This is a genomic window from Bacillus sp. NMCC46 (assembly GCF_002998465.1).
Taxonomy (GTDB): Bacteria; Bacillota; Bacilli; order Bacillales; family Bacillaceae; genus Bacillus.
The window spans coordinates 230,687-285,422 of sequence record NZ_PVQZ01000002.1 but is presented as its reverse complement, the minus strand read 5'-3'; the positions used below and the strand labels follow the sequence as shown (position 1 = coordinate 285,422).

70 protein-coding genes, 1 tRNA gene and 2 riboswitches (2 of these 73 cut by a window edge) are annotated in these 54,736 nt (G+C 41.5%); of the genes, 54 read left to right on the top strand and 17 right to left on the bottom strand.

Annotation, left to right across the window (positions count from 1 at the left end; genetic code table 11):
• From C6Y01_RS07090 to C6Y01_RS07075, 4 genes are all read left to right on the top strand, one after another.
• Positions 1-268 carry the final stretch of a metal ABC transporter ATP-binding protein gene (locus tag C6Y01_RS07090; RefSeq protein WP_034661324.1) on the top strand. The gene continues 509 nt to the left of window position 1, outside the view, so the window shows 268 of its 777 coding nt (coding positions 510-777); the start codon falls outside the window, past its left edge; the stop codon is at positions 266-268.
• Positions 268-1,128, top strand: coding sequence for a metal ABC transporter permease (locus C6Y01_RS07085; RefSeq protein WP_034661323.1), 861 nt, complete (start codon positions 268-270; stop codon positions 1,126-1,128). The genes C6Y01_RS07090 and C6Y01_RS07085 overlap by 1 nt, the downstream gene beginning before the upstream one ends.
• Positions 1,106-1,534, top strand: coding sequence for a zinc uptake transcriptional repressor Zur (zur, locus tag C6Y01_RS07080; RefSeq protein ID WP_012010595.1), 429 nt, complete (start codon positions 1,106-1,108; stop codon positions 1,532-1,534). Before C6Y01_RS07085 ends, zur begins: the two co-directional genes overlap by 23 nt.
• A gap of 134 nt (positions 1,535-1,668) precedes the next feature.
• Positions 1,669-2,586: an ROK family protein gene (locus C6Y01_RS07075; RefSeq protein ID WP_106037991.1), complete on the top strand. Its 918-nt coding sequence runs from the start codon at positions 1,669-1,671 to the stop codon at positions 2,584-2,586.
• A 106-nt stretch (positions 2,587-2,692) separates the two neighbouring features.
• Here C6Y01_RS07075 and C6Y01_RS07070 read toward each other — a convergent pair whose 3' ends face one another.
• Positions 2,693-3,271, bottom strand: coding sequence for a 5' nucleotidase, NT5C type (locus C6Y01_RS07070; RefSeq protein ID WP_034661321.1), 579 nt, complete (start codon positions 3,269-3,271; stop codon positions 2,693-2,695).
• A 139-nt stretch (positions 3,272-3,410) separates the two neighbouring features.
• Between C6Y01_RS07070 and C6Y01_RS07065 the strand changes: the two genes are divergently transcribed.
• Complete coding sequence (locus tag C6Y01_RS07065) at positions 3,411-3,773, top strand: DUF308 domain-containing protein (RefSeq protein WP_034661320.1); 363 nt, start codon at positions 3,411-3,413, stop codon at positions 3,771-3,773.
• Positions 3,774-3,816: 43 nt separating this feature from the next.
• Here the strand turns inward: C6Y01_RS07065 and ispG are convergent, their stop codons facing one another.
• Entirely contained in the window at positions 3,817-4,929 is a 1,113-nt protein-coding gene (gene ispG, locus C6Y01_RS07060) for a flavodoxin-dependent (E)-4-hydroxy-3-methylbut-2-enyl-diphosphate synthase (RefSeq protein WP_034661319.1), read from the bottom strand.
• Positions 4,930-5,034: 105 nt separating this feature from the next.
• A complete protein-coding gene (locus tag C6Y01_RS07055) occupies positions 5,035-5,337 on the bottom strand; it encodes a hypothetical protein (RefSeq protein WP_034661318.1) in 303 nt (100 codons plus the stop codon).
• Between the two features lie 189 nt (positions 5,338-5,526).
• Here C6Y01_RS07055 and C6Y01_RS07050 point away from each other — a divergent pair, with 189 nt between their 5' ends.
• On the top strand, positions 5,527-6,072 hold the full coding sequence (locus C6Y01_RS07050) for a GNAT family N-acetyltransferase (protein ID WP_034661316.1): 546 nt from the start codon (positions 5,527-5,529) through the stop codon (positions 6,070-6,072).
• A 54-nt stretch (positions 6,073-6,126) separates the two neighbouring features.
• Here C6Y01_RS07050 and C6Y01_RS07045 read toward each other — a convergent pair whose 3' ends face one another.
• On the bottom strand, positions 6,127-6,897 hold the full coding sequence (locus tag C6Y01_RS07045) for a DUF1189 domain-containing protein (RefSeq protein ID WP_034661315.1): 771 nt from the start codon (positions 6,895-6,897) through the stop codon (positions 6,127-6,129).
• 143 nt (positions 6,898-7,040) lie between these two features.
• Here C6Y01_RS07045 and C6Y01_RS07040 point away from each other — a divergent pair, with 143 nt between their 5' ends.
• The 9 genes from C6Y01_RS07040 (at position 7,041) to pstB (C6Y01_RS07000) (ending at position 16,644) form a co-directional block, all read left to right on the top strand.
• Positions 7,041-7,526: a DUF456 domain-containing protein gene (locus C6Y01_RS07040; protein ID WP_106037990.1), complete on the top strand. Its 486-nt coding sequence runs from the start codon at positions 7,041-7,043 to the stop codon at positions 7,524-7,526.
• A 187-nt stretch (positions 7,527-7,713) separates the two neighbouring features.
• Positions 7,714-8,322, top strand: a complete 609-nt coding sequence (gene sodA / locus C6Y01_RS07035) for a superoxide dismutase SodA (protein WP_007501264.1) — start codon at positions 7,714-7,716, stop codon at positions 8,320-8,322.
• Between the two features lie 122 nt (positions 8,323-8,444).
• Positions 8,445-9,731: an MFS transporter gene (locus C6Y01_RS07030; protein WP_034661312.1), complete on the top strand. Its 1,287-nt coding sequence runs from the start codon at positions 8,445-8,447 to the stop codon at positions 9,729-9,731.
• 122 nt (positions 9,732-9,853) lie between these two features.
• A complete protein-coding gene (locus C6Y01_RS07025; protein ID WP_034661311.1) occupies positions 9,854-11,989 on the top strand; it encodes a peptidoglycan D,D-transpeptidase FtsI family protein in 2,136 nt (711 codons plus the stop codon).
• Positions 11,990-12,203: 214 nt separating this feature from the next.
• Positions 12,204-13,121, top strand: coding sequence for a phosphate ABC transporter substrate-binding protein (locus C6Y01_RS07020; protein WP_034661310.1), 918 nt, complete (start codon positions 12,204-12,206; stop codon positions 13,119-13,121).
• A 79-nt stretch (positions 13,122-13,200) separates the two neighbouring features.
• A complete protein-coding gene (gene pstC / locus C6Y01_RS07015; RefSeq protein WP_003217329.1) occupies positions 13,201-14,127 on the top strand; it encodes a phosphate ABC transporter permease subunit PstC in 927 nt (308 codons plus the stop codon).
• Complete coding sequence (gene pstA / locus C6Y01_RS07010) at positions 14,127-15,011, top strand: phosphate ABC transporter permease PstA (RefSeq protein WP_034661309.1); 885 nt, start codon at positions 14,127-14,129, stop codon at positions 15,009-15,011. Before pstC ends, pstA begins: the two co-directional genes overlap by 1 nt.
• A gap of 23 nt (positions 15,012-15,034) precedes the next feature.
• The gene (gene pstB, locus C6Y01_RS07005) at positions 15,035-15,847 is read left to right on the top strand and encodes a phosphate ABC transporter ATP-binding protein PstB (RefSeq protein WP_034661308.1); all 813 of its coding nucleotides are present in this window, start codon (positions 15,035-15,037) and stop codon (positions 15,845-15,847) included.
• A gap of 14 nt (positions 15,848-15,861) precedes the next feature.
• A complete protein-coding gene (gene pstB / locus C6Y01_RS07000; RefSeq protein WP_034661307.1) occupies positions 15,862-16,644 on the top strand; it encodes a phosphate ABC transporter ATP-binding protein PstB in 783 nt (260 codons plus the stop codon).
• A 43-nt stretch (positions 16,645-16,687) separates the two neighbouring features.
• Here the strand turns inward: pstB (C6Y01_RS07000) and C6Y01_RS06995 are convergent, their stop codons facing one another.
• Positions 16,688-17,179: an endolytic transglycosylase MltG gene (locus C6Y01_RS06995; RefSeq protein WP_034661306.1), complete on the bottom strand. Its 492-nt coding sequence runs from the start codon at positions 17,177-17,179 to the stop codon at positions 16,688-16,690.
• Positions 17,176-17,523 (bottom strand): hypothetical protein, encoded by a 348-nt coding sequence (locus C6Y01_RS06990; RefSeq protein ID WP_003217285.1) that lies wholly within the window; start codon positions 17,521-17,523, stop codon positions 17,176-17,178. Before C6Y01_RS06990 ends, C6Y01_RS06995 begins: the two co-directional genes overlap by 4 nt.
• Positions 17,524-17,943: 420 nt before the next feature.
• On the opposite strand from C6Y01_RS06990, the gene rpmG reads away from it, so the two are divergent.
• From rpmG to C6Y01_RS06945, 11 genes are all read left to right on the top strand, one after another.
• Positions 17,944-18,093 (top strand): 50S ribosomal protein L33, encoded by a 150-nt coding sequence (gene rpmG, locus C6Y01_RS06985; protein WP_008360061.1) that lies wholly within the window; start codon positions 17,944-17,946, stop codon positions 18,091-18,093.
• A 48-nt stretch (positions 18,094-18,141) separates the two neighbouring features.
• Positions 18,142-18,702 carry a 5-formyltetrahydrofolate cyclo-ligase gene (locus C6Y01_RS06980; protein ID WP_034661305.1) on the top strand — a complete coding sequence of 187 codons (561 nt, stop codon included), beginning with the start codon at positions 18,142-18,144 and terminating at the stop codon, positions 18,700-18,702.
• A 141-nt stretch (positions 18,703-18,843) separates the two neighbouring features.
• Complete coding sequence (locus C6Y01_RS19255) at positions 18,844-18,978, top strand: hypothetical protein (protein WP_258182066.1); 135 nt, start codon at positions 18,844-18,846, stop codon at positions 18,976-18,978.
• Between the two features lie 100 nt (positions 18,979-19,078).
• Positions 19,079-19,252: a hypothetical protein gene (locus C6Y01_RS18895; RefSeq protein WP_162531857.1), complete on the top strand. Its 174-nt coding sequence runs from the start codon at positions 19,079-19,081 to the stop codon at positions 19,250-19,252.
• An 87-nt stretch (positions 19,253-19,339) separates the two neighbouring features.
• On the top strand, positions 19,340-20,878 hold the full coding sequence (locus C6Y01_RS06975; protein ID WP_034661304.1) for a rhomboid family protein: 1,539 nt from the start codon (positions 19,340-19,342) through the stop codon (positions 20,876-20,878).
• A 70-nt stretch (positions 20,879-20,948) separates the two neighbouring features.
• Positions 20,949-21,152 (top strand): YqgQ family protein, encoded by a 204-nt coding sequence (locus C6Y01_RS06970; protein WP_008342322.1) that lies wholly within the window; start codon positions 20,949-20,951, stop codon positions 21,150-21,152.
• A gap of 13 nt (positions 21,153-21,165) precedes the next feature.
• Positions 21,166-22,119, top strand: a complete 954-nt coding sequence (locus tag C6Y01_RS06965; RefSeq protein WP_106037989.1) for an ROK family glucokinase — start codon at positions 21,166-21,168, stop codon at positions 22,117-22,119.
• Between the two features lie 214 nt (positions 22,120-22,333).
• Positions 22,334-24,253, top strand: a complete 1,920-nt coding sequence (locus C6Y01_RS06960; RefSeq protein ID WP_034661301.1) for an LTA synthase family protein — start codon at positions 22,334-22,336, stop codon at positions 24,251-24,253.
• 86 nt (positions 24,254-24,339) lie between these two features.
• Positions 24,340-25,464, top strand: a complete 1,125-nt coding sequence (locus tag C6Y01_RS06955) for a M14 family metallopeptidase (protein ID WP_106037988.1) — start codon at positions 24,340-24,342, stop codon at positions 25,462-25,464.
• Positions 25,465-25,619: 155 nt separating this feature from the next.
• The gene (locus C6Y01_RS06950) at positions 25,620-26,873 is read left to right on the top strand and encodes an MFS transporter (RefSeq protein ID WP_080869494.1); all 1,254 of its coding nucleotides are present in this window, start codon (positions 25,620-25,622) and stop codon (positions 26,871-26,873) included.
• Positions 26,874-26,950: 77 nt separating this feature from the next.
• Complete coding sequence (locus C6Y01_RS06945; protein ID WP_034662003.1) at positions 26,951-27,265, top strand: MTH1187 family thiamine-binding protein; 315 nt, start codon at positions 26,951-26,953, stop codon at positions 27,263-27,265.
• Positions 27,266-27,288: 23 nt separating this feature from the next.
• On the opposite strand, the gene C6Y01_RS06940 is transcribed toward C6Y01_RS06945, so the two are convergent.
• On the bottom strand, positions 27,289-27,462 hold the full coding sequence (locus C6Y01_RS06940; protein WP_003217333.1) for a DUF2759 domain-containing protein: 174 nt from the start codon (positions 27,460-27,462) through the stop codon (positions 27,289-27,291).
• Between the two features lie 157 nt (positions 27,463-27,619).
• Here C6Y01_RS06940 and C6Y01_RS06930 point away from each other — a divergent pair, with 157 nt between their 5' ends.
• A complete protein-coding gene (locus C6Y01_RS06930; RefSeq protein WP_095285390.1) occupies positions 27,620-28,258 on the top strand; it encodes an MBL fold metallo-hydrolase in 639 nt (212 codons plus the stop codon).
• Between the two features lie 48 nt (positions 28,259-28,306).
• Here the strand turns inward: C6Y01_RS06930 and C6Y01_RS06925 are convergent, their stop codons facing one another.
• Positions 28,307-28,549: a DUF2626 domain-containing protein gene (locus C6Y01_RS06925; RefSeq protein WP_003217440.1), complete on the bottom strand. Its 243-nt coding sequence runs from the start codon at positions 28,547-28,549 to the stop codon at positions 28,307-28,309.
• 213 nt (positions 28,550-28,762) lie between these two features.
• Here C6Y01_RS06925 and C6Y01_RS06920 point away from each other — a divergent pair, with 213 nt between their 5' ends.
• Positions 28,763-29,143, top strand: a complete 381-nt coding sequence (locus tag C6Y01_RS06920; protein WP_034661298.1) for a Spx/MgsR family RNA polymerase-binding regulatory protein — start codon at positions 28,763-28,765, stop codon at positions 29,141-29,143.
• A 55-nt stretch (positions 29,144-29,198) separates the two neighbouring features.
• On the opposite strand, the gene C6Y01_RS06915 is transcribed toward C6Y01_RS06920, so the two are convergent.
• A tRNA-Gln gene (locus C6Y01_RS06915) sits at positions 29,199-29,269 on the bottom strand.
• 98 nt (positions 29,270-29,367) lie between these two features.
• Between C6Y01_RS06915 and C6Y01_RS06910 the strand changes: the two genes are divergently transcribed.
• The 9 genes from C6Y01_RS06910 to C6Y01_RS06870 all read left to right on the top strand — a co-directional run bounded on the left by C6Y01_RS06910 (position 29,368) and on the right by C6Y01_RS06870 (position 34,631).
• The gene (locus C6Y01_RS06910) at positions 29,368-30,240 is read left to right on the top strand and encodes an STAS domain-containing protein (RefSeq protein WP_106037987.1); all 873 of its coding nucleotides are present in this window, start codon (positions 29,368-29,370) and stop codon (positions 30,238-30,240) included.
• A 177-nt stretch (positions 30,241-30,417) separates the two neighbouring features.
• Positions 30,418-31,488 carry a competence type IV pilus ATPase ComGA gene (gene comGA, locus C6Y01_RS06905; protein ID WP_034661296.1) on the top strand — a complete coding sequence of 357 codons (1,071 nt, stop codon included), beginning with the start codon at positions 30,418-30,420 and terminating at the stop codon, positions 31,486-31,488.
• Positions 31,469-32,509 (top strand): competence type IV pilus assembly protein ComGB, encoded by a 1,041-nt coding sequence (gene comGB / locus C6Y01_RS06900; RefSeq protein WP_106037986.1) that lies wholly within the window; start codon positions 31,469-31,471, stop codon positions 32,507-32,509. The genes comGA and comGB overlap by 20 nt, the downstream gene beginning before the upstream one ends.
• A gap of 16 nt (positions 32,510-32,525) precedes the next feature.
• Positions 32,526-32,819, top strand: coding sequence for a competence type IV pilus major pilin ComGC (gene comGC, locus C6Y01_RS06895; protein WP_003217322.1), 294 nt, complete (start codon positions 32,526-32,528; stop codon positions 32,817-32,819).
• Positions 32,812-33,258: a competence type IV pilus minor pilin ComGD gene (gene comGD / locus C6Y01_RS06890; RefSeq protein ID WP_034661293.1), complete on the top strand. Its 447-nt coding sequence runs from the start codon at positions 32,812-32,814 to the stop codon at positions 33,256-33,258. Before comGC ends, comGD begins: the two co-directional genes overlap by 8 nt.
• On the top strand, positions 33,242-33,559 hold the full coding sequence (gene comGE / locus C6Y01_RS06885) for a competence type IV pilus minor pilin ComGE (RefSeq protein ID WP_034661291.1): 318 nt from the start codon (positions 33,242-33,244) through the stop codon (positions 33,557-33,559). The genes comGD and comGE overlap by 17 nt, the downstream gene beginning before the upstream one ends.
• Positions 33,498-33,998: a competence type IV pilus minor pilin ComGF gene (comGF, locus tag C6Y01_RS06880; protein ID WP_106037985.1), complete on the top strand. Its 501-nt coding sequence runs from the start codon at positions 33,498-33,500 to the stop codon at positions 33,996-33,998. The genes comGE and comGF overlap by 62 nt, the downstream gene beginning before the upstream one ends.
• Positions 33,995-34,378 carry a competence type IV pilus minor pilin ComGG gene (locus tag C6Y01_RS06875; protein WP_034661288.1) on the top strand — a complete coding sequence of 128 codons (384 nt, stop codon included), beginning with the start codon at positions 33,995-33,997 and terminating at the stop codon, positions 34,376-34,378. The genes comGF and C6Y01_RS06875 overlap by 4 nt, the downstream gene beginning before the upstream one ends.
• Positions 34,379-34,436: 58 nt before the next feature.
• Positions 34,437-34,631: a YqzE family protein gene (locus tag C6Y01_RS06870; protein WP_106037984.1), complete on the top strand. Its 195-nt coding sequence runs from the start codon at positions 34,437-34,439 to the stop codon at positions 34,629-34,631.
• A gap of 33 nt (positions 34,632-34,664) precedes the next feature.
• Here C6Y01_RS06870 and C6Y01_RS06865 read toward each other — a convergent pair whose 3' ends face one another.
• Positions 34,665-34,943: a DUF3889 domain-containing protein gene (locus C6Y01_RS06865; protein ID WP_223249903.1), complete on the bottom strand. Its 279-nt coding sequence runs from the start codon at positions 34,941-34,943 to the stop codon at positions 34,665-34,667.
• Positions 34,944-35,242: 299 nt separating this feature from the next.
• Here C6Y01_RS06865 and tapA point away from each other — a divergent pair, with 299 nt between their 5' ends.
• Genes tapA through tasA form a run of 3 tightly spaced genes read left to right on the top strand, consistent with a single transcriptional unit; the run spans position 35,243 to position 37,252 of the window.
• A complete protein-coding gene (gene tapA, locus C6Y01_RS06860) occupies positions 35,243-35,770 on the top strand; it encodes an amyloid fiber anchoring/assembly protein TapA (RefSeq protein WP_034661284.1) in 528 nt (175 codons plus the stop codon).
• A gap of 51 nt (positions 35,771-35,821) precedes the next feature.
• On the top strand, positions 35,822-36,394 hold the full coding sequence (gene sipW / locus C6Y01_RS06855; RefSeq protein WP_106038098.1) for a signal peptidase I SipW: 573 nt from the start codon (positions 35,822-35,824) through the stop codon (positions 36,392-36,394).
• A gap of 57 nt (positions 36,395-36,451) precedes the next feature.
• The gene (tasA, locus tag C6Y01_RS06850; protein ID WP_034661283.1) at positions 36,452-37,252 is read left to right on the top strand and encodes a biofilm matrix protein TasA; all 801 of its coding nucleotides are present in this window, start codon (positions 36,452-36,454) and stop codon (positions 37,250-37,252) included.
• A 67-nt stretch (positions 37,253-37,319) separates the two neighbouring features.
• Here tasA and sinR read toward each other — a convergent pair whose 3' ends face one another.
• The 4 genes from sinR to C6Y01_RS06830 all read right to left on the bottom strand — a co-directional run bounded on the left by sinR (position 37,320) and on the right by C6Y01_RS06830 (position 40,518).
• Entirely contained in the window at positions 37,320-37,655 is a 336-nt protein-coding gene (gene sinR / locus C6Y01_RS06845; protein ID WP_095285385.1) for a transcriptional regulator SinR, read from the bottom strand.
• 33 nt (positions 37,656-37,688) lie between these two features.
• Positions 37,689-37,853, bottom strand: coding sequence for an anti-repressor SinI family protein (locus C6Y01_RS06840; RefSeq protein WP_003217357.1), 165 nt, complete (start codon positions 37,851-37,853; stop codon positions 37,689-37,691).
• Between the two features lie 182 nt (positions 37,854-38,035).
• On the bottom strand, positions 38,036-38,833 hold the full coding sequence (locus C6Y01_RS06835; RefSeq protein WP_034661279.1) for a YqhG family protein: 798 nt from the start codon (positions 38,831-38,833) through the stop codon (positions 38,036-38,038).
• A gap of 14 nt (positions 38,834-38,847) precedes the next feature.
• Positions 38,848-40,518 (bottom strand): DEAD/DEAH box helicase, encoded by a 1,671-nt coding sequence (locus tag C6Y01_RS06830; protein ID WP_106037983.1) that lies wholly within the window; start codon positions 40,516-40,518, stop codon positions 38,848-38,850.
• 250 nt (positions 40,519-40,768) lie between these two features.
• A riboswitch (glycine riboswitch) is annotated at positions 40,769-40,876 on the top strand.
• Between the two features lie 3 nt (positions 40,877-40,879).
• Positions 40,880-40,975: riboswitch (glycine riboswitch) on the top strand.
• Positions 40,976-41,079: 104 nt separating this feature from the next.
• Between C6Y01_RS06830 and gcvT the strand changes: the two genes are divergently transcribed.
• From gcvT to gcvPB, 3 genes are read left to right on the top strand one after another with little or no spacing between them, the layout of a single operon-like run.
• Positions 41,080-42,177, top strand: coding sequence for a glycine cleavage system aminomethyltransferase GcvT (gene gcvT / locus C6Y01_RS06825; protein WP_106037982.1), 1,098 nt, complete (start codon positions 41,080-41,082; stop codon positions 42,175-42,177).
• Between the two features lie 16 nt (positions 42,178-42,193).
• The gene (gcvPA, locus tag C6Y01_RS06820) at positions 42,194-43,540 is read left to right on the top strand and encodes an aminomethyl-transferring glycine dehydrogenase subunit GcvPA (protein ID WP_106037981.1); all 1,347 of its coding nucleotides are present in this window, start codon (positions 42,194-42,196) and stop codon (positions 43,538-43,540) included.
• Entirely contained in the window at positions 43,533-44,990 is a 1,458-nt protein-coding gene (gcvPB, locus tag C6Y01_RS06815; RefSeq protein WP_034661274.1) for an aminomethyl-transferring glycine dehydrogenase subunit GcvPB, read from the top strand. Before gcvPA ends, gcvPB begins: the two co-directional genes overlap by 8 nt.
• 45 nt (positions 44,991-45,035) lie before the next feature.
• On the opposite strand, the gene C6Y01_RS06810 is transcribed toward gcvPB, so the two are convergent.
• Positions 45,036-45,416 (bottom strand): rhodanese-like domain-containing protein, encoded by a 381-nt coding sequence (locus C6Y01_RS06810; RefSeq protein WP_024718853.1) that lies wholly within the window; start codon positions 45,414-45,416, stop codon positions 45,036-45,038.
• A gap of 220 nt (positions 45,417-45,636) precedes the next feature.
• On the opposite strand from C6Y01_RS06810, the gene C6Y01_RS06805 reads away from it, so the two are divergent.
• The 3 genes from C6Y01_RS06805 to C6Y01_RS06795 all read left to right on the top strand — a co-directional run bounded on the left by C6Y01_RS06805 (position 45,637) and on the right by C6Y01_RS06795 (position 48,182).
• A complete protein-coding gene (locus tag C6Y01_RS06805) occupies positions 45,637-46,473 on the top strand; it encodes a lipoate--protein ligase family protein (RefSeq protein WP_106037980.1) in 837 nt (278 codons plus the stop codon).
• A gap of 85 nt (positions 46,474-46,558) precedes the next feature.
• Positions 46,559-46,993, top strand: a complete 435-nt coding sequence (mntR, locus tag C6Y01_RS06800) for a transcriptional regulator MntR (protein WP_003215946.1) — start codon at positions 46,559-46,561, stop codon at positions 46,991-46,993.
• A gap of 313 nt (positions 46,994-47,306) precedes the next feature.
• On the top strand, positions 47,307-48,182 hold the full coding sequence (locus C6Y01_RS06795; RefSeq protein ID WP_034661272.1) for a patatin-like phospholipase family protein: 876 nt from the start codon (positions 47,307-47,309) through the stop codon (positions 48,180-48,182).
• Here C6Y01_RS06795 and C6Y01_RS06790 read toward each other — a convergent pair.
• Positions 48,179-48,574 (bottom strand): SA1362 family protein, encoded by a 396-nt coding sequence (locus tag C6Y01_RS06790; RefSeq protein WP_034661271.1) that lies wholly within the window; start codon positions 48,572-48,574, stop codon positions 48,179-48,181. The two genes, C6Y01_RS06795 and C6Y01_RS06790, sit on opposite strands and share 4 nt — an antisense overlap.
• A 38-nt stretch (positions 48,575-48,612) precedes the next feature.
• Entirely contained in the window at positions 48,613-49,569 is a 957-nt protein-coding gene (locus C6Y01_RS06785; RefSeq protein ID WP_034661270.1) for a DUF1385 domain-containing protein, read from the bottom strand.
• 222 nt (positions 49,570-49,791) lie between these two features.
• Here C6Y01_RS06785 and C6Y01_RS06780 point away from each other — a divergent pair, with 222 nt between their 5' ends.
• From C6Y01_RS06780 to spoIIIAC, 8 genes are all read left to right on the top strand, one after another.
• Complete coding sequence (locus tag C6Y01_RS06780) at positions 49,792-50,319, top strand: YqhR family membrane protein (RefSeq protein WP_106037979.1); 528 nt, start codon at positions 49,792-49,794, stop codon at positions 50,317-50,319.
• Between the two features lie 108 nt (positions 50,320-50,427).
• Positions 50,428-50,871, top strand: coding sequence for a type II 3-dehydroquinate dehydratase (aroQ, locus tag C6Y01_RS06775; RefSeq protein WP_003215787.1), 444 nt, complete (start codon positions 50,428-50,430; stop codon positions 50,869-50,871).
• Complete coding sequence (locus C6Y01_RS06770) at positions 50,868-51,929, top strand: M24 family metallopeptidase (RefSeq protein WP_106037978.1); 1,062 nt, start codon at positions 50,868-50,870, stop codon at positions 51,927-51,929. Before aroQ ends, C6Y01_RS06770 begins: the two co-directional genes overlap by 4 nt.
• 25 nt (positions 51,930-51,954) lie before the next feature.
• Positions 51,955-52,512 (top strand): elongation factor P, encoded by a 558-nt coding sequence (gene efp / locus C6Y01_RS06765; RefSeq protein WP_012010541.1) that lies wholly within the window; start codon positions 51,955-51,957, stop codon positions 52,510-52,512.
• A 382-nt stretch (positions 52,513-52,894) separates the two neighbouring features.
• Complete coding sequence (locus C6Y01_RS06755; protein ID WP_066030673.1) at positions 52,895-53,179, top strand: YqhV family protein; 285 nt, start codon at positions 52,895-52,897, stop codon at positions 53,177-53,179.
• A gap of 66 nt (positions 53,180-53,245) precedes the next feature.
• On the top strand, positions 53,246-54,169 hold the full coding sequence (spoIIIAA, locus tag C6Y01_RS06750) for a stage III sporulation protein AA (RefSeq protein ID WP_106037977.1): 924 nt from the start codon (positions 53,246-53,248) through the stop codon (positions 54,167-54,169).
• Positions 54,163-54,678 carry a stage III sporulation protein SpoIIIAB gene (gene spoIIIAB, locus C6Y01_RS06745; protein WP_106037976.1) on the top strand — a complete coding sequence of 172 codons (516 nt, stop codon included), beginning with the start codon at positions 54,163-54,165 and terminating at the stop codon, positions 54,676-54,678. Before spoIIIAA ends, spoIIIAB begins: the two co-directional genes overlap by 7 nt.
• A 19-nt stretch (positions 54,679-54,697) precedes the next feature.
• On the top strand, positions 54,698-54,736 hold the beginning of the coding sequence (gene spoIIIAC, locus C6Y01_RS06740; RefSeq protein ID WP_003153142.1) for a stage III sporulation protein AC. It continues 168 nt past the right edge of the window; 39 of the gene's 207 nt are visible here — the first part of the coding sequence; it begins with the start codon at positions 54,698-54,700; the stop codon falls past the right edge of the window.

Here is a 54,736-nt window from a genome sequence, read left to right as displayed (position 1 = left end):
TGGTGTAGACCAGCGGACAGTAGAAGGCTTTTATCAGCTGCTCGAAACATTGAACAAAGAAAAAGGAATGTCTTTAATTCTCGTTACACACGACGTTGGCACCGTTTCTGATAAAGTCACCCATGTGGCTTGCTTAAATCAGGCACTTCATTTCCACGGGGATGCAGAAACGTTTGATTCAATGGATGATCAAGCGTTATCTCAATTTTACGGACATGACATTCAAGTGATTCATCACGACCATCACCATCATGGGGGACATGAATAATGCTATTTCCATTTTTTCATTATGAATTTTTACAAAATGCGTTTATCGCAGGGATGCTGATCGGCTTTATTGCGCCCTTACTTGGTGTATTTATCGTCGTGAGAAGGCTCTCGCTGATTGCAGATGCCCTCAGTCACGTATCACTTGCCGGTATTGCAGCAAGCTTATTCCTTGATAAAAAGTATGGCCTCTTGACAGGGGTGAGCCCGCTGTACTTAGGGATGGCGTTTTCTGTTGCCGGTTCATTGTTTATTGAACGTCTGCGCTCCGTGTATAAGCATTATCAGGAGCTTGCGATTCCTATTATTTTATCAGGTGGTATCGGGATTTCCGTCATCTTCATTTCACTAGCGAATGGCTTTAATACCGATTTGTTTAGTTATTTGTTCGGAAGTGTCAGTGCGGTTTCGAGATTAGATCTTTGGATTATTGTTGGGATTTCACTCGTTGTTGTGTTAGTTGTCGTGCTTTTATATAAAGAATTGTTTTTACTTTCTTTTGATGAAGAGCATGCAAAGGCTTCTGGTATTTCAGCGAAATGGATTCATTTTATTTTTATCTTAGTCGTCGCACTCGTCATTGCGGCATCAATGCGTATCGTAGGCACACTGCTTGTCTCCGCGCTTATGACGCTTCCTGTTGCGGCAAGTATCCGTATTGCCAAAGGATTCAAACAGGCGATCTTCCTTTCGATCTTGTTCGGTGAATTGTCTGTATTGGCCGGATTAATCTTAAGCTATTATCTAGATTTAGCGCCAGGCGGAACCATTGTGATGCTGTCCATTTTGATTTTAATCGGATGTATTAGTATTGGAAAATTCAGAAGGGGGAATCATCATGAACGTACAAGAAGCGCTTGATTTATTAAAGGAAAAAGGCTACAAATATACAAGCAAACGTGAAGATATGCTTCAATTGTTTTCTGATTCTGATAAATATTTGACCGCTAAAAATGTGCTGACGGCACTAAGTGAAGACTACCCAGGTCTTAGCTTTGATACGATATATCGAAACTTATCGCTATATGAAGACTTAGGTATATTAGAAACAACGGAATTGTCAGGGGAGAAGCTTTTTCGTTTTAAATGCTCATTTTCTCATCACCACCATCACTTTATTTGTCTTGCATGCGGTAAAACAAAGGAGATCGATGCCTGTCCTATGGACAAGCTAGACGCCGATTTAGAGGATTATCACATTAGTGGACATAAATTCGAAATCTACGGAACGTGTCCTTCCTGCGAACCGAAGGAAGTTCACTCATGAAAAAGCCAGCCGCAGAGCTGGCTTTTTCTTTTGTCTTTTTGAAAACGTTTTACAAAGGGCGGCTGTTTCATTAAAATGAGAACAAGGTACGATGCAGCAATTTGCGTCTTTTGGAGTAAAGGGAGGGGTCAAAAGTGGCGTATTATGTCGTGTTCGATGTAGGCGGGACGAGAACAAAACATGGATTAATGGATCAGGATGGGGAGCTGGTCACGAGCGGTGACTATCAAACGAACTGCCGGCAGCTTGAACCGTTTTTAGAAGTTATGGCGGATGTGGTCAAGCAATATCAGAGAACGTCGGATGTCAGCGGAATCGCCATTAGTCTTCCGGGCTTTGTGGACAGTGAAACAGGTTATACAGAATTTGCAGGAGCCATCATCGCCTTAAATGGTCAAAATGTAAAAACACTTTTAGAAGAGAAAACATCTCATCGTGTTGAAGTTGAAAATGATGCGAATTGTGCAGCTCTTGCAGAAAAATATAGTGGCCATGCGAAAGATTGTGACAGCTTTATTTGTATGACGATTGGCACAGGTGTTGGCGGTGGTCTTTTCGCTGGCGGTCAGCTTGTGCGCGGGGCTTCCTTCCGCGGCGGTGAATTTGGCATGATGCTGACAGAGACAGAAAATGGACAATTTACAACACTCAACAGCAGTGCTTCAACGGCTGGATTAATTCGCAGCTATAAAGAAAAGCAAGGAATTCCGCAAAGTACTCAAATAGACGGTCAAGAAATTTTTGAAAAGGCAAAGCACGATCCGTCCATTGAGAAGCTGGTGGATCAGTGGTACAAGCGAATCGCCATTGGTATTTACAATGTAGCAACTGTCCTTAATCCAGAGAAAATCCTCATTGGAGGCGGCGTAAGTGCAAGACCGGATTTACTATCAAGCATTGAGAAACATTTACATACACTGCATGCGTGGAAGAACATTCAGGTGAAGCTGGAAACGTGCCACTACTTGAATCAGGCAGGCATGAAGGGAGCACTGTACCATTTTCTCATGAAAGAAGGTCAGCTTGTTCCATCAAAAAAGCCGATACATTAAGGGTTTTCAACTATGCTGAAATGAAGCCAAAGAGATAAAATAAAGATCATTTTATCTCTTTGTGCGCAATCAAAAGCCGATACATTAGCGTATCGGCTTTTCTGTATTAATAAACAGTTTCAAAACGCTGCTCGTATTGTTTAATCCATTGAGATGCTTCCTGCCAGTTGTTGACGCGTATAATCCTGTCATCAATGGGCATTTGATTATATGGGGAGTTAAAAAGAATAACCGGTATGTCAGCCTCTTTTGCAATCATTGTGGCATTCCCATGATGATCCTCGAAAAACACATCAATCTTGTGCTTTTGCACAGCTTCGAGCTTATGATGACCGCCAACCAGCTCAATGTCATCATAGGGCACGTGATGTTTGTGAAACCACTCGTAGGTGATATCCGCATGATGCTGCCTTCTCGCTGTAATATAGATCAGCCTGTGTTTATGTTTCATTTGATCAAGAATCTCTTTTGCGTCCTTAGCAGGCTTTGCCTGTTTATATATATGAGGCTCATGCTGATTCATCCAGCCCCAAAACTCTTCTTGAGAAATATTTAAAAGCTTCGTCAAATCATATTCTGTCATATCATCTAGTGTTATGGCACATTGGAACGACTCATTTAAATAGGGAACAAAGGTATCCTGCGCCGTCACTGTGCCATCTATATCAATTCCTAAACGTAACATGCCCACACTCCTCATTTTTATACTCTTAAAGTGTAACATAATCAATTCACAATTCCAGCAAGTTTTAGCAAACATGAAACAGACATTTTTGCTCATACTAAAAAAGCTCCTTTCTATTAACCAAAAGGGGGAATTGATCATGGAAAGAGACGAAGATTTCAGAAGAAATGATCGTGAAATCGACACACACTTTAGTAATGATGATGGCTATCTAGAGGAAACAGCTGCTGAAATTGCAGAGCCATATCAGGCTTCAAGAGATCGAGTAGACAGACGAGAACGTGACCAAGCAGGTGACGATTCAGGCAGTAAGGGGATAGGCTATACAGCACTCGCGATTGCGATTATCTCGTTATTTGTCTTGCCGGTGCTATTAGGAGTAGCGGCAATCGTCGTTGGTTATATTGCAAGAAGAAAAGGAGCACATGCGCTTGGCGCATGGTCAATCGGGATCGGAATTGTTTCCGTCATCCTTGGCATATTTATCACCCCGTTCTTTTAACAAGAACAGAAAAACGCCTGACAGTGACGTCAGGCGTTTTTTGTTATGCGTTGGCTTTTGCTTTTTCAGCTTCCATTTTTGCATAATGCTCTTCAGCGATTTTATCGATTTCTTTTTTCAGTTCTTCAACCATTGTTTCTTCTGGCACTTTACGAACAATTTCACCTTTACGGAACAATAGGCCTTCGCCTCTAGCTCCAGCAATTCCGATATCAGCTTCACGCGCTTCACCTGGACCGTTTACAGCGCAGCCAAGAACAGCTACTTTAATCGGTGCTTTAATCGTGGAGATATATTCTTCGACTTCATTTGCAATGCTTATGAGGTCGATTTCAATTCGGCCGCAAGTTGGGCAAGAGATCAGTGTGGCTGCATTTGATGCAAGACCAAATGATTTCAACAGTTCACGTGCTACTTTTACTTCCTCAACTGGATCAGCACTTAATGAAATGCGGAGTGTATTCCCAATCCCCATATTCAAAATAGCGCCGAGACCAGCTGCACTTTTGACCGTACCTGCAAATAATGTACCTGATTCTGTAATTCCAAGGTGAAGAGGGTAGTCAAACGCTTTTGCTGCTTTTTCGTACGCCTCAATAGCTAGGTTGACATCAGATGCTTTCATGCTGACGATGATATCATGAAAATCTAGATCTTCTAGAATTTTAATGTGGTGCAGTGCACTTTCGACCATACCATCTGCTGTTGGGTAGCCGTATTTATCAAGAATTTTTTTCTCTAATGAACCAGCGTTTACCCCAATACGGATTGGAATGCCTTTTTCTTTTGCTGCTTTTACAACCGCTTCGACTTTTTCTCGTCTTCCGATGTTTCCTGGGTTGATTCGAATTTTGTCTGCACCTGCTTCAATGGCCTTCAGTGCAAGCTTGTAGTCAAAATGAATATCGACAACAAGCGGGATGTTGATTTGTTTTTTTATGTCTGCAATCGCATTTGCTGCACGCTCGTCTGGGCATGCGACACGCACGATTTGACAGCCTGCTTCTTCAAGACGCTTAATTTCAGCTACTGTCGCTTCGACATCATGTGTTTTGGTTGTTGCCATACTTTGAATGACAACCTCATTATTTCCACCTATAGTTAAAGGTCCCACTTTGACGGGACGCGTTTTAGTACGATGTGTGACTTCACTCACTTGTCAATCGCTCCTTAGTGTACAAGCAATCATTTGCCATGTACGTCTTGTTTTACAGTTCATATTGTAACAGTCTCTTTGTATGAATGACAAGGAATTAACGTTTTATCTCTTATATACCGGAAACTTATATGTGCTGCCTGCCCGAATTTCGTTTGCTTTGACGCCTTGATTCAGCTCTTCAAAATCCTCAATGACTTCATCAAGTGGCTTGCTTGTATGGACGATAGAGACGACGGTTTCACCTTGTTTCACCGTGACCTTCTTATATGCTTTTTTCTCAGGTGTTTGAAAGGCATTTGCAGGGACAGCTGGACCTTCTTCAACAGGGATGGTGCCATTTTTTAAATCAAAAAAGATAATAAAAAGGACAAACAAACTGATTAGCAAAAAAATAATACGCCGCATTTCACTCACCGCTTTTAAGAGTTTACTTCAGTCTATGCATGTCCTGAAATGATAGAACCAACATGAGGAGAAAAGATGAAAAGGGAGGTTCTAGTTCGTTCTAGTGAGTCTTGTATTGAATTTACGCTCGGCGATGCTTTTTCAAGCTTCTATCACCATTATGATAAAATAAAAACAGGGGGAAAGTTTATGAAGAAAATCAGTCAGCAGATATATGTGAGAGCGCTAACAGAAGAAGATGCACAGCCACTACTTACACTTGAGCTTGAGAATCGCTCCTATTTTCAGCAATTTACACCTTTGGTTAAAGACGATTTTTTCACGTTATCTCGTCAAATTGAACGAATTCAGCGCAGTGTGGAAAGGTGCGCAAAGGATGAAGCTTACATGCACGGTATTTTCTTAAATGAAACAGATGACTTAATTGGGACAATCTCATTAAGTTCTGTCGTTAGAGGCCCGGTAGAAGGAGCTTGGCTAGGGTATGTACTTGATGAAAAGCATGGCGGTAAAGGGTATATGACAGAAGCCATTCGTTTAATCATTGATTATGCCTTTGATGAACTGCACCTTCATCGTATTGAAGCTGGAGTAAAGCCGAGTAATATAGGTTCTATTCGTGTACTTGAAAAGACAGGTTTTGAAAATGAGGGATTGAATCGTAAAAAAGTAAAGATTAATGGTGTGTGGGAAGATCATTATTTGTTTGCGATCATTCATCCAGATGAATCATAGAGCATGAACATACATAAAAAGCTCCTCCAAGTTGGGGGAGCTTTCATTTACTCATTAACTTTTGACAAGTGGTTTATGTTTAGCGGGTATTTCCTTTACGACGAGATATAAGAAGATAAAGTTAATGATCCAATTTAATAAAAATGAGTTCGCAACAGGCGTGTTTAATGCACTCATGATAGCGAAAAAGACCGTTGTTAATGTGAGTGAATAAGCGGAGAGCTTCCATAGCATTTGGAAAGACAGCTCTTTTTGCTGCATGCGTTTAATAAATGTACCAAGCATCGCAAGGAATGTTGCGCTAATGAACATGAGAGCCGCAGTTGATAGATACAGCAGCACCCAGATAACTGGGATAATAATCGCTTGATTCTGATTTGTGACGCGGGCGAGTTCGTCTTTTGTCAGCGTTCCGCCAAGCAGCTGGTATGGGATATCTGTCATTTGGCCATCAATGGCGATCACTGCTTTTTCTTTTAATAATGCGATGGCCGTTTGCTTTGATTCAAGCTCACTTGCTTTTATTTTTTCAGCAGGATCAAAGATGATCGTAATGCCGTTTTCTTCTTTTTCTATCGGTGCACTTTGATCCGCTTGAAGCTTTCCTTTTTCGATTGAGAAATCAGGTAAATCTTTTTTGATCACATGCTGAAATCCTGACATCGCATTCGAGATCTCTTGACTCATATGATAACCCTGAGGAACTGCTGCGATGATCGAAAGGATAAAAATGAATAAAATCGCTTTGCCAATCCCTGTAAACCGTGCTTTAGCAATATCTTTTGGTGAATAAATACCTTTTAACAATAGTTTAAATACGTTCAATCAATTCACTTCCTACATTCTTTTCTATTTCTCATATTGTATCAATGTCTATCTATCAAGTACAAGTATGGCCTTCATCGCTGGTTAAGATAGATGGAATGAGGCATAATGTATACAGCATATAAAAAGGAGGCGGCAGTAACTTGGACGTGCTGTATTGGATTCTGGTTATCTGTGCATTTATCATTGCGTTTGTTGGACTTGTTTATCCAATTATCCCTAGCGTGGTCTTTATGGTTCTCGGATTTATTCTATATGGTTTCTTTTTCAGCTTCGAGCCGCTTACACTGACGTTCTGGCTCCTTCAAGCCGTGTTTACCGCGGTATTATTTGCGGCAGATTATGTCTCAAACCTCATTGGGGTCAAGCGTTTTGGCGGCAGTCGTGCAGCTATTTGGGGAAGCACCATTGGGTTATTAACCGGTCCTTTTGTGATTCCCATTGCAGGAATTATCATTGGTCCATTTATCGGAAGTGTCATTGCAGAGCTCCTTGTTCATCAAAAAGATGTGAAGACGAGTGTGAAAGTGGGATTAGGCTCATTAATCGGGTTTATATCAGGTGTATTTGCCAAAGGATTGATTCAAGCGCTGATGCTGGGCATCTTTTTATTTTATGTCCTTCGCTAAATAGAAAAAGGGAGTTTAAAACTTTTTCTAAAGGGCTAAATACAAAATAAACACTGAAATGTTTCAGATCATGAGCAATAACATTGAAACAAGCCAATTCTTTTGATACTCTTTGAGTAGGTTGAATTGCTTGCTTACGACCTAAGGAAGCATTTCAGTACATACATTTCTAAGGAGGAATTTAACCATGGCTTTTAAACTTCCAGAATTACCATATGCTTACGATGCATTAGAACCACATATCGACAAGGAAACAATGACGATTCACCACACAAAACACCACAACACATACGTAACAAACTTAAACAAAGCAATCGAAGGTGTATCAGCTCTTGAAGATCAATCAATCGAAGAGCTAGTGGCTAACCTAAACTCTGTGCCTGAAAACATTCGTACAGCTGTACGTAACAATGGCGGAGGACATGCTAACCACTCATTATTCTGGACGCTTCTTTCACCAAACGGTGGCGGCGCACCAACTGGTGAACTTGCAGATGCAATCGAAAAAGAATTAGGCGGATTTGAAAAATTCAAATCTGATTTCGCTGCAGCAGCTGCAGGACGCTTTGGTTCTGGTTGGGCATGGCTTGTTGTGAACAATGGCAAACTTGAAATCACAAGCACGCCAAACCAAGATTCTCCTTTAACTGAAGGAAAAACACCAATTCTAGGACTTGACGTTTGGGAGCATGCTTACTACCTAAACTACCAAAACCGTCGTCCTGATTACATTTCAGCTTTCTGGAATGTTGTGAACTGGGATGAAGTGGCTCGCCTTTACAGCGAAGCTAAATAAATCATTCGATTTGAAAAGACCTGCTCTTTAGAGAAGCAGGTCTTTTTATATTTTCCCTCCTTTTTTTACATATCTGCCTTTTGATGAGACAGACTATTGTGTAGAAAAGGAGAATGAAATATATGAGCAGATTAAAGAAAATGTTCGGGGACATGGATGTTACAAAAGATTTAATGCTCCTCCTCACGATTGGCGGATTATATGCACTTGCCATTGCGCTTTCAAATACGTTTGTAAACGTGTATTTATGGAAACAGTCTGGGAAATTCACGGATCTTGCAATTTACAATCTGGCTATTGTTGTGCTTCAGCCCATTACGTTTTTATTCGCAGGCCGGCTCGCTAAAAAAATAGACCGGGCTTTTGTCCTTCGTTTCGGCGTTATCTTTTTAGCCGCTTTTTACTTAATTGTCTTAATGGCAGGAGAGCAAGCGGCCGCGCGGCTTGTTTTATTAGGGAGTGTCCTTGGGATCGGCTATGGTTTTTACTGGCTTGCTTTTAACGTACTTACCTTTGAGATCACTGAGCCTGAAACAAGAGATTTCTTTAATGGGTTTCTCGGAGTGCTGTCATCTACTGCTGGCATGATCGGTCCTCTCATTGCGGGGATTGTCATTTCTCAATTAACGGATGATACAGGCTATACGGTGATTTTCACGTTATCGCTTTTTTTGTTTTCACTAGCGGTTGTGATGAGCTTTTTCCTCAAGAGAAGGCAGTCAAAAGGGAAATTTATCATCAAGCAAATATGGAAAGAACGCCATGCCGACGAGAATTGGCGTAAGATTACAACAGCTCACTTTTTTCAAGGGCTTCGTGAAGGGGTCTTTGTCTTCTTAATCAGTGTCTTTGTGTTTATTGCAACAAACAGTGAGCTTGCTCTCGGGACGTTTGGTTTAGTGAACTCAGGTGTTGCCTTTTTCGCTTATTTCTTCGCTACACGTTTGATTAAGAAAAAATGGCGAAAGAAAGCCATTATGCTTGGCGGGCTGATTTTATACGGCGCCTTGTTCTTAATCGTCTTTCACTTGTCCTATGTATCACTTCTCATGTATGCGGTAGCCATTGCGATAGGATACCCGCTTCTGCTTGTTCCATATGTATCCTTAACATACGATGTTATCGGTCATGCAAGGTATGCAAGGAAAGCCCGAATTGAATATATTGTGGTCAGGGAGCTGTTTTTAAATGCTGGCCGTATTTGTTCCATTGTGTTGTTTCTTCTGTCTGTCACCTTACTGGGTGATGAGCTCGGAATTCCTGCTTCTCTTGTTGTGCTTGGAGCGGGACACACACTCATTTATTATTTTGTAAAAGATATTCATTTAAAAGAAAAAACAGCTGATATGAAAGAGACTGACGGTCAAAAGCCAGTTTCTCACACGAACCTTATTAAGGGAGAAAGGTAAAATTTCTTACCAATGGAACATCAAATTTCTAGATAAATAATAGAAAAACCGCTAAAATGATGATGGCACCTTTTATACACAAAAAGGGGTGCCATTTCTTTCTTGATAGAAAAGGTGATGTGATGAGAAACAAGAAAAACAAAAAAGACGCAAAGGAAGGGCGCAAAACACTTCCACTCCGGCTGAATTTACTATTTTTAGCTGCGTTTATTATTTTTACCGGTGTTGTTGTGAGACTCGGATTTGTACAAATTGTCAATGGAGAAGATTATAAAAAGCAGGCAGAAAAACAAGAAGATGTGAATGTCAGCTCATCTGCTCCACGCGGAAAAATTTACGATCGAAACTATAATACGATTGTCAGTAATAAAGCGCTAAATGCCATTACATATACGAGAACCTCGACGACTTCACAAGAAGAGCGGCTCAAAGTGGCTACAAAATTAGCGGATATGATTCATGTGAGTACGAAAAAAATCACAGATCGTGACAAAAAAGATTTCTGGATTTTAACGCATCCGAATGAAGCGAAAAAGCTTGTTCAAAAGGAATCGAAATTAAAGGGTGACGATAAGGTCGCTGATGATAAATTATATGAGCTTCAGCTGAAACGCATCACGGACAAGGAATTAAATCAACTGACGAAAAAAGACTTACAAGTGCTTGCGATTAAAAGACAGATGGATGCAGGTTATGCACTTACGCCTCAATTCATTAAAAATGATGATGTGAAGCCAAGCGAAATTGCTTACGTCTCTGAGCATTTGGACGAGCTGCCAGGTGTGGATGTCACAACAGACTGGTCACGCAGCTATCCGTATAAAGGACTGCTCCGCAGTATGCTCGGCAGTGTGTCCTCAAGTGATGAAGGACTTCCGCAGTCACTTCTTGAACATTATTTATCGCTCGGCTACAGCCGAAATGATCGTGTAGGAAAAAGCTATCTAGAATATCAATATGAAGATGTCCTGCAAGGCCAAAAGGAAAAAGAACAGAGCACAACTGATAAAGAGGGCAATGTGACAAGCTCTAAAGTGCTAACAGAAGGAAAGAGCGGGAAAGACCTTGTGCTCACCATCGATATTCAGCTGCAAAAAGCGGTTGAAAAAATCGTTGAAAAGAACTTGAGAAGTGCGAAACAAAGAGGCGGCACAGAGCTTCTTGATCGCGCGTTTGTAGTCATGATGGACCCGAGAAATGGAGAAGTTCTCTCCGTAGCGGGGAAACAGATTTCAAATAAAAACGGAAAATATAAATTTGATGACTACGCATTAGGAACGATGACATCATCCTATGCGATGGGCTCAGCTGTCAAAGGGGCAACTGTACTGACGGGATATAAAACAGGCGTGCTTCACATAGGAAGTACCCAGTACGATGAACCGCTATATATCGCGCAGTCACCGCCAAAGAAATCCTATCAAAATATGGGACTCATTAATGATTTAACGGCACTCGAGCGTTCATCTAACGTGTATATGTTTAAAACAGCGATTGCCGTTGGAAAAGGGGAGTATCGTAAGAACCAGCCGCTCCCAATCGATCCGAAAGCTTTTGATACATTCCGTTATAATTTCAGTAAATTTGGTCTCGGTGTCAAAACAGGGATTGACCTGCCAAACGAAGCGACAGGCTACCGGGGAACGTCTACACAATCTGGTCTCCTGCTTGACTATGCAATTGGACAGTATGATACGTTTACACCGCTGCAAATGGCGCAATACGTTTCAACGGTTGCAAATGGCGGATATCGTTTACGTCCGCAGCTTGTTAAAGAAGTGAGAGAGCCAGATCCGCAGCGCGGCATTGGTGCTGTAACAGAATCCGTCAAACCGGACGTATTGAATAAGCTAGACATGACGAGTGATGAGATCAAGCGTGTTCAGCAAGGCTTCAAGCTTGTTATGCAGAACCCACGAGGGACAGCCTATTCGAACTTTGGCAACAAAAAATACAACCCGGCTGGCAAAACAGGGACCGCTCAATCATTCTATGACGGCCCAATTAAAAGCAAACGCGGCACACCAACGTATAACACCACTCTTGTTGCGTATGCGCCTGCTGATAATCCAGAAGTGGCCATTTCCGTCGTTGTACCGTGGGTGTATCAAGACTACAACCAGCGCTATCCAATTACAAATGATATCGGTGAACAAGTATTAGACAAGTACTTTGAGCTGAAATCAAAACAGGAAAGCAATGATACACAAGCGAAGAACAAAAATAAAATTGAAAATGAAGCAGAAACAAATGACTAGACCTTTTCTAGGTAAAAACGCTCACTTTTTGTGGGCGTTTTTTTACGTTTTCTTCAAATTTTTCGAGATAAATTGACAAAATGCATAAAAAACATCGCAAGATCTCTACAAAACTTCGACATTTACAAAACCTTAACATTCCATTTAAACGAAATTAATAAAGAACCTTTAATGTATTACTCGTAGGACAAATTATTCAGGGGGTATTCTTGAAATGAAAAAGAACAAATTATGGCTGCTTACTTTCCTTACTATCGCATTGTTAGCATTCGTCACAGCATGCGGAAACAGCAGCTCAAGCGGAGATTCAAAAGACAGTAAAGGAAATGCTTCAAACAAAGATGAGGCATCAGGTTCCATTACCATCTCAGGATCATCTGCGATGCAGCCTTTAGTTCTTGCGGCAGCAGAAAAATTCATGGATAAACATCCAAAAGCCGATATTCAAGTGCAAGCCGGCGGTTCAGGAACTGGACTTTCTCAAGTTTCAGAAGGATCTGTACAAATTGGTAACTCAGATGTATTCGCAGAAGAGAAAGACGGAATCGACGCAAAAGCTTTAACAGACCACAAAGTAGCAGTTGTTGGAATGGCCGCAGCTGTAAACCCTGAAGTTGGTGTCAAAGACATCACAAAGGACGAATTGAAAAAAATCTTCACTGGTAAAATCAAAAACTGGAAAGAGCTTGGCGGGAAAGACCAAAAAATCACTCTTGTGAACAGACCTGACTCTTCAGGAACTCGTGCAACATTTGTGAAGTATGCACTTGATGGTGCAACACCTGCAGAAGGAATCACAGAAGATTCTTCAAACACAGTGAAAAAACTGATTGCAGAAACACCAGGTGCGATTGGATACCTAGCATTCTCTTATTTAACAGATGACAAAATAACACCGCTTAGCATTGATGGTGTGAAACCGGAAGAAAGCAATGTAGAAAGCGGTAAATATACAATTTGGGCTTACGAGCATTCTTATACAAAAGGTGAGCCGGATGGTCTAGCAAAACAATTCTTAGATTACCTCATGAGTGATGAAGTACAAAAAGAAATCGTCAAAGACCAAGGTTACATCTCAGTTTCTAATATGAAAGTAGAAAGAGACGCAACAGGCAAACAAACAGATAAGTAAGAGGTCTTGAATTGCTGATGAAGGAAAAGTGGAGCTTTTCACTTTTCCTTTTATGACATTCATAGGAGTGTAGAAAAAGATGAAGCAGATAGAACATACAGAAGCGAGCGATCGACTGATCAGCTCGAAGAAAAATAGGCAAATGGATGAAGTAAGAGGAAGTATTTTGGTGAGATTCTGCGCATTCTTAATGATTGCTGTATCAATCGCCATTACCATCTTCCTTGGCATTAAGGGTTTACAATCTTTCATCGTAAATGGTGTAAGCCCAATTGAGTTCTTAACCAGTATCAATTGGAACCCAACAGCAGAAAACCCGCAGTACGGTGCATTTCCGTTTATCTTTGGATCAATCGCCGTCACGCTCCTATCGGCACTCATTGCAGCGCCGCTAGGCATCGCAGGCGCCATCTTTATGACAGAAATTGCACCTGCTTGGGGACGTAAAATCCTCCAGCCAGTCATTGAATTGCTTGTAGGGATTCCATCCGTTGTTTACGGATTCATAGGTCTTACAGTATTGGTGCCGTTTATCGGACATTTCAAGTCAAGCGGCTCAGGACATAGCGTGCTAGCAGGAACGATTGTCCTGTCTATTATGATCCTGCCAACCGTTACATCCATTGCGACTGATGCAATGGGTTCACTACCAAAAAGTTTACGTGAGGGATCGTACGCATTAGGCGCAACAAGATGGCAAACGATTAGACGTGTGCTTGTCCCGGCAGCTCTGCCAACATTAATGACAGCGGTCGTGCTCGGCATGGCTAGAGCATTTGGAGAAGCCCTTGCTGTACAGATGGTCATTGGAAACACGCGTAATTTACCAGAGAGCATTATGGATACAGCTGGTACATTAACAACCATTATTACGTTAAACATGGGTCACACAACGTATGGAAGTGTTGAAAACAATACACTTTGGTCAATGGGACTTGTCCTTCTAGTTGTATCATTTATGTTCATACTTATTATTAGATACTTGTCGTCTAGGAGGAAGATTTAATGAATAGCAAAATGACCGATCGTTTTGCCACGTTTGTTTTTGGATTATGTGCTGCCATTATTACGGCGATCCTCGTTGGTTTGTTTTCTTATATCATTTTCAATGGTGCAAAAGAATTAAACTTTGACTTTTTGACCACTCGCTCAAGTGCGATTGGCTCTGGCGGCGGCATCAGGGATCAGCTGTTTAACTCGTTTTATATTTTGTTTATTACGATGCTGATCACAGTCCCGCTTGGCGTCGGCGGGGGAGTGTATATGGCAGAGTATGCACCTCAAAACAAAGTCACAGATTTTATTCGTACATGTATTGAAGTGCTGTCTTCACTTCCGTCTATCGTCATTGGGATGTTTGGTTTACTCATGTTTGTGAATTTAACAGGCTGGGGCTATACGATCATTGGAGGAGCTCTTGCGCTCACTGTGTTTAACCTGCCGGTGATGGTCAGGGTGACAGAAGATGCGCTGCGCTCTGTACCGAAGGATCAAAAGGAAGCATCACTTGCGCTTGGTGTAACGAAGTGGCACACAGTCAAAACGGTCCTTATTCCAGGTGCGCTTCCGTCTATAATCACTGGTGCGATTTTAGCATCAGGAAGAGTCTTTGGTGAGGCGGCTGCCCTTCTTTTTACAGCAGGTCTCTCCACACCGCGCCTTGATTTCACAAACTGGAGTCCTTTTTCTGATACGTCACCGCTGAATGTGTTTAGACCGGCAGAAACATTAGCCGTTCATATATGGAACGTCAATACACAAGGAATCATTCCAGATGCAGAAGCCATTGCAAATGGTGCATCAGCTGTACTTGTGCTTTCAGTCTTATTGTTCAATTTAGCAGCTAGATGGCTTGGTTCATTTATTCATAAAAAGCTTACGTCAAAATAATGTGAGAGAGGTGTGAAGGGGATATGGTTCAAATGCTGGCAGAAAAAAAAGAGATTGCAGCGAAAAAGGCTCCACTTCAAGCGGAACAGATTTTACAAGTGCAGGATTTAAGCATTTATTATGGTGAAAAAAGAGCGGTCAATCACATTTCATTCGAGATTGAGAAGAATGCAATCACCGCATTAATCGGTCCATCCGGCTGCGGGAAGTCTACCTTTTTACGCAGTATTAACCGCATGAACGACTTAATTCCAGGTGCGAGAAGTGAAGGGGCGATCATGTACGAAGGATTAAATATTTTGGATGACCGTATTAATGTGGTGAATTTAAGAAGAGAAATCGGCATGGTCTTCCAAAAACCAAATCCATTTCCTAAATCGATCTACAATAACATCACCCATGCGTTAAAGTATGCTGGGGAAAAAAGAAAATCTGTGCTTGATGATGCGGTTGAAGAAAGCTTAACAAAGGCGGCGTTATGGGATGAGGTCAAAGATCGTTTGCACCGATCCGCTTTGTCATTGTCAGGCGGTCAGCAGCAGCGCCTTTGTATTGCACGTACACTTGCGATGAAACCTAGTGTCTTGCTATTAGATGAACCAGCTTCTGCTCTAGACCCTATCTCAAATGCGAAAATTGAAGAGCTATTAGGCGAATTGAAAAATGATTATTCAATCGTCATTGTGACACACAACATGCAGCAAGCGCTCCGTGTATCTGATCGTACGGCCTTTTTCTTAAACGGAGATCTAGTAGAATATGATGCCACAGAACGTATCTTTACACGTCCTGCGCAGCAAAAAACAGAAGACTATATCAATGGTCGATTTGGATAAGGCGGGTGGATTTGATGAATGCAGTAGCAACTGAAACAGCAAAAAAAGAAGTGTTTCGTGTGAATGATATGAACCTTTGGTATGGACAGCATCATGCATTGAAGCATATTGACTTAGCGATTAGAGAGCATGAAGTCACAGCGATTATCGGCCCATCCGGCTGCGGAAAGTCAACGTTTATTAAAACGTTAAATCTTATGGTCAAAACAGTGCCAGGTGTGAAAATCACTGGGGATATGATGTATAAAGATGACAACATTTTAAAAGGTCGTGTCGATTTAGTCGAGTTGCGTAAAAATGTCGGTATGGTGTTTCAAAAAGGGAATCCTTTCCCTCAGTCAATTTTTGATAATGTCGTATACGGACCAAGAATTCACGGAGTTAAGAGCAAGCAGCAATTGAAAGAAATCGCTGAAAAAGCGCTTCGAGATGTTGCCCTATGGGATGAAGTGAAAGATCGATTAAGTGCTCCCGCTCTAGGCCTTTCTGGCGGTCAGCAGCAGCGTCTTTGTATCGCAAGAGCCATTGCCACAAGCCCAGACATCTTATTAATGGATGAACCAACATCAGCGCTTGATCCTGTCTCAACATTAAAGATTGAAGAATTGATTATGAAATTGAAAGAGAAATATACAATTGCCATTGTGACGCATAACATGCAGCAAGCGGCTAGGGTATCAGACCGAACGGCATTCTTCTTAATGGGGGAGCTTGTTGAGGTTAATGATACGAATGTGATGTTTTCTGAGCCAAACGATCAAAGAACGAATGATTATATATCTGGTCGATTTGGATAATAAAAACCCCCTGGAGGTCAGTGCCGCCAGGGGGTTTTTATTGTTATTTTGTTAAGGCTTTGACGATTTGTTTGAACGTCATCCCTGTTTTTAAATTGAACTTGCCTGCACGAATTTCTTTATGGTAGCCGGCGTCAATCACGTAATCATTAAAATCTTTAGACGAGTTGATGATGCCGTCCTTTTCCAGCATGTCTGAAACATCACTTGTACTCATACCGTTTTTAATCACGAATTTGATCGATTTGCCTTTAGGCTTTTGTTTATCACTCTTAGAATCGCCGTCTTCATTTGCCTTCAGCGCTTTTTCTTTATAGTCAAGAAGCTGCTGGTACGTTTCACGGCTGACAGTGACTTCTTTTTTGGAGTCTAAATAGTTTTTCACGTCAGTGTCTGTTACTTTCTGTGCGAGGGTTTCTTTTGTTGTTGTATCAGCTGCTGCCTCGTCTTTCCCAGTGAGAAAAAAGACAATCGCAAGAACCCCAGTTGCAAGAATCATACCTGCTGCAAACGTTTGGATGCTTTTTTTCGTCATACAAGCACCCTCTCGTTGTCTTTAATGATCATGTTGACATCTTCTACAGATACATGCTCAGCGCGCGCAATGGCCTCAGGAGACATGCCATTTTGGTGCTTTGAAATGATCTGTCTTGCGATGGATGGATCAATTTCTGAATGCTTGCGAACGACGATGTTTGTTTCAAGTAATTCTTCTTCAAGCACTTTCATTTTCTTTTTCAGTTTATAGATTTCTTGCATTGCAGATAGTTGAAGTGTTTCAAGTTCCTGCTCGACTTCTTTAATCGGCTCTCTTTGAAAATATGAGAATGCGATCAGTACAATACTGACAACAAGCAATCCGATAATTGCAATTTCCATGTTTCATCACCTTTTATTCATATTTTAATGCTGAAAGCCATAAAAGGCTTTCAAGATTTTTTCAGACAGTTTTCGACCCTTCTTTTTTATACCATAAAAAAGCTAGTTTCAAAAGGAATTGCTGAAGAAAATCACCTTTTTTTCATCTTTTTTCTTTTTATATGTAAAACGAGTATGAAAACCTTGCTCGCTGTCAAAATAAAAGAGAGCGGCGGGGAGAAGAGGGGGTCTCATGTATACAGTACGACAAAGGATAAGGTTTTATAGGGGAGCAGACGATTTTTCATGACATAACCATGCGATATGTAAGTGAATGCACTCAAAATGAAATTGGTGAAAAAACATTCTAGCATTCCTAAGCTAGAAGTGGTATTATAGTTAGGTCTGAATGTGAATTGATTTTAGTTTGGAGGGAAAAATATGCGCGTAAATATTACTCTAGCTTGCACTGAATGCGGTGAGCGTAACTATATTACTAAAAAGAATAAGCGAAACAATCCAGATCGCGTTGAATTCAAAAAGTATTGCTCACGTGATAAAAAACAAACTTTACATCGTGAAACAAAGTAAGCAGCAGGGAATTTTCCTGCTGTTTTTTTATGATGGGAGATGATCTGTATGAAAAAGGAGCTTCGCCTTCAAACATTAGCCAAGCTTGATCAGATAAGCGCTGAAGAATTTGAGTGCAGCACCGCTTTACTTCATGAGCACTTATTGCAGCTGCCAGCATGGAAACAGGCGAAAACGATCGCTTTGACAATGTCTAGAGGAAAAGAGATACCGACAATGCCTCTGATTGAAAAAGCGTGGGAAGAAGGAAAAACAGTATGTATACCCACCTGTTTTCCGGAAACAAAAGAGATGATGTTTTATGAATATACACCCGAAACAAAGATGACATCCAGCTACTTTGGGCTATTGGAGCCAGACCCACGGGCGTCGGCAGCTGTACATAAAGAAGCCATTGATTTAATCATCGTGCCTGGGGTATGTTTCGATCAAAAAGGCTACCGGATTGGATTTGGTGGCGGCTATTATGACCGCTACTTAGCTGACTACCACGGCGTAACCATTGCCCTTTGTCTGTCGTTACAGCAAATCGAGCATGTGCCGGCTGAAGCACACGACATACCGGTGTCTATGATTGTCAGTGAAAAAGGTACGTTATATCAAAAGTAAAAGTCCGCTGATTGTCCAAAGAACGGGCTTTTTGTGTTGAGATCGTTTCATCAGAGTTGCAGGTACGGTAGGGTGAAATGCAATATGATTTCACATTGATTAAAAACCAGCATGTAATGGCATTTTGCTAGGAGGTCCGTTTTGAAAAAATTTCGTGGAAAGAAAAGATACTTCCGTAATATGTGGGAGGAAGTGAATAATGACGTTTCTTATGATCAATCAGAGTGTGAAGAGGTCTATTATATTCAATCAAAAGAACAAGGGATTAGATTGTGAAAGCCGGCTAATGAAAAGAACCATTGAAAGTGATAAAAATGATGGTTCATGCATAAACAAATCCTATTTAAGCCACGATACGAACATAGGAGGGAATATGATGAATAAAATGATTTGGAGCGTTGTGTTCACATTGTTTGCATTCGTTCTCGTGCAAAATCGTTATCGGCTGATGAATTTGATCTTAGGTCAAAATCAAGTGCGTCACTTTTTTATTAAGTGGCTGATGAAAATCCCATATTTTCGGACGAAATTTATTCGCCAAGCATTCTAATCCCGCAGAAGCCGGGATTTTTTTTGTTCAGAAATGCGGATAAGAACGATTCTTGTTATAATAATGTAAAAAATGGAGCGCGAATGAATGAATGTCATAGATAGTCTATTTTGGCGAGTTGTTGATGAATTAAGACAAAAAGGGTACGAGATGATTCAAAGTCCGTATCCAGAAGATGAAATATTTTTTGAAGCACCACGAAACTCAGGGTATGATCTCATCCGTCTATATAGAAAAGATGTGAATTTTAGACAGGAGATCGTTCGAGATATCGAAGAGCAGACGTATCGGATGAATCAGCTGAGAGAGGCGATGCGTAAACGGTCTCTTCATCTCTTGCAGCTCCAATTTACAGCTGACAATCCTGTAGATGATTGGGAAGACTTAAACGGTCAGCCGCAAAAAAAACAAAAGGTGACGGTTACACCTGTATTACTGAATGAAGACACTCTTCAACACGACGTAAACGAGCTGCAAAAATGGCTGAACACCTCGCTGACAGTGGATGTAGAAGAGGCGAAGAGAGACACAGCTGAAGATGTCATGCGGCTTAAAGTGAACGTACTTCAGGCATTTGATGATCAGGAAAAGCAGCGTGAACGAGAACGGGCCGTTTTTCAAAATGGCAGACCGATTTTCACCTACTTGCTCATCGCTGTTCAAGTGGTGATGTTTCTTTTGCTTGAACTATCTGGCGGAAGTACCAATACGGCAACTTTAACAGCGTTTGGTGCTAAAAATAATGGGCTGATCTTAGATGGAGAATGGTGGCGCCTGATTACACCAATGTTTTTGCACATTGGCTTGACGCACTTACTCTTTAATACATTTGCTCTTTGGTCTGTCGGAGCGGCTGTTGAGAGAATTTATGGCTCATGGAGATTTTTGCTCATCTATTTCATTTCCGGCATTTTTGGCTCCATTGCGAGCTTTGTCTTTAATACGGCCATCGCAGCCGGTGCCTCAGGTGCGATCTTTGGCTGCTTAGGTGCGCTATTATATTTAGCGATTTCTAACCGCAAGCTATTCTTTCGAACGATGGGGACAAATATTATTGTGATCATCCTTATCAATTTAGGGATAGGCTTCACCGTATCAGGTATTGATAACGCAGGGCACCTTGGCGGTCTGGTTGGCGGTTTTTTAGCCGCTTTAGCTGTCCGGCTCCCTAAACAGGTGCAGCCTGTCAAAATGTTTCTTGCTAGTGCTGTTCTGCTGTTGATTGGCGGTTTTGGACTGTATACAGGGTTTCATTCAGACGATCAAAAGGAAGCGGCGGCAGTAAGTGAGGCAGCAAGTCTATTTGATGAGAAGAACTATAACGAAGCAAGTAAACGATTAGAGGAATATGTACACCAAAAGGATGCATCAGCTGATGCTCTCCATATATATGCACTATCGGAAGCGCAGCTCGGCCACCTTGACAAAGCGATTGAATTTTTACAAAAGTCGCTTAAAAAAGATCCTGATGATCCAAATAAACTGTATCATTTATCGTTGTTGTACGTAGAAAAAGGAGAGACAGCGAAAGCGGAGGATCTAATCGAGAAAGGGTTAGACCAAGATCCAAAAAATGATCAATTTTTAAAACTGAAACAATATATTGAAAGCACGCAAACACATTGAATGACTTGACTGAAAGCGCATTTATGAATACGCTTATCCTATCTGTTGATGAGAAGAAATGGTGGAAATAATGAAAACGTTATATGATGTACAGCAGCTGCTCATGAGATTTGGAAATTATGTGTATTTCGGAGATCGAGAAGTGGAATTAGAATTTATGGCAGATGAACTGAAGGAAATGTATACATCGGGCATTATTGACCGGACCGAATGGTCAAACGCAATGACTATTCTTCAAATGGAACTAGCCAAATTAAATCGAAAAACAATGTGAAGGTGGAGGGCATATGACAGGGGATTGGTTTGTAGGAGTTGATCTTGGCGGTACGACAATTAAGCTTGCGTTCATTAATCTATATGGTGAAATTCAGCATAAGTGGGAGATTCCTACGGATAAATCAGGGCAGACGATCACAGTCGATATTGCCAAATCAATTGACCACAAACTGGTCGAAATCAGTATGCCAAAATCAGCGCTTATTGGGATTGGAATGGGTGCACCTGGGCCTGTAGATAAAGTATCTGGGATTGTCTATAAAACAACGAATCTCGGCTGGACAAACTATCCACTCAAAGATCACCTGGAGGCAGAGACAGGACTTCCATCTGTCATAGAAAATGATGCGAATATTGCTGCACTCGGTGAAATGTGGAAGGGTGCAGGAGATGGCGCAAAAAATATCCTGATGGTCACACTTGGCACGGGTGTTGGCGGCGGTATTATTGTAAATGGTGAAGTTGTTCAAGGTGAGACTGGGGCTGGCGGAGAAATTGGCCATATTTGTGCCGTTCCATTCCAAGGAGCACCGTGTAACTGCGGAAGAACAGGCTGTATTGAAACCATTGCATCTGCGACTGGCATCGTTCGGCTTGTAAAGGATAAATTAGAAAGGGAGCAGCATACATCTTCACTTGGCACGCTCACTTCGCTGTCTGCAAAGGATGTGTTTAGGGCCGCTGAAAGTGGAGATGATCTTGCCATGCGTGTCGTAGAAGAAGTGACGACTCATCTTGGACTTGTCTTAGCGAATCTTGCCAGTGCGTTAAACCCAACAAAAATCGTGATTGGCGGCGGTGTTTCAAAAGCAGGGGAGCTTCTTCGCAGTAAAGTAGAGCACGTTGTTAAACATCACGCATTTCCGCCTTGCGCTGATGATGTCGAAGTCGTGATTGCTTCACTCGGAAACGATGCAGGAGTCATCGGTGGTGCATGGATGGCAAAAAACAAATGGCTGTCTTAAACAAAAAAGTCATCATGATGTCATTTTTATTAAAAAAAGCGATAGATGGGCATGAAATGAAATGTTTAGCATATTCATAAGTTTGTCATGAGGAAAAAGACATTGATTTTCCAGCACATACAGGATAAGATATAGTTTAGTTATTTTTGAAGAAGCACCAATAATTAGGGTATTCCCTAACTTGAGTGCATGCTTAGAGCATAAGGAGGTTACAATGCGAAAGAAAAGATTAAAGGCGATTTCATTTTTACTGATTGCGACATTGTTAATGTGGGTCAAAACCTATGTTATCTATAAATCTAGCTTTAATATTAAAATAGAAAATTTCATGCAGGAGTTTATCCTGTTTATTAATCCGCTTAGCTTTCTCTTGTTTATCTTCGGTATCGGTTTATTTATGAAAGAAAAAAATCGCAATCGATATATCATCGTGATGAGCTTTATCCTGACATTCATTTTGTTAGCTAACATTGTGTTTTATCGATTCTATAGTGACTTTCTAACCATCCCCGTCCTATTTCAAACAAACAATATGGGTGACCTCGGGTCAAGTATTACCTCTTTAATTGAACCAGTCGATTTTCTGATGTTCGTTGATATTATGATTTTAATGTGGCTCTATAAAAAGCAGCCTTCCTTTAGAACGGATGTCACCATTTCACGAAAAGAACGAGCAGCTTATTATTTATTTGTGGCAGCCACTTTCTTCTTTAACCTTGGTTTGGCTGAAACAGAAAGACCAGAACTGCTCACTCGCTCATTTGACCGTGAGATGCTGGTGAAAAATATTAGCTTATATAATTTCCATATTTATGATGGAGTGTTGCAATCGAAGCAGTCTGCTCAACGAGCCCTTGCTGACAGTAATAGCTTAACGGAAATTGAAAACTATGTAAGCGCAAATCAAACCGACCGTAATGAAAAGACGTTTGGTCAAGCGAAAGGGCGAAATGTCATTCTTGTCTCCCTAGAGTCTACTCAGAGCTTTGTGGTCAATGAAAAATTAAATGGGAAAGAAATTACCCCATTTTTAAACAAACTAATCAAGAAAAGCTACAACTTTACTAATTTCTATCATCAAACAGGTCAAGGGAAAACATCGGACTCAGAGTTTATTGTTGATAACTCTCTCTATCCACTTGGAAGAGGGGCTGTGTTCTTCACAAACCCAAGCAATGAGTATACAGCCACACCTGAGTTGTTAAAGGATGAGGGGTATCACTCTTCTGTTATTCATGCGAATAACAAAAGTTTCTGGAATCGTGACCTGATCTACGATAGCTTCGGCTACGATAAGTTTTTTGATATTAAATCATTTGATGTGAATGAAGAGAACTCAGTTGGCTGGGGCTTGAAAGATGGTCCGTTCTTTGAACAGTCAGCGGAATTGATGAAATCGATCCCGCAGCCTTTCTATACGAGATTGATTACATTAACGAATCACTTTCCATTTGATCTAGATGAAGAAGATAAGCTCATTGATGAATATGATTCTAAGAGCAAAACGTTAAACAAGTTCTTTCCTACAGTGCGTTATCAAGATGAGGCGCTGAAGATTTTCTTTGAAAAGATGAAGGAAACAGGTTTGTACGAAAATTCCATCTTTGTTTTATATGGGGATCACTATGGAATTTCAGAAAACCATAACGAAGCAATGGGACAATTTTTAAATAAAGAGATTACGCCATTTGAAGAAGTGCAGCTTCAAAAAGTCCCGTTTGTTGTACACATTCCAGGGATCACAGATCAACATCCAAAAGAAATTAACACGGTAGGCGGTCAAGTCGATATCCGTCCAACTATACTCAATCTTTTAGGAATTGATACAAGTAAACAGATTCAATTTGGTCATGATCTTTTATCAAAAGATAAGAATGACTTTACCGTGCTTCGTGATGGCAGCTTTATTACGAAGGACAGTGTTTTCACAGATGGAGTTTGCTACAATAAAGAAACGGGTGAGCCAAGAGAAGATGAGACCGTTTGTCAGTCTTATGAAGAGAAGGCAAAGCAAGAGCTCCAATTCTCTGATCAAATCATCTACGGTGATCTCCTTAGATTTTATGACCGGAACAGCCCGGACCATTCTCCATCCAAAAAAGAAGATGAAACGAAGCTGAAAAAGGCGTCCTAACATATGAGAAAACCTCTGCTATTTTTAGATGCAGAGGTTTTCTTTTTTTGTCTGCCGGCTCATATAGTATGAGAGGAGGGATGTAAATGAAGACAACGTCGTTTGGGAAAATTGAATGGCAGCTGGATGAAGCGGGAAAGGATAATGTGGCAAAACAGTTAGGGATAGGGAATGCGGCTTTTCATTTATCCAATCAAACAAGCACTGATCACCTTCTTTTACCGGGATATAGACTTCCGGAAGGCATCCATTCATTTTCTTCCATAGGTGAGCTGCAGAAATTTATTGCGCCTTACAGGCTGCAGCAATCCGATGATTGGATCAATGGAACCTTTGAATATGATAGTGCTCAATTAGAAGAAGAGCTGAGCCGCTTGAAAGCCGCATTTCCTTTTCTTCAAATCAGCATAATAGGTCATTCAGTGCTTGATACACCTATTTATGAAATCCGAACAGAGCCTGTTCAGCATTTACATTCTATTCATTTGAATGCCTCTTTTCATGCAAATGAATGGATCACGACGTCTGTTTTAATAAAATGGCTGAAATCGCTGAGTTTGGCTGCATCTGATCCTGTGCAAGCAAGACATCATGAAGCCGTTCATATTCTGCGAACCACAGCTCTCTCCATCGTGCCAATGGTGAATCCAGATGGCGTAGACCTCGTTCGGAATGGACCTGAGTCACTAGGTCTCAGCAGTGAAGAATTCACATCGCTACATGGTGGATATGCTGATTATCAGGAGTGGAAAGCAAATATACGAGGTGTGGATTTGAACAATCAATTTCCTGCTTATTGGGAGATCGAATACTATCGTCATCAGCCTAAGGCACCGGCCTATCGGGATTTTCCAGGGCGCGAGCCGTTAACAGAACCAGAAGCGAAAGCGATGGCAAATCTAGCGTTACGAAAACGCTTTGACCGGCTGATCGCTCTCCATACACAAGGAGAAGAGATATACTGGGGCTTTCTTGGCCACGAACCTGCCATCTCAAAAGAAACGGTCAAACGATTCGAGCAAGTAAGCGGCTATAAACCGGTTCAATATCTTGACAGCTATGCAGGCTATCGCGATTGGTTTATTTATCAATTTCACAATGAGGGCTATACAGTCGAGCTTGGATTAGGGAAAAATCCTCTTTCCATGAATCAATTTGATTCCATCTATGAGAAAACAAAGCGGCTGTTATGGGAAGCATGTAAGTGTTAAAAAGCACCTGTCAGGTGCTTTTTACATTTGAACGTGAATCAATTTCTTATTGTCAATAAAAATAATGTTAGAGCAATTGACGGAGGCCGCCTTGTGAGCTATTGTGAAAAGTACGGATGTAAAAAAAAGGATATGTTTTAGGGAGATGTCGAACATTGAGTGCTCAAAGCCTGTGGAAAAGGAATTTCACTTACTTATTTATTTCTAAAATGTGCAAAATAACAGCTGATAGTTTATCTTTCAACACCATCTTGTGGCTTTTAGTACTAGGCGGGAAAGGGGCAATTGGAACAGCTTTTTTTATTGCGGTCAGCTTTGTTCCGCAAGCCATTGTTGGGCCGCTGATTACCCCAATGATGAAGCCGCATCAATTGAAATTTTGGATGTGTTTTGCTGATTTAACAAGAGGAGCGATAATCCTTGTGATCGTGGTCAGTTACTTTTATGATTTCACGCCATTAGCACTTGTGATTGGCTGTATGCTGCTTCATTCGGCGACTGGTGGCTCCTACGAACCGGCGTCCGTATCAATTATTCCAAAGCTTGTCCATGAGGACCTCATACAAAAAGCGAATGCCACCATCCAATCAGCAAGTCATGTGGTCAGGCTTGTGACGGTAACGATTTGTGGTGTCATGATTGCATTTGTAGGGGTAGGATATACAATGCTTGTGATCATTCCTCTTTATCTCTTGTCCGCTTTATTGGTATTAATCATTACATATGAAACAGAAGTCATCATCGATAAAGCCAAAAAAGGGTTATCATACGGAAAAAGATTAATTCGGGGATTTTCACTTGTTAAAAGGCATCATATTTTGTTTCCATTGGCGATTTTTTGTGTCTGTTCAAACTTCGCTGCAGCACCATGGGAAGCATTGTCTGTTATTTATTTAACAGAGGATTTACATAGTGGACCAGTTATCTATTCATTTATTAAAGTCACAACGGCACTAGGTGCCTTCTTGATGGGGTTTGTTTTGACAAAGGTAAAAGTGAACCGGTATGGGCTGCTGTTTATAGGTGCCGGGATCGTTGATGGAATCTCGTTCTTCATCACAGGCATGAACGCATTTTTACCACTTGTGTTTATATCAGCCTTTGCTTTAGGGGCTGCCATTAGTGCAGTCAACGTGCCTGAACATACAATGATTCAATTGTCAGTAAAAGCAGAGGATCAGCCGCAAGTGTATGCGATTATCAACATGATCTCCTTCTTCATGATTCCGTTAGGCGCTCTCATTGGCGGCTATATGGCGACACTATTTGGGTCTGGGTATGTCATTGCGGCTGGCGGCATCATTGAAGCTGTGTCAGGGATATGCCTGCTTCTATTCACAAAGATTGGGAAGGTAGAGAGGGCGGATTTGACGATAGAACGAGACAAACCTTCTTTAAATGCAACGTGAGCATGGCATGATTGATTATGAATAGGTTACAATGAGGACGAGAAAACATGAGGATTCAATGGAAAGGGGCAAGAAACATGGCCATAGCAGATGTGACCATCATTCCAATAGGTACTGAAACACCAAGTGTCAGTGCTTATGTAGCAGATGTACAAAGAATTTTAGAAGGCTTTCAAAAAGAAGGGAAAATTAATTATCAATTAACACCAATGAATACGTTAATTGAAGGTGAATTATCTGTTTTATTTGAAGTCATTCAGCGCATTCATGAAGCACCTTTTGAAAAGGGATTGCACCGCGTAGCCACCAATATCCGCATTGATGACAGGCGGGATCAAACCACAACGCTTACAAGTAAAATAGAAAGCGTGAATAAGCACTTGAATCAATAAAAAAAGCCTGCTATTGCAGGCTTTTAATGTGCGGTTGGATAACCGCTATAGATGATGGTCATGACAGTAAACCATCCAAAAACCAAAAATGTCGCGCCAGCAAAAGCGATCGCAAGTACGTTCACTTTTTTAAGTGAGCGATAGATCCCGAGTGCAGCTAAAATCGTGACTAGACCAAAAATAATGACGAGCATCATGTGAAAGTCCCCCTTTGTCATCAATCCCCTTGATTTCCTTTCTTTTCATTTTAACCGTTTTCATAAAGCTTGTCGAGTAGATTCCAGTTGACGATTGTTTGAATTTTTATTGTGTAGCCTTCATAATAAAAAAGAATGAATAAAGTAGGTGATGAAAATGAATTGGAGAAGAATGCCACTAGGCTATGTACAAGCGAATGCGTATATTTGGAAAAATGAGCACGGAGAATGCTTAATCTTTGATCCAGGCGGTGAAGCACAAAAGCTGATTTCCTATATAAAAGAAAAACAGCTCACACCGCTTGCTGTCTTACTGACACATGCTCATTTTGATCATATCGGTGCGGCAGATGAGGTGCGTGCAGAGTGGGGAGTGCCACTCTATGTACACGAGAATGAAAAGGAATGGCTGACGAACGCTGAATTAAACGGTTCAGCTCGATTGATTGGGAATGGAATTACGGTCAAAGAAGCAGAAAAATTAATTACGTCAGAAGGAACTCTTCAAATTGGATCGTTTACCTTAGAGATGTTCCATACACCTGGGCATTCACCAGGCAGTGTGTCTTACTATTCGGCGGAAGAAGGATTTGTGATTTCTGGTGACACGTTATTCGAAGGTGGCATCGGGAGAACAGATTTAGTAGGGGGCAGTCAAGAAGTGCTGCTTCAATCGATTCATAACAAATTGTTGTCATTACCAGAATCAACTCTTATTTTAAGTGGACATGGCGGTGAAACCACTGTACTCACAGAGCAGGAGCAAAATCCGTTTATCAATGGTTTTTCTCTTTAAACACAGGTATGAAAAAAGCATCTCTTTTTAAAGAGACGCTTTTTTCAATTAATGTCCGGTACCGGGAACCATGATGAAGATCGAATAATATGTAAATCCGGCAAAGAAAATCGTCAAGTACGCTCCGAAAATGTAAATATACATTCTTTCGGATAAATTCAAGTAGGATAAAAATACAAAAAGAACGGTTTGACCGAAGAACAGCAACGATGCATCTTTCATATGCCCTAAATAGAACATGACAGCAAAAATACCCGTCCAAAAGCCAAGCACGCGGAACATGCGATTCATTTCTTTCCCTCCCCTTAAAAAAACCCCTTTGATTCATATTATAGCTGATCACCACTTGTTATGTAAACATTTACATTTTTGACAACGTGTGAACATTTATTTTACAAGTAGAAAAAATTTTTTTGAAAAAGTGATCAAAACGTGTTTATGCCGAAATACATGAGGGTACTTACTCCATAAGAGAAAAGGTTAACGACCTAAGGAGGAAGACTAATGAGTGACATTACTTTTTATTCATACCCGAGCTGCACGTCTTGCCGCAAAACAAAACATTGGCTAAAGGCGAATCAAATTGATTTTAAAGAGCGTCACCTTTTCAGAGAAACGCCAACCCTAGATGAATTAAAAAAGATTCTTTCCTTAACAACAGAAGGAATGGATGAAATTTTAGCCACACGAAGCCAGGCTTTTAAAAGCTTAAATTTAAATATTAATGATTTAAAAGTAAACGAGGTTCTTCAGCTTCTCATTGAAAAACCAAAACTGCTCCGGAGACCAATTATCCTTGATGGAAATAAATTGGTAGTAGGCTATAATCCCGGGGAACTCATGAAAATATCAAAAAAGAAAGCGATTCATCAATCGGTTTCCTAATAAAAAACGAAGATCAGCTGAAACATTCTTCAGCCGTCTTCGTTTTTGTGCTGAACTGGGCTAGCTGGGTTCGAACCAACGATCACGGAGTCAAAGTCCATTGCCTTACCACTTGGCTATAGCCCAATATCAAACGTGTAATGATATTGTTCACCATCTGCGGTCATTTATACATAAAAGTTGTATGTCACTAGTTTTAAGTGAAAAAGGAGCGGAAGAAGTAAATGAAAAATGAAAAATCTAAGCAATTATATGAATTTATCCTAAAAGAAGCCCCTATCATGACCGAAGAATGGCTGAAAACAAGAACAGAAGAAGGCTCATTATATTCCAAACATGCTTCAGAGGAAACGGAAATGAAGCTGAAGGAACAGAACACAGCGTTTATTCAAACCATTGCAGCAACGCTTGTGACGCTGTCAGACAAAGTAGAAAATCATTTAAAAAAATGGTCTGTTGATATTGCACGTGATCGAGCCGTTCACGAGGTGCCTTTATATGAAATCATTGGACAATTTAAGATATTCCGTCAGATTTTCTGTTCGATAATCGAGAAATTCATACTAGAAACCGAGCTTGAAGTGACGCTCCAAGATGTGTGCGGGTGGAATCAGCATTTTCATTCCACGTTTGATAATATGATCGAGCGTTTATCAGAAGAATACGACCGTGTGACACTGAGTCAGCTAAATGCACAAAGAGAGATGATTCAGGAACTGAGTGCTCCTGTTATTCCAGTTTCAAAGGAAATTGGGATTTTGCCGCTCATCGGAGAGATTGATACGTACCGGGCCAAAATTATTCTAGAATCCGTACTAGAACAGGCTTCAAGACTGCGTCTAACGCATTTGTTTATTGATATATCAGGCGTACCGGTCGTTGATACGATGGTTGCTTATCAGCTCTTTAAAGTGGTGGATAGTGCGAAGCTTCTAGGAATCGAGACGATTATTTCAGGCATCCGCCCAGAAATTGCTCAAACCGTCGTGAAATTGGGCATTGATTTCTCAAAAGTAAATACTGAACACAGCCTTGCAAAAGCTTTAGAAAAAAGAGGATTTCGTATTTTTGAAGAACAGCCGCAAGAAGCAACATGACCAAAAAACCTGCACTTGTAAAAGTCAGGTTTTTTTATATGCTCTTTTTTAAAAAACCACGTTTTCCATCGCAAGCTGATGATTTTTTCGCATGATTAGTCGTTAAAATGATAAAATGCTCTTTTGTCAGACAGGTTCCTCCAACTTACAATATGGTCAGAGAAGGGAGTGAACCATTTGTATGGTATTGAATATTTGGGACAAGAGCTGCTAGAAGAAGCATGCCGCATGAGAGCATCTGATGTGCATATTGTTCCAAAAGAAAAGGAAGCGTCGGTATCTTTCCGCGTAGACTCAGATTTAATTCAGCAGCGAACCATTGATAAAAAAAGCGGCGAGCGGCTCATTGCTCATTTTAAATTTTTATCATCCATGGATATAGGGGAAAAAAGGAGGCCGCAAAATGGGTCACTAGCTGTGATGCTAAGAAGCGGACAGGTGTTTATTCGGATGTCTACCTTACCAACTGTAAATGATGAGAGCTTAGTGATTAGAATATTGCCGCAGGATCATGTTCCAAAAATAAAACATCTGTCACTATTTCCGAAAGCCTCCACCAGGTTATTATCATTTTTGAATCATTCGCATGGGCTGATTTTATTTACCGGTCCAACAAATTCAGGGAAAACAACAACCCTTTATTCATTAATCCAGTTTGCAAAAAAGAATTTCAACCGAAATATTATTACACTTGAAGATCCTGTGGAAACAAGAAATGAAGAAGTGTTACAGGTTCAAGTGAATGAAAAAGCCGGCATCACATATGCCGCAGGATTACGTGCTATTTTAAGACATGATCCAGATCTGATTGTGCTAGGAGAAATAAGAGATGCCGAAACGGCCCGAACGGCAATTAGAGCAGCACTGACAGGCCATTTAGTGATGAGTACGCTCCATGCGAAAAATGCAAAAGGAGCCCTTTATCGTATGCTTGAATTTGGTGTCACAATGAATGAACTCGAACAAACGATGGTTGCGATTGCTGCGCAGCGATTAATCGAGCTCACCTGTCCTTTTTGCGGAGAAACATGTCAGCTTTACTGTAAATTAAATCGACCGGTCAGACGAACAAATGTATTTGAACTGCTGTTCGGAAAGGAGCTCGGTGAGTGTATCAAGGAGGCTAAAGGAGAATATGCTCACTCGTCATATGAAACACTGCAAAGATTAATTCGTAAAGGAGTGGCACTAGGCTATTTATCGAAAAACACCTATCATCGCTGGGTTTATGAAGAAGCAAGCCTCTAAAGCATGGTCGAAAAAGGACCAAGCGGAATGTCTATCAAAACTTGCTCAATTGATTCAGGCTGGATATACAGTGATTGAGGCATTAACGATGGTGAATATCCAGTTGTCGAATGAGCAGCAGCAGCAATTAACACCGGGCATTCAGTGGCTGCTCGAAGGGGAGCCTTTTTATGTGGTGCTGGAGAGACTCCAATTTCAGCGGGAAGTCATTGCCATATTAAGTTTCTCCGAAAAGCATGGCAGTCTAGCACAAGCACTTGAACAAAGCGCGCGGTTTTTAGAGAAAAAAATCAAACAGGTAGACACGTTTAAACGCATGTTACGTTACCCGATCTTCCTCATCTTTACGGTTTTGGTCGTGCTCATACTCGTTCAGCAAATGATCATTCCTCAATTTTCTCTCTTGTACTCCTCGATGGATACCCGAATGTCATGGCTGATTCAAGGTATGTTTGGACTTTTTCAATTGCTGCATGTTTTTCTCCTCCTCATCGGCTGTGTGTGTATCTGTTTGACCGGATACTATGCTGTCTTTTTTAGGAAAAAGTCCACCCTTGAGAAGCTGAGGGTGATAAGCAGGTTTCCTTTTTTATATAAAGGAATGCGGCTGTTGCATACGTACCTTTTCTCTCTTCAGTTAAGCGGACTGCTTCAAGCTGGATTATCGATGTACGAGAGCTTGCTAGCTTTTAAACAGCAAAGCTACTTACCCTTTCTTCAAGAAATATCAGAACAGATGATTGAAGAGCTAAGAAAAGGAGAAAGCATGGCACATCAAGTAAGCTCGTCTCCTTTTTTCGAGAAACATTTTGCAGCCGTCATCGAGCATGGTGAAGCGAGCGGGATGCTTGCAAGAGAAATGTACACGTACAGCCAATTTCTATTAGAGAATGCAGAGCTGAAAATTGAAAAATGGATTTCGTGGCTGCAGCCGGTTATCTATGGTGTGACAGCACTTCTTATACTCATTGTGTATCTATCTATTCTTTTACCAATGTATCAACTCATGGAGCAAGTGTAAGAAGGAGGACAAAGACATGAATGATAAAGGATTTACCCTGTTAGAAATGTTAATTGTCATGCTCGTGATTTCGATTCTTTTACTTATTACCATTCCGAATATCACTCGTCACCACCAAACGATTCAAGCAAAGGGCTGTGAAGGGCTTAAATCAATGGTGAGCACACAGGTGATGGCATATGAATTAGAGCATGATGGCAAGACACCATCTTTAGCTGAATTAGAAAAAGAAGGCTATGTCAAAAAGGGATTAACGTGTCCTAATGGAAAAGCGATTGTCATTCAAAACGGCCATGTGAAGCATGAATAAATTGATTTTTCATGAGAAGGGTTTTACCCTCATTGAACAGCTAATGATCTTACTTGTTCTATCGATTCTATTGTCGATCATAGGAGGAAAAATCCCAAATTTAATAGAAGGCGCTGAAGCCAAAAGACAAATGAACATCATGAAACAAGATTTTCAATTGGCTGCTTATACTGCATTTATCAAAAAAACACGTGTGTATGTTGAATTCCATCCGCCACATGTATCGTATCAGGTAATCGATCAAAAGGATGGCGAAGTCATTGCTTCTTTTCAGCATCAAAAGGGAAGCATTAAGGCTTCTACATTTCCACAAGGTATCTATTTTAATGTAAACGGACATCCAAGCAGCGGCGGGTCTCTCATCATTCAATTTGGCAGTCAAACGTATAAACTCACGATCTATTTAGGAAGCGGGCGAATCCATGTTCAAAAACAATAGAGGGTTTAGTACGATTGAGGCGCTGTTTGCTTGTCATATCTTCCTATTTGCAGCCCTTGTGCTCATGCCAGCCTATGAAAAAATCATGATAGGGAAAAATGAAGTAAGAGCCAAACTTGAAGCTTACCAAATCTTGCATGAACAGATGAATGAATCGTTCATAGATGGTACAAAACCTTCTGTCAAAAAGAAACGAGGCGACGTCACATATGTATTCAATTGGAGTAAAGAGAAGGGATGTGTATCATACAAAATACAAAAAAAGCAGACCATATGCTTTCACCATGTTGCTGAACGGTGAACAAGGTTTTACCCTTGTCCAGGCTTTGTGGCAATTACAGCTATTTTTGTTCCTTTCTTTTGGCTGTGTACTAATCTTTTCTACAGCTGAGAAAACCCGTCCTTTTGAAGAGATTAACCGATTTTCACAAATGGAGTGGAAACAGACTGTCCTGCAATTAGATGAGGAATTAAGCCGTGCAACGGCTGTTAGATCGGTGCAAGGAGGTAAAGCGTTAGAGTATGTATCTAGTCAAGGGCGAGTGGTAACGATTGAGCCATATCAAGAGATGCTTCGGAAGCGAATGGATCAAGCAGGCCATCTTCCTTTATTGCAAAAGGTGAAAGAATTTCGTGTCAGAACGAATCAATATAGAGCCATCCTGAAAGTCACAGATGAATCTGGTAAGGTGTATGAAGCCGTTTTTTTTATATATAAAGGGGTGGTTCCTACATCGTGAAAAGAGAAGGAGGATTTATCTATCCGCATGTACTGGCTGCGATTCTATTTTTTCTCTTGATCCTAGGATCAATGACGATAGGGTTTCAAAAAGAGCTGAGAAGTGCAGAGCTGACGATTTCTTTTTATAAAAAACAGCAGCTTTTCAGGGTGGGGGCGAGTGAAGCTGCCCGTACATTACATCGTTTGTGTGAAAAGCAGCATACCCATATTGACACTGAAGAAGGCCGCGTGACATTGAAGCAGATGACATGCGATCAAAAGAAAAAGCGTATCCTCATGTTAGTCAGTGTGAAAACAAAGGATGGTTTATCAGATGAGCGGGAACTGGTGCTGGATTGGAAGACCCGTGAAATCATGAAATGGGCAAACCCTGAATAGCCAGTGTATAAAATGATCCTCTTCTAGGTAACACTTGAAGAAAGAAGAGGTGAATGTGTTGAAAACCAATGACTATGTAAAATATATGACGCAGGAAATCATTAAATATATGAATACACCACGTGACGAACGGAAGGAACATAAACAAGAGAAAATGGAAACGAAACCGCCATTTTCACAGCGTTTATTTGGGGTTCTGCCGTTTGGGTTTTCAATGATGTTAAAAAAAAGTCAGCGACATCGACGAAAGTAAAAAGCCGCCAGCAGGCGGTTTTTTTATGCCCCTTTAGCTGTATTCTTCCACAACAATCACTTTATTGACCTTGTTTGAGTAAGGGTTATAAGAAATAGTGACAAATACCCCAAATTCTTTGGTGTGGTCTTTTAACGTAATATGATACTGTTTCACAGATTCCTTCTCACGATGACGGTCCCATACTTTTTGTTTGAATAAGACTTGTGCCAGCGGATATCGTTTCTTTGCTTCTTTGACTGCCCGTGTTTCCCATTGATCTGCGGCGGCAGTGAAACCTTTCGCATCCGCAGGATTGGCGTCGTGTATCATAGGGCTCAACAGTAAACTGAGCATGATTATCATCTTTCCATATTTCACTTCACATCACCTCACCTGTTATTATTCTGACCAAATGCTGCACTTTTATGTAAATTTTTAAGAAGTACAAATGTCACACAAAAAATTATTGAATACGGCGAAAGAATGAGAAAATGGAAGAATTTTCTCGTAATGGTTCTTGTTTACGAACAAAATGGACTAATTTGACGTTTTGGGTTTTATAGGTATTTCCTTATACTGTATGTAATCGTTCTTATTAAAGAACAATCGTTCAAGGAGTTGGAGAATGAATGAAACAGTCGCTCTTTGTACTCTTTTGTGCCATTTGTTTGATTTTCACATCTCTTTTGATCTCAACAACGAACGCTTCTTTTAACGATGTTGAGCACTCAAACTTTGTCATGAAAACATGCGAAAATTTTGAACAGACGGATCAGCATTGTCAGCCTACCAAATGGGATAGAAGTCATTTGGAACTCATCGATCAAACGATGAACAAAGGAACAGTCTGCGCGCCTCAAAAGCTGAGCATGACACTAAAAAATAGTGGACAACCTATTGCACACTCTGAATGGAAATGGGAATTACATAAAGTAAAAAGTGAGCAGAAGCCGTTACAAGATGGTCATATTCTTGAAAAAGGCTCTATACAGTCCCTTCTTTCACAAGAAACAACGACTGTCACGACAGATAAAGCAAAAACGAATGGAATCTATGCGTTTAAAATCTATTATCCTAAAGGTTTTGGTGGATCTGAAGAAGCATTCATATGGTCTAAACATATGCAGCTCGCAAAGTGTCAAGAAAAGGCCTCCTAAATGGAGCTGTCTTCTAAAGGAAACAATGATAGGCGAAGGGGAGAAGAGGTCATGAAAAAATGGATGAAGATGTCTGGAAGTATTCTTTATCTGGTGGTGTTCACGGTGATGATTGCATGTATTATTGTCGTATTGTCTTCAAGAACTACTGGGGGAAATCCACAGATTTTCGGTTATCAATTCAAGCAAGTATTATCTGGATCAATGGAACCGGAATTTTCGACTGGCTCACTCATTGTCGTAAAAGAAGTGACTTCACCTGAGGCGCTTAAAAAAGGAGATATTATCACGTTTCAAACGAAGCAGGACCAGTCTTATGTGACCCACCGAATTGTTGGGGTGAAAGGAAAGGGAGCAAATAAAGCCTTTGAGACGAAAGGTGACCACAATATGTATCAGGACGGCACGCTAGTAAAAGCGGATCAGGTGGCTGCGCAGTATACGGGTGTGAACATTCCTTATGCAGGAAAGCTTCTTTCGTATGCAGGGACTTCGGCTGGAACTGCGTTGCTGCTCATTATACCAGGTGTGATGCTGCTCGTTTATTCCACTCTTCATTTTGTGGGCGCTGCAAAACACCGAAGACACACGGCTGATTTACATATGTCAGAGGAACAAGCTTAAATTTTCGTTTGTAACCTAATTAGGTTTCAATAAAACAATTTATTAGGGGGTTCATTCATGGCAAAGAAAAGATCAATTCGTTTAGGTGTATTATCAGGGGCTTTAGGCCTTGCATTAATCGGCGGGGGGACATGGGCGGCGTTTAACGATGTAGAAAAGGCAAACGCGGTCTACTCGACAGGAGAGCTGGATTTATCAGCAAAAGAGAACTCCGGCGCCATCAACCTTGCGAACTTAAAACCTGGTGATCGGATCAAGAAAGAATTTCATTTTGAAAATAAAGGATCGCTTGCGATCAATCAAGTGCTGATGAGTCTTGATTACAGCCAGTTTCAAGACGGAGCTTCCGCGAAGAATGGCGGTAAGAATACAGCTGAAGAATTTCTCAGCCAGTTTCAGGTGAGTGTTCTTACGGTTGGAGCCGAAGGTGGAAATGGTTATCCGAAAAATATTATCTTAGACCATGCAAACCTGCTTGACTTGCATCAACTAACGTCAAAACAGGATCAGACCGCATTTGAAAAGCTTCGTCATGCCGTCGATGAGAAGTTTTTACATGAAAGTGGGAAGATTAATGTAGCAACTGTTGATGGAACAGTGGCTCCAGAGTATGACGGCATTCCAAAGAACCCGTTTGATTACGATAAAATGGAAATGATCATTGAATTTGTCAATGACCAGACGAAGGATAAAGCTGGTCACTATATCCAAAATAAATACCAAGGCGATGCGATTCAAATTGATCTTTCCTTCGAAGCGACTCAGTGGAATGGTTTAACGATCAATCCCAAAAAGCATACGGATGAAAAAGGCTACGTGAAAGAAAACGAAAAAGCACACAGCGAAGATAAAAAATAAAGCCAGTCTTTAGACTGATATCAAGCTCTGCATAGCAATTGGAGGAGTATGCGCTAAAATGTGCGCTTTACTCCTCTTCTTGATTTTTTTTCCAGATTTGATAATCTAAAAATTCACGAAATTGCTTTTTCGAAACCCCTGATGTCATTGCATCTCGAACTAGTTTTTCCCATTCACTATCTAATTGACCATCGTATTCGGTTTCATCTTTTTCGTGTAACAGTGTATGAACCGAGACGTCCAGAACAGCGGAGACTTTTTCAAGAAATTGAATGGAGGGGTTTGTTTGCAAGTTTCTTTCTATTGAGCTTAAATAAGACTTCGCTACCCCAGCCTTTTCGGCCAGTTCTGATAGTGAGTAGCCTTTTTCATTGCGGTATTGTTTAATACGCTGGCCAATCAATGTCATCACCTTCCTTTCGATATTATAGCACATTCAGAAAGGTTTGATAGAATGACTTCTTACCAGAGGGTGAGACTCAGAGGACTTTTCACTTGATTTGAGGAATTGACGGACTTCTTCAACTGTTAGCCCTGCTTTACGAGCTTCAAGTAATAATTGAACCCATTCACTGTCTAATATGTTCGTTTTCTTTTCCATACAAATACCCTCCTAAAATACTGAATCATGTATTTCAGGCACTTAACGCATGAAATGGAAAGACACAGGTGGTAAGACCTCATAGTTTGCTTGCGTCATTTTTCCGCCCAATACAAACAGACAAACGTTGCTTTTGGCTGATCGAAAATTGTATGTCACATGAAAGGGAGGGGACCTATGGGTCAACCTCCTCTTTTTTGCTGTAAGTAAAAAAGTCCGCCATTTTCAATCGTAAGACTGATTTTTGGTTCGTATAAAGTTTTGAGTGCTTGTCTTTCTATTTCATATTCTACAGACGTGTCTGAAGTCCCTTCATAAAATTGGTTTAAAAGTTCAGTGTCTTCTTTCCATTTTTGAACAGCTCTCACCGCCCAATTGTCTGGTTCCTCATGGGCGTAACGCTCCATTAGACTATAGAGCCGTTTGACTCCGCTTTCTGGCTTGATCATTGTACTCATTGTAAAGCAATAATCGGGAATTTGAGATGACAGCTCACGGGTTTCCAGCTTTTCTTGAAATTGTTCAACGACTTCTCCGCGTATTAGATGAAGTCCTAGTGATAAAAGCTTATCCTTCTTTCGATCTGCGAGATAAGAAATTTTCACATTGAGACCAAGCCATGGCTCGAGTGCGATCTGGTTGTTCGTGAGCGGAGTGACTCGTTCATAGAGACGGATAAAACGGCCCTGCTGTTTGACAGCTTCAAATATTTGAAATAAACGAGGGGAGCCGAAGTGGATAAATTCACCCTCAATCGTATCATCCACTTTTTTTTGATCGGTGATGAGGGTCAATTGCCGCGGCTCTGGTACACCACCAGTTTTTTCAAGCCAGTGCCAATAAAAAGGGCGGTTCATAATCAATTTATCCATATCGATGGTTAGTTGTACGGTCATATGTCCTGCACTTTCTTCTAGTATGTCGCATTGATTTGCCTGAAAGAAACGGAGAAGAAAGGTATGTATGTCACGCTGCTCCATTGATCAACTCTCCTTTATGAGCCTTGCTGTCTTTTTTCTAAAAGTGGTGTTTTTGCTTCTGATAAATAGGAAGCAAACTGGGTTAATTTCTTTTTCATGTCTCCGTCTGATTCGTGCTGAAAGAGAATCTGATGTAGTTCTGTTTCGGCATCTTTGATATCTATTCGCGTTAAAATATCATCTAGATCGCCAATGACGTTTTCAAACAGCTGAATTTTTTCATATAAAAGCTTTAAGATATGTTCCTCAACGGTTCCGTTTGTTGCCATATTGTAAATGTGGACATCTCGCTCTTGTCCAAGGCGGTGGATACGTCCAATTCGCTGTTCTAGACGCATCGGGTTCCACGGAAGATCGTAGTTGATGATTTGGTTACAAAACTGAAGGTTGATTCCTTCGCCGCCCGCTTCTGTCGCAATTAACACTTGCGCCCGTTCTCTAAATAAATCTTTCATCCAATCTTTTTTGCCCCGCTTAAAGCCGCCTCGAAAAGGAACGGAGCTGATGCCATTTTGCTGAAGAAACCATTGTAAATAAATTTGTGTCGCGCGGTATTCGGTGAAAATAATGACCTTTTCATTTAACTGCTGAATAAGCTTGACGACTTCAAGCGCCTTTGTGTTTTGCTGAACTTGATTGATTTTCTCCATAATTTGCGCTATAGCAGAGGATCCAAGGATATGTTTTTCATCTTCCTGCATTTTTTTAATCGTCATATAGACCGCCTCGCGGCTTGAACAGCATTCTCGTTCCAAGGTCATGATGGAAAACATGTGCTTTGCATAAGACGGGTTCTCTTTCAGCTTGCAGATTTCATCATACAAAGCTTGTTCCGTTGGAGAGAAATCAATGGAAATCGTTTTGACATGCCGTTTTGTCCACTCGATGCCTGTGTCTTGCCTTCGGTTACGAATCATCACTTTATTCACAAGCTGTTTTAATCGGTCGTGGTCTTCAAGCTGTAAATCCTTTTTGGCAAAGACATCTTTAAACTGATGTTCATTCCCGAGGTGGCCTGGCTTCAGAAGGGAAACGAGATTAAATATTTCTCCGATACGGTTTTGGATAGGTGTCGCTGTCAGCAGCAGGCAGAATTTCTTATTTAGATTTCTCACAAATTCATAGTTTTTCGTTTTATTGTTTTTCAGTTTGTGTGCTTCATCAATAATGACCATATCGTAGGCAATTGATAAAATGGTGTCTCGATGCGGCTGTCTTTTGGCTGTATCAATGGAGGAAACCACGACGTCACACTGCTCCCACACGTAGCTCTTTTTTTGTTCGACAGCATCAATGTAAAATTTCGTCCGCAGCTCCTGTACCCATTGAGACACAAGGGAGGCGGGGACAAGTATGAGAATTTTTTTTGCAAGTCCACGAATCATGTATTCTTTGATAATGAGTCCTGCTTCTACGGTTTTTCCAAGTCCCACTTCATCTGCTAAAATGGCTTTTCCGTTCATCTCTTCTACGACTCTTCTGGCTACTTCAAGCTGATGTTTTAAAGGCGTGAATGCAGGCAGGTGCGCGGGAGCTTGCAGTCCTTCAAATGAATCAATGGCTGTGACTTTTTGGACCTGCGTCGCTAAACGGTACATTTCCCAGTTCGCCCAGGGGCCGTCTGCTGCAAGCCGCTGCTGAAATTCACTTGCCCATTCCTGATCAAAAATCGTTTGAATATTCAATGTAATTGCCTGCCTTTCTAATAGGTTAAGGATAAAATTGTTCTGTATTTAAACGCTTCATTTTTTAAGAGGTCTTTAAAAGACTAGATATATGAATAAAAGCGAACGATAGTGAATGTTTGTTTAAAAAATGTTAATGATTTTTCTATTGCTCTTCATCCGTTTCTAATGGTAGGATGTTGGTAAGTGATCTAGAAAATAAGTCACCCATTTTGATAGTATGTCCAATAAATGTGAAGAATATGAGCGGATGATGGTATGGGGAGAGACTTGGCGGTTATTTAGCACTGGCAGGCGCCGAAGGAGCAAGCTGAATCGTTTCAGTGAATCTCTCAGGCAAAAGTACTCTTACCGGACGCAACTCTGGAGAGTGTTTGCTCATCGATTTTTAGCAAACCACCAAAGGGGAAAACGCACAATGCTGTTGTGCTGTAAACTTTCAGGTGCAAGGACAGAGACTTCTTTTTGATAAAAGGGAGCGCTCTGTCCTTTTTTGCTGCGATTTTTTTCTGAAAATTCAGCTTGTGATCTGCACTGAAAGAAAAAAGGGGGAAACGATTGATGTTGAAACGAACACCGCTTTTTCATGCGTATGAAACGTTTGGCGCAAAAACCATTGACTTCGGGGGCTGGGAATTACCTGTCCAATTTTCTTCCATTAAAGAAGAACATGAAGCTGTTCGAACAAAAGCAGGGCTTTTTGATGTGTCTCACATGGGTGAGGTGGAAATCAAAGGTCAAGATGCCCTTCCTTTTTTACAAAGGTTATTAACCAATGATGTGTCTAAGCTGACAGACGGTAAGGCACTATATACAGCCATGTGCTATGAAGATGGCGGGACGGTGGATGATCTGCTCGTCTATCAAAAAGAAAAGAACAATTATTTGCTTGTCATTAATGCATCAAATATTGAAAAAGATGTGGATTGGCTGCTTCAGCATCAAGATGAGAACGACGTATTGATCCAAAATGTCTCTGATCAAATCGCCTTGCTAGCCCTTCAAGGACCTCTTGCTGCTGACATTATGAAAGATGTGGCGGATGAAGAGGTGACATCTCTCAAGCCATTTACATTTTTATCAAAAGCTGAGGTCGCTCAAAAAGAAGTGCTTGTTTCAAGAACGGGCTACACAGGGGAGGACGGCTTTGAAATCTACTGCCAGTCAGAAGATGCGGTCCACATCTGGTCGGCTTTATTAGAAGCAGGCAAGCCAAAAGGGTTAATACCGTGCGGGCTCGGTGCACGTGACACCTTGAGATTTGAAGCAAGACTTCCGCTTTATGGCCAGGAGCTGACAAAGGATATCTCTCCATTAGAAGGCGGGATTGGCTTTGCTGTCAAAACGGATAAAGAAGCCAATTTTATTGGCAAAGAAGCGCTCAAAAAGCAAAAAGAAGAGGGAGCGAAGCGAAAGCTTGTCGGCATTGAAATGATCGATAAAGGGATTCCGCGCACAGACTATCCGGTCTTTTCAGGAGAAAAGCAGATTGGGGTTGTCACAACGGGCACACAATCCCCAACACTAAAGAAAAATGTCGGGCTTGCTTTGATCGAATCTTCTCAGGCGCAACTTCAGGCAGAGGTGGAAGTACAAGTTCGCAAAAAACGTCTAAAAGCTAAAATCGTCTCGACACCATTTTATAAAAGAGCCAAATAATGAGGGGGAATAGAGGATGAAGCACAGGTATCTGCCGCAAACAGAGCAAGATCAAAAAGAAATGCTGGATGTCATCGGCGTTCAGTCGATTGATGAGCTTTTTTCAGATATCCCAGAAAAAGTGAGATTTAAAGGAGCATACAACATTAAACCAGCCGCATCTGAAACAGAGCTCGTAAGGGAATTATCACGATTAGCTGCAAAGAATAAAGATACGGTTTCCTATGCATCGTTTCTTGGTGCCGGTGTATATGATCATTACCAGCCTGTTATTGTTGATCATGTCATCTCACGTTCTGAATTTTATACAGCATACACACCTTATCAGCCGGAGATTTCGCAAGGTGAATTACAAGCCATTTTTGAATTTCAAACAATGATTGCTGAGCTGACGGGTATGGATCTTGCTAACTCCTCGATGTATGATGGCGGGACGGCATTAGCTGAAGCGGCGATGCTCGCTGCGGGACATACAAAAAAGAAAAAAGTGGTTGTTTCTGAAACAGTTCATCCTGAATCAAGAGCAGTGCTAAAAACATACGCCAAAGGACAGCACATCGAAGTTGTTGAAGTGCCTGCAAAAAAAGGGCAGACGGATCTAGCAGTATTAGAGAAGGCCGTCTGCGACGATACAGCAGCAGTTCTTGTGCAATATCCAAACTTCTTTGGTGTCGTCGAACCGTTAAAAGACATTGAACCTATTGCGCATAAAGGGAAAAGTCTGTTCATTGTCTCAAGCAATCCGCTTGCACTCGGGTTACTGACGCCGCCAGGAAAACTTGGGGCAGACATTGTCGTTGGTGATGCACAGCCGTTTGGCATTCCAGCAGCGTTTGGCGGACCGCATTGCGGATATTTTGCTGTGACGAAAAAGTTGATGCGAAAAGTGCCAGGTCGTTTAGTGGGGCAGACAGAAGACGAAAATGGTGTTCGTGGGTTTGTGCTGACCCTTCAAGCGCGTGAGCAGCATATTCGGAGAGATAAAGCGACGTCCAATATTTGTTCGAATCAGGCATTAAATGCATTAGCCGCTTCCGTTGCCATGACAGCACTCGGAAAAACAGGCATCAAAGACATCGCCTATCAAAACGTGCAAAAAGCGCACTATGCTAAGACGCAGGCTCAAACATATGGACTGCTTGCTGATGTAGAAGGGGCCCATTTTAATGAATTTGTGATCAAATTACAAGAGCCTGTGAAAGAAGCCAATAAACGATTGCTTGAAAAAGGAATCATCGGCGGCTATGACTTAGGGATAGACTACCCAGAGCTTCAACATCACATGCTTGTCGCCGTAACAGAGCTAAGAACGAAAGAAGAAATTGATACGTTCATTAAGGAATTGGGGGATCGCCATGAATAAACAAGATCAGCCGCTTATTTTTGAATTATCCAAAGAAGGAAGAATTGGTTATAGCCTGCCTGATTTAGATGTACCTGAACAGGAGATCCCGTCTTTATTTGATGACACGTATATCCGTCATGAGGATGCTGAGCTTCCTGAAGTATCTGAGCTTGATATCATGCGTCATTATACAGCATTATCAAGACGTAATCATGGGGTCGATTCCGGATTTTATCCTCTTGGCTCTTGTACGATGAAATATAATCCTAAGATTAATGAAAAGGTCGCACGCCTTGCAGGCTTCGCGCAAGTCCATCCACTACAGGAGGCAGACACTGTGCAAGGTGCATTAGAGTTACTCCACGACCTGGGTGCTCATCTTGAAGAAATTACTGGGATGGACGCTGTGACATTACAGCCTGCGGCAGGAGCACACGGGGAATGGACAGGACTCATGATGATCCGTGCGTACCATGAAGCAAGAGGAGACCATAAGCGAACAAAAGTCATTGTGCCTGATTCTGCCCATGGAACGAACCCGGCATCTGCGACAGTGGCCGGATTTGAAACCATTACCGTCGCATCTGATACGAATGGGCTTGTTGATTTAGAGGACCTGCGCCGTGTTGTCAATGAAGAAACAGCTGCTTTAATGCTGACGAATCCGAATACACTCGGCCTATTCGAAGAAAATATTTTAGAAATGGCTGAAATCGTTCATGGAGCTGGCGGTAAGCTTTATTATGACGGAGCCAACTTGAATGCCGTTTTAAGCAGAGCAAGACCGGGGGATATGGGATTTGATGTCGTTCACTTAAATCTTCATAAAACCTTTACAGGTCCACACGGAGGCGGAGGCCCTGGTTCAGGTCCTGTTGGTGTAAAAAAGGATTTGATTCCGTACTTGCCAAAGCCGGTACTTGTGAAGAAGGAAGGCCGCTTTTACTTTGATGATGATCGACCAGAATCAATTGGCCGCGTGAAGCCGTTCTATGGCAACTTTGGCATTAACGTCAGAGCATATGCGTACATTCGCTCTATGGGTCCAGACGGCCTAAAGGCTGTAACGGATAATGCCGTGTTAAATGCGAACTATATGATGCGCCGCTTAAGTGCTCATTTCGATTTGCCATTTGACCGTCACTGTAAGCATGAATTTGTCCTTTCAGGTAAACGTCAGAAAAAATTAGGTGTGCGGACACTCGATATTGCTAAACGATTACTTGATTTTGGCTATCATCCGCCAACGATCTACTTCCCGCTCAATGTAGAGGAATGTATCATGATTGAACCAACTGAAACAGAATCAAAAGAAACTCTTGATGCCTTCATCGAAGCGATGATTCAGATTGCCAAAGAAGCAGAAGAGAATCCAGAAGTGGTACAGGAAGCGCCGCATACGACGGTCGTCAAACGAATGGACGAAACAAAGGCCGCGCGGAATCCAGTCCTCGTTTTTGAAAGATAAAGAAAAAAAGACTCAGGGGGGACCACGCTCCCAGAGTCTTTTTTGTTAGTTCTTTGTTTTGATGCGGCCGCCCCATTTTTTAAAGCCGCCTTTTAAATTATAAATCTCACGACAGCCGTTTTTACGTAAAGTTTGAGCTGCTTTTCCGCTTCTTAAATTGTTTTGGCAATAGAGATAAACAGGCTTGTCAGGACGAATTTCATTTTTGCGCTGCTTTAGCTGGGAAAGGGGGATGTTTCTTGCCCCTAAAATATGTCCGCCTTCAAACTCATTTGGCTCTCTCACATCAATGAGTTGAGCTTTGCGGTAACCTTTAATAAATTCTGCTTCCGTCAGCGTTTTCATAATGCGCTGCTGATAAATGTAGCTGCCGATGGAATAAAGAACGAAAAGTCCACAAAGTGAGAGGACGATATAGTTGAATATTGACAATACAACTCGACTCCTTCTTGAGCATCAGCACAGTAGCCTGTCTGATGGTACGTTTTAGACAAATACTATTATAGTAAAGCAAAAGAAACTTGTCATCATAAATGGTAAGAATTATTTTCAATTCGTCCCCTATTTGATAGACTGATGAAGAGAGAAAACCGGTGGCCATCACCATCATCTAACATTGACTACGTAAAAGAGAAGGGATTTTTATATGCAAAAAGAGAAATGGTGTTTCATTGATACAGGAAATCAAGACCCAGCCCTTAACATGGCAATGGATGAAGCCTTGCTTTATTGGCATAGTGAGAAGCTCATCCCGCCTGTCATCCGTTTTTATGGATGGAATCCGGCGACATTGTCTGTTGGGTATTTTCAGCATGTTGAAAAGGAAATCAACATGGAAGCAGTCGAGCGCTATGGTCTTGGGTTTGTCCGCAGACCAACTGGAGGGCGGGGGGTTCTTCATGATCAGGAGCTGACCTACAGCGTGATTGTGTCAGAGGAACATCCAGAAATGCCAGCGACGGTGACAGAGGCATACCGCGTCATTTCAGAAGGCATTTTAGAGGGCTTTAAAGAACTGGGACTCGATGCATATTTTGCCATTCCTCGTACAGAAAAAGAAAAAGAAAGCTTAAAAAATCCAAGGTCGTCTGTATGCTTCGATGCTCCTTCCTGGTATGAGCTTGTCGTAGAAGGCAGAAAGGTAGCAGGCAGTGCTCAAACGAGACAAAAAGGAGTGATCCTCCAGCACGGCTCCATCTTAATTGACCTTGATGAGGACAAATTGTTCGATTTATTTCTTTATCCAAACGACCGTGTGAGAGAGCGGATGCAGCGGAGCTTTAAAAACAAAGCGGTCGCCATCAATGAAATCTCAGACCGAACCTGTACAATAGACGATGCGCGTGTTGCGTTTAAACGAGGATTTGAAAAAGGGTTAAATATTGAGCTTGTGCCTTATGAGCTGACAGATGAAGAATTAGCGTTTGTTCATCATCTCGCCAAAACGAAATATGCCTCAGACGAGTGGAATTACAAGCGTTAAGACAGTGGACACTCCTTGTTTTTTAATGGGCGATGGTGTAGAATTGTTATGATTATTAAGTAAAGGTGCATTATGGAGGGGTTTTATGACTACACCTAGTATGGAAGATTACATTGAACAAATATATATGCTGATAGAAGAAAAAGGATATGCCAGAGTCTCTGATATTGCAGAAGCACTCGCTGTCCATCCCTCCTCTGTAACAAAAATGGTTCAGAAGCTAGATAAAGATGAATACCTCATTTATGAGAAGTATCGTGGTCTAATTTTAACCCCGAAAGGCAAAAAAATTGGAAAACGTCTCGTATACAGACATGAACTGCTAGAGCAATTTTTAAGAATCATTGGTGTAGATGAAGAGAAAATTTATGATGATGTAGAAGGCATTGAACATCATCTCAGCTGGAACAGCATTGACCGCATCGGCGATCTCGTTCAATTCTTTGAAGAAAACGACGAGCGATCTGTTCAGCTGAAAGCGATTCAAAAGAAAAACGAACAAACAAATCAAGAATCTTAAGAAAAAGGACACCCTCAGCAAGGGTGTTCTTTCATATTGTTGACAAAGGGCTAAAATGAACTTTATTTTAGCCCTTTGTCTTCTTTTTTTTTCAGCGTGACTTGAAAACCTTTGCAGTCTAGGAAGGACGAGTACCGGAGCGGAGCGAATTTGACATTCGTGAGCACCGGAGCGCAGACCTGACAACGAATGCGAGGGTTTGTCTACACGCTGAAAGGACACCCTCAGCATGGGTGTCCTTTTTGATTAAAGTTCTAATTGAAAGCATATGCTCTTACACTATTAATAGCGTGATATCAAAGGGGGCTCCTTGATGAAGATAGATGGTGTGTTCTCAGGTGGAGGCATTAAAGGGGCAGCACTTGCGGGTGCCTATGAAGCGCTTGAAGCGAGAGGATATCAATTTGTCCGTCTTGCTGGTACAAGTGCTGGAGCGATCATTGCTTCACTCATCGCAGCAGGTTTTACAAGTCAGGAGATTCGGGAGCTTTTAGATGAAATGGATGAACATCATTTGCTTGATAGGAGATGCCAATTCATTCCGTTTAAAATGCTCAGGTGGGTATCCATTTACTGGCGCCTCGGTCTGTACAAAGGCGACCGGCTGGAAAAATGGCTGACAGATGTGTTGAAACGAAAAGGGGTCACCGTATTTGGAGATCTCAAAAAAGATTCGCTGAAAATTGTTGCCTCTGATTTAACAAATGGGAAAATCCTCGTGCTGCCAGACGACCTTCCTTCATACGGCTTAAATCCAGAGCGCTTTTCCGTTGCAAGGGCGATTCGGATGAGTTGCAGCCTGCCGTATTTTTTCGAGCCTGTCAAACTAAGGTCATCAAAAGGCATTTGTACCATTGTGGATGGAGGAGTGCTTAGCAATTTTCCAATTTGGTTGTTTGCGGAAGAGAAAAAAAGACCGTTCGTCGGTGTCACATTAACCCCAAACGAAAAAGAACGCCCTCAACACTCCATCCGCAATGCGTTTGAACTGTTTGGCGCTCTTTTTGAAACGATGCGTGGTGCTCATGACGAAAGACACATTGCCACAAAACACGAACGTCATGTTATTTTTATTCCTGTAGAACACGTCATTGCCACTGATTTTCATCTGATGACAGAAAAGAAAAAGGCGCTTGTCGATCTAGGCAGACAGAAAGCCGAGCAATTTTTAAAAAGCTGGACATTTTAAAACAAGGCGCGATTTTTCTTTTTGTTTTTCTTGCCTTCAATCACAGTTAACTGTGTTTGGCTTTTCTTTTTGAGAAGGACGGGCTTAGACTTGTGGTCAGTCGGCACGCTTCGCAAATGAGTGACCCGATTTTTCATCTGGCTTTTCGTTTTTGGTTTAGGCTGCTGGTAGCGACGTTTTGATTGTTTGACTGCTTTACGATAAAGATTGCCCTCTGTTCCAGTTCTTCGATTCATCAGCCATCTAAATAGGAAAAATAGAGCCGCTCCAATGATCACAACTGATAGCAGCATTGTAAAAAGTCTGCCTGGATTCGTTGTGAGTAAATACACAAATCCCAAAATACCTAAAGCGAAAATAATGGTAAAAGCAGGATGTACTCGGCGATTCATAACTGTCCACCTCCGAAGGAATTTACCGGATTTATAAGTTAGATCACTTGATGAGCAGAATCTGACGCTTGTTTCTCAGACGCTTCCTCTAAACGAAGAAGTTCATTAAAACTTGCAATGGCTACCTCGACTTGATCGCCAGAGGGTTCTTTTGTTGTGAGCAATTGCAGCCAAAGGCCAGGATAGCCAAGCACTTTAAGCACAGGCACTTCTCGGAGTTTGTTCGTGAGCTGAAGCACTTCAAATGAAATGCCCAGAACAACCGGAATGAGCGCCAAGCGATTCAGAACTCTCACCCATAAAGGATCTGTCGGTACGAGTAAATAGACGAACATTCCGACAATGACAGTGAATAAAATAAAGCTGCTGCCGCATCGATAATGCAGCCGTGATTGTTTTTGGACATTTTCCACTGTGATGTCAAGATTCTGTTCATAGCAGTTTATGACTTTATGTTCTGCGCCATGATATTGAAATACCCTTTTAATTAAAGGGGTCATGGAAATAAAGTAAATGTAGCCTAATAACAGGACCAGTTTAAAGAATGTTTCCACTGCGATTTGTGCGAAATTCCCTGAAAAGACGGGCCGCACCAGTTCAGCTAAAAAGACAGGTACTAGGGTAAAGACAAATTTACTAAAGAGAAGAGAGAGAACTCCGATTACAGCAATGCCGAAAATCATGGATAATTTCGAGCTTTTTTGTTCTTTTTCAAGAGTATGATCTTCTGAAGGATCTAAGTCATAGCGCTCGCTGGAGAAGTTCAAGTGCTTACTGCCATTTGCGCTTGCTTCAACAAGTGCAGCAACACCCCTGACAAAGGGAATTTTCTTGAGAAAGGCGGTTCGTTTATTGGAGGTCCGGGGAAGCTTCAAAAACTCAATGGACTGATCCTTTCGCCGAATCGCTGTCACATAGTTCTTTTTACCTCCAAACATGACACCTTCGACAACTGCCTGCCCTCCATATGCTGGACGTTTTGTTTGATTGGACATATTTCATCAACCTGCCTGTTTCCTGTAATTTACATGCATTTCCTTATACCTTTATTGTACAGGAAATGAGGGGAAATCACTAGCGCACAGGTCGATTATCTACTAGAATTCTATCTACCTCTTTTTAGCCAGTATACCCTGTTATAAAAATTTTACACTCACGGATGGAAATCCTTTTTTTTATGACATTTTGGACATACTACTTGCTGGAGGTGTTCACAAATGAAACGTGATGAAAAGAAAAACCAAGAAGAAAAAAATCAGTCTGTACAAACGTCATCGCTGTTGGCAAGAGCAGCTGCGACAGGCTTTGTTGGCGGTGTTTTTTGGGGCTTTATCGGGTTTCTGACCCATATGTTTCATTTCTCAGAGGTGAGTCCCAATATGCTCCTTCAGCCATTTGTGCTCGGAGAGTGGAAAAAGGGAGGACTTGGCACTTTTATTAGTATTGTGCTTTTAGGGGTTTTATCGATTGGAGCAGCCTTTATTTATTATGGGGTTTTAAAACGAATCAAAGGCTATTGGATGGGGCTGATATATGGCGCGCTTTTATGGCTGCTCGTTTTTTACGTATTTAATCCGATTTTCCCAGATGTAAAGCAAGTCCAAGATTTGCAGCAAAGCACCATCATCACGACATTTTGCCTATATATTTTATATGGCATGTTTGTCGGGTACAGTATTTCGTTTGAATATAATGAATTAACGAGTCAGAAGCTTGCAAGGGCTCTCGGGAAAAAGACAGAATAAAGTGTAAATCACCTATTCATATGATAAAATATTTTTGGAAACGAAAGGTTTCTAAGGAAAAAGAAACAGATCTCGATATAGATTGAATTAGGGTGAAGGAGTGGTTGTATGCCTCATTTTCTTGTGCTGAATGGGCCCAATTTAAATAGGCTTGGCAAAAGAGAGCCGGCTGTTTACGGAAGTAAGACGCTGACAGATTTAGAAACGGATTTGTTCCAGTTTGCAGAAAGAGCCAATATCCAGTTAACGTTCTTTCAATCGAATCACGAAGGGGATTTGATTGATGCGCTCCACGAGGCAGAAGATCAGTACGATGGAGTCGTGTTTAACCCGGGTGCTTTTACACACTACAGCTATGCGCTGAGAGATGCCATTGCAAGTATTTCTTTATCCGTCGTCGAAGTACATATCTCAAACGTTCATAAGAGAGAGGAATTCCGCCATCATTCTGTACTTGCTCCAGTATGCCAAGGGCAAATCGTTGGTCTTGGTTTAGAAGGGTATAAATTGGCGATTCGTTATTTAGTGAGTGAAGGGGGAGCAGTATCATGAAACTTGAAAAGTTAAAAGCACTTTTATCTGAATTAGAGATCGATGGTCTTGTCATTACGAGCAGCTTTAATTTACAGTACATGACCAGCTTTACTGGCTCAGCCGGTCTTGCAGTTGTTTCAAAGGACCAGGCAGCTTTTATCACGGATTTCCGTTATACAGAGCAAGCAAAGGACCAAGTAAAAGGCTACGACATTATTGAACATAAAGGAAACATCGTGGAAACCGCAGTCCAAACGGCAAAGGAATTTGGGATAAAACGCCTTGGGTTTGAACAACATCATATGACATTTGCCACGTACCAGCAGTATGCAGATAAAGCAGGCGATATAGAGCTTGTTCCGGTCTCAGAATCAGTTGAAAAGTTGCGCTTGATTAAGTCTAGTGAAGAGATTAAGATATTAGAGGAAGCTGCGAAGATTGCAGATCACGCCTTTGATCATATTCTCACTTACATCAAGCCGGGCTTGACGGAAATTGCTGTCATGAACGAGCTTGAATTTTTCATGAGAAAAGAAGGCGCTGAAGGATCTTCATTCGATATGATTGTCGCCTCAGGTGTTCGTTCAAGCCTGCCGCACGGAAGAGCGAGTGAAAAGGTGATTGAATCTGGTGATTTAGTCACACTCGATTTTGGTGCTTACTATAAAGGTTATTGTTCTGATATGACAAGAACGATTGCTGTCGGCACACCGAGCGATAAGCTAAAGGAAATTTATCATATCGTATTAGAAGCAGAAAACGCTGGTGTGGATAGAATCAAGCCAGGCTTAACAGGAAAAGAAGCTGATCGCATCACACGTGACATCATTGAAAAGTATGGCTATGGTCAATACTTCGGGCACTCAACTGGCCACGGGCTAGGGATGGAAGTACATGAAGCGCCAGGCCTTTCCTCACGATCAGAGGTCGTCTTAGAAGAAGGAATGGTCGTGACAGTTGAGCCGGGAATTTACTTGCCGGATGTCGGCGGCGTGAGAATTGAGGATGATATTGTCCTGACAGCTGACGGCAATAAACGATTGACCCACTCACCGAAAGAACTTATCATATTATGATGGTGAAATGTAGGAGGATGACAAAATGATTTCAGTAAACGATTTTCGTACAGGCCTGACAATTGAAGTGGACGGCGGTATTTGGCGTGTAGTGGATTTCCAACACGTAAAGCCAGGGAAAGGCGCAGCGTTTGTTCGTTCGAAACTGCGTAACCTGCGTACTGGTGCCATTCAAGAAAAAACATTCCGTGCAGGCGAAAAAGTAGCGAAAGCTCAAATTGAAACAAAAACAATGCAGTACTTGTACGCAAATGGCGACCAGCATGTCTTCATGGATACAAGTTCTTATGAGCAGCTTGAACTAAGTGAAACACAAATTAAAGATGAGCTGAAATATTTGCTAGAAAATATGTCGGTTCAAATTGTGATGTACGGTGCTGAAACACTTGGAGTAGAACTTCCAAACACGGTAGAACTAGAAGTAGTAGAAACAGAGCCTGGTATTAAAGGTGACACAACATCAGGCGGCTCAAAACCTGCAAAAACTGAAACTGGTTTAATCGTCAACGTTCCTTTCTTTGTGAACCAAGGAGATAAACTAGTCATTAATACATCAGACGGTTCATACGTGTCAAGAGCGTAATGAACGAAGAAAGACTGTAAACCTCGTGTTTACAGTCTTTTTAGATTGTTGACAAAGGGCTAAAATGACGTTTATTTTAGCCCTTTGCCTTCTTTTCAGCGTGATAGAAAACCTTTGAAGTCTAGGAAGGACGAGCACCGAAGCGGAGCGAATTTGCCATTCGTGAGCATCGGCGCGCAGGACTGACACCGAATGCGAGGGTTTGTCTACACGCTTTGACTGTAAACGTCGTGTTTACAGTCTTTTTTTATTGTAAAACATGTAAGACTCCTCAAAAGGCAGACCTTCTCTCAATTCTCTCATTCATCTCTCTTCCTTTCTGAAAAACAAGACTACTTCCAGCTAGACAAGCATATAGTGTAAAAAAAGCTGGAGGTTCTATATGAAACCATTTCTTTTCCCAGGCATCCATCCGTCAGTAGCTGCAATGGCAGGCATGAGGTTCTTATCGGCCGCGATTGAACTGACGGCCGCCATCCTCATTTTAGTCACAAATGACGTTCGAAAAGCGGTTGTCATCAATAGTATATTGGCGATCATTGGGCCGCTCATTTTTATTATCACGATGACGATTGGAATCTATCAAATTGCAGGGCAGTTATCCTATGCCAAGCTCGTCTTTATTTTCATTGGTGTCGTGTTTATTCTTGTTGGGATCTATAAGTGAAACGGCTTGGCATAATTAACGACTCCCATCATACATTTTAGAGAAGAAAAAAAGGAGGGGAATTCGTTGCGGAGTTTGTTGGATATTCTCCCGCACTCGATTGGACAAGAACTTAGACTGCTAAAAGAAGCAGAATGGGATCAAATAGAAGAAATCCGCATTCGCACGGATCGTCCTATTGAATTGATGCAAAGAGGAAAACCGCGCTTTCTTTCTTATCGCACAACAGGAGAAGATGCGTCTCAGCTATTAGGCAGGCTGAGCAATTACAGCATGTACACACTTGAAGAGGAGCTAAGGCAAGGCTACATCACCATATCTGGCGGACACCGGGTGGGACTTGCAGGAAAGGTGATCGTTGAAAACGGCATTGTCAAAGGATTAAGAGATATCTCTTCATTTAATATCCGCATCGCAAAAGAAAAAATCGGGATTGCGCTTCCCTTTCTTCCTTATTTATATGACGAGCACTGGTGCAATACACTCATCATCGGTCCACCGCAAACAGGGAAAACGACATTATTGCGGGATGTAGCAAGACTTGTTAGTACTGGCAGAAAAGCAATTCCTCCTAAAAAAACAGGCATTATAGATGAGCGTTCTGAAATCGCCGGATGTATAAGAGGGGTGCCGCAGCACCAGTTTGGACACCGGGTTGATGTGCTCGATGCATGTCCAAAGGCTGAAGGCTTGATGATGATGATTCGGTCTATGAGTCCAGAGGTCATGATTGTTGATGAAATCGGAAAAAGCGAGGATGTGCAGGCACTTTTAGAAGCAATTCATGCTGGGGTCACCATTATCGTCTCAGTTCATGGCTATTCACTTGAAGATGTGTATAAACGTCCATCATTGAAGCCGTTATGGGAGCTTCGAGTATTTGAACGATATGTTGAATTAAATCGCAAGAATGGTCCCGGCACGATCGGGCGGATATATGACCAAGACGGACAAGAGATGAAATGGAGGCGGGGAGTGGACGTATGTTAAAGCTCATTGGCGCTATCTTGATTGTCGCGGCTACGACTTGGGGAGGGTTCGAGTTTGCCAAACGATATAGCGACCGGCCGAAACAAATTCGGCAGCTTCGGTTTGCGCTCCAGTCTCTTGAAGCTGAAATTATGTATGGCCAAACACCTCTAGCGCGGGCTGCAGAGCAAATTGCGTCGCAAGTAGGTCCTCCTGTGAATCGGTTATTTGAGCAATTTGCAGAAAAACTGAAAGTCGGAACTTTTTCGGCACGGCATGCATGGAATGAGAGTCTTGAGGATGTTTGGAAAAAAACCGTTTTGAAAAAAGGCGAATATGAGGCACTGAAGCACTTTGGAGAAACACTTGGCCAGCATGATGTCGCGTCTCAGCAAAAGTATATCAAGCTTGCTTTAGGTCATTTGGAATCGGAGGAGAAGGAAGCTGAAATCGCCCAAGCGAAAAATGAAAAAATGGTCAGAAGCCTCGGATTTTTAAGCGGATTACTACTGATTCTTTTATTGATGTGAGAGGAAGGGAGTCGAGAGCATGGGCGTTGATGTAAACGTCATTTTTCAAATTGCGGGA

Bases quoted from the DNA above. Each gene is read 5' to 3' on its own strand.
- C6Y01_RS07085 (WP_034661323.1), top strand. From the start codon at position 268: ATGCTATTTCCATTTTTTCATTATGAATTTTTACAAAATGCGTTTATC.
- zur (WP_012010595.1), top strand. From the start codon at position 1,106: ATGAACGTACAAGAAGCGCTTGATTTATTAAAGGAAAAAGGCTACAAA.
- C6Y01_RS07070 (WP_034661321.1), bottom strand. From the start codon at position 3,271: ATGTTACGTTTAGGAATTGATATAGATGGCACAGTGACGGCGCAGGAT.
- C6Y01_RS07065 (WP_034661320.1), top strand. From the start codon at position 3,411: ATGGAAAGAGACGAAGATTTCAGAAGAAATGATCGTGAAATCGACACA.
- C6Y01_RS07055 (WP_034661318.1), bottom strand. From the start codon at position 5,337: ATGCGGCGTATTATTTTTTTGCTAATCAGTTTGTTTGTCCTTTTTATT.
- C6Y01_RS07050 (WP_034661316.1), top strand. From the start codon at position 5,527: ATGAAGAAAATCAGTCAGCAGATATATGTGAGAGCGCTAACAGAAGAA.
- sodA (WP_007501264.1), top strand. From the start codon at position 7,714: ATGGCTTTTAAACTTCCAGAATTACCATATGCTTACGATGCATTAGAA.
- C6Y01_RS07030 (WP_034661312.1), top strand. From the start codon at position 8,445: ATGAGCAGATTAAAGAAAATGTTCGGGGACATGGATGTTACAAAAGAT.
- C6Y01_RS07025 (WP_034661311.1), top strand. From the start codon at position 9,854: ATGAGAAACAAGAAAAACAAAAAAGACGCAAAGGAAGGGCGCAAAACA.
- C6Y01_RS07020 (WP_034661310.1), top strand. From the start codon at position 12,204: ATGAAAAAGAACAAATTATGGCTGCTTACTTTCCTTACTATCGCATTG.
- pstC (WP_003217329.1), top strand. From the start codon at position 13,201: ATGAAGCAGATAGAACATACAGAAGCGAGCGATCGACTGATCAGCTCG.
- pstA (WP_034661309.1), top strand. From the start codon at position 14,127: ATGAATAGCAAAATGACCGATCGTTTTGCCACGTTTGTTTTTGGATTA.
- pstB (WP_034661308.1), top strand. From the start codon at position 15,035: ATGGTTCAAATGCTGGCAGAAAAAAAAGAGATTGCAGCGAAAAAGGCT.
- pstB (WP_034661307.1), top strand. From the start codon at position 15,862: ATGAATGCAGTAGCAACTGAAACAGCAAAAAAAGAAGTGTTTCGTGTG.
- C6Y01_RS06995 (WP_034661306.1), bottom strand. From the start codon at position 17,179: ATGACGAAAAAAAGCATCCAAACGTTTGCAGCAGGTATGATTCTTGCA.
- C6Y01_RS06990 (WP_003217285.1), bottom strand. From the start codon at position 17,523: ATGGAAATTGCAATTATCGGATTGCTTGTTGTCAGTATTGTACTGATC.
- rpmG (WP_008360061.1), top strand. From the start codon at position 17,944: ATGCGCGTAAATATTACTCTAGCTTGCACTGAATGCGGTGAGCGTAAC.
- C6Y01_RS06980 (WP_034661305.1), top strand. From the start codon at position 18,142: ATGAAAAAGGAGCTTCGCCTTCAAACATTAGCCAAGCTTGATCAGATA.
- C6Y01_RS18895 (WP_162531857.1), top strand. From the start codon at position 19,079: ATGAATAAAATGATTTGGAGCGTTGTGTTCACATTGTTTGCATTCGTT.
- C6Y01_RS06975 (WP_034661304.1), top strand. From the start codon at position 19,340: ATGAATGTCATAGATAGTCTATTTTGGCGAGTTGTTGATGAATTAAGA.
- C6Y01_RS06970 (WP_008342322.1), top strand. From the start codon at position 20,949: ATGAAAACGTTATATGATGTACAGCAGCTGCTCATGAGATTTGGAAAT.
- C6Y01_RS06965 (WP_106037989.1), top strand. From the start codon at position 21,166: ATGACAGGGGATTGGTTTGTAGGAGTTGATCTTGGCGGTACGACAATT.
- C6Y01_RS06960 (WP_034661301.1), top strand. From the start codon at position 22,334: ATGCGAAAGAAAAGATTAAAGGCGATTTCATTTTTACTGATTGCGACA.
- C6Y01_RS06955 (WP_106037988.1), top strand. From the start codon at position 24,340: ATGAAGACAACGTCGTTTGGGAAAATTGAATGGCAGCTGGATGAAGCG.
- C6Y01_RS06945 (WP_034662003.1), top strand. From the start codon at position 26,951: ATGGCCATAGCAGATGTGACCATCATTCCAATAGGTACTGAAACACCA.
- C6Y01_RS06940 (WP_003217333.1), bottom strand. From the start codon at position 27,462: ATGATGCTCGTCATTATTTTTGGTCTAGTCACGATTTTAGCTGCACTC.
- C6Y01_RS06930 (WP_095285390.1), top strand. From the start codon at position 27,620: ATGAATTGGAGAAGAATGCCACTAGGCTATGTACAAGCGAATGCGTAT.
- C6Y01_RS06925 (WP_003217440.1), bottom strand. From the start codon at position 28,549: ATGAATCGCATGTTCCGCGTGCTTGGCTTTTGGACGGGTATTTTTGCT.
- C6Y01_RS06920 (WP_034661298.1), top strand. From the start codon at position 28,763: ATGAGTGACATTACTTTTTATTCATACCCGAGCTGCACGTCTTGCCGC.
- C6Y01_RS06910 (WP_106037987.1), top strand. From the start codon at position 29,368: ATGAAAAATGAAAAATCTAAGCAATTATATGAATTTATCCTAAAAGAA.
- comGB (WP_106037986.1), top strand. From the start codon at position 31,469: ATGAAGAAGCAAGCCTCTAAAGCATGGTCGAAAAAGGACCAAGCGGAA.
- comGC (WP_003217322.1), top strand. From the start codon at position 32,526: ATGAATGATAAAGGATTTACCCTGTTAGAAATGTTAATTGTCATGCTC.
- comGD (WP_034661293.1), top strand. From the start codon at position 32,812: ATGAATAAATTGATTTTTCATGAGAAGGGTTTTACCCTCATTGAACAG.
- comGE (WP_034661291.1), top strand. From the start codon at position 33,242: ATGTTCAAAAACAATAGAGGGTTTAGTACGATTGAGGCGCTGTTTGCT.
- C6Y01_RS06865 (WP_223249903.1), bottom strand. From the start codon at position 34,943: ATGATACACGACGCCAATCCTGCGGATGCGAAAGGTTTCACTGCCGCC.
- tapA (WP_034661284.1), top strand. From the start codon at position 35,243: ATGAAACAGTCGCTCTTTGTACTCTTTTGTGCCATTTGTTTGATTTTC.
- sipW (WP_106038098.1), top strand. From the start codon at position 35,822: ATGAAAAAATGGATGAAGATGTCTGGAAGTATTCTTTATCTGGTGGTG.
- tasA (WP_034661283.1), top strand. From the start codon at position 36,452: ATGGCAAAGAAAAGATCAATTCGTTTAGGTGTATTATCAGGGGCTTTA.
- C6Y01_RS06840 (WP_003217357.1), bottom strand. From the start codon at position 37,853: ATGGAAAAGAAAACGAACATATTAGACAGTGAATGGGTTCAATTATTA.
- C6Y01_RS06835 (WP_034661279.1), bottom strand. From the start codon at position 38,833: ATGGAGCAGCGTGACATACATACCTTTCTTCTCCGTTTCTTTCAGGCA.
- gcvT (WP_106037982.1), top strand. From the start codon at position 41,080: ATGTTGAAACGAACACCGCTTTTTCATGCGTATGAAACGTTTGGCGCA.
- gcvPA (WP_106037981.1), top strand. From the start codon at position 42,194: ATGAAGCACAGGTATCTGCCGCAAACAGAGCAAGATCAAAAAGAAATG.
- gcvPB (WP_034661274.1), top strand. From the start codon at position 43,533: ATGAATAAACAAGATCAGCCGCTTATTTTTGAATTATCCAAAGAAGGA.
- C6Y01_RS06805 (WP_106037980.1), top strand. From the start codon at position 45,637: ATGCAAAAAGAGAAATGGTGTTTCATTGATACAGGAAATCAAGACCCA.
- mntR (WP_003215946.1), top strand. From the start codon at position 46,559: ATGACTACACCTAGTATGGAAGATTACATTGAACAAATATATATGCTG.
- C6Y01_RS06795 (WP_034661272.1), top strand. From the start codon at position 47,307: ATGAAGATAGATGGTGTGTTCTCAGGTGGAGGCATTAAAGGGGCAGCA.
- C6Y01_RS06790 (WP_034661271.1), bottom strand. From the start codon at position 48,574: ATGAATCGCCGAGTACATCCTGCTTTTACCATTATTTTCGCTTTAGGT.
- C6Y01_RS06785 (WP_034661270.1), bottom strand. From the start codon at position 49,569: ATGTCCAATCAAACAAAACGTCCAGCATATGGAGGGCAGGCAGTTGTC.
- C6Y01_RS06780 (WP_106037979.1), top strand. From the start codon at position 49,792: ATGAAACGTGATGAAAAGAAAAACCAAGAAGAAAAAAATCAGTCTGTA.
- aroQ (WP_003215787.1), top strand. From the start codon at position 50,428: ATGCCTCATTTTCTTGTGCTGAATGGGCCCAATTTAAATAGGCTTGGC.
- C6Y01_RS06770 (WP_106037978.1), top strand. From the start codon at position 50,868: ATGAAACTTGAAAAGTTAAAAGCACTTTTATCTGAATTAGAGATCGAT.
- efp (WP_012010541.1), top strand. From the start codon at position 51,955: ATGATTTCAGTAAACGATTTTCGTACAGGCCTGACAATTGAAGTGGAC.
- C6Y01_RS06755 (WP_066030673.1), top strand. From the start codon at position 52,895: ATGAAACCATTTCTTTTCCCAGGCATCCATCCGTCAGTAGCTGCAATG.
- spoIIIAB (WP_106037976.1), top strand. From the start codon at position 54,163: ATGTTAAAGCTCATTGGCGCTATCTTGATTGTCGCGGCTACGACTTGG.